The 57,671-nt window shown below is 61.9% G+C and carries 52 protein-coding genes and 1 tRNA gene (1 of these 53 running past the window's edge); 16 read left to right on the top strand and 37 right to left on the bottom strand.

All coding sequences use genetic code 11. The annotated features are described in order from the left end of the window. The 6 genes from VVR12_RS09670 to VVR12_RS09695 form a co-directional block, all read right to left on the bottom strand. Window positions 1-1,627, bottom strand: the 5' portion of a protein-coding gene (locus tag VVR12_RS09670) for a dolichyl-phosphate-mannose--protein mannosyltransferase (RefSeq protein WP_409349901.1). 2 nt of this gene lie to the left of the window's left edge; 1,627 of the gene's 1,629 nt are visible here — the first part of the coding sequence; the start codon lies at window positions 1,625-1,627; only part of the stop codon is in view: it crosses the left edge, with 1 base visible at window position 1. Between the two features lie 36 nt (window positions 1,628-1,663). Then, window positions 1,664-2,869, bottom strand: coding sequence for a TIGR01906 family membrane protein (locus tag VVR12_RS09675; RefSeq protein WP_368551033.1), 1,206 nt, complete (start codon window positions 2,867-2,869; stop codon window positions 1,664-1,666). Between the two features lie 70 nt (window positions 2,870-2,939). Further along, window positions 2,940-4,244: an Ig-like domain-containing protein gene (locus tag VVR12_RS09680; RefSeq protein ID WP_368551034.1), complete on the bottom strand. Its 1,305-nt coding sequence runs from the start codon at window positions 4,242-4,244 to the stop codon at window positions 2,940-2,942. A gap of 143 nt (window positions 4,245-4,387) precedes the next feature. Further along, a complete protein-coding gene (locus VVR12_RS09685) occupies window positions 4,388-4,672 on the bottom strand; it encodes a DUF3499 family protein (protein ID WP_368551035.1) in 285 nt (94 codons plus the stop codon). A 21-nt stretch (window positions 4,673-4,693) separates the two neighbouring features. Further along, window positions 4,694-5,095, bottom strand: coding sequence for a WhiB family transcriptional regulator (locus tag VVR12_RS09690; RefSeq protein WP_368551036.1), 402 nt, complete (start codon window positions 5,093-5,095; stop codon window positions 4,694-4,696). A gap of 464 nt (window positions 5,096-5,559) precedes the next feature. Continuing rightward, window positions 5,560-6,330 (bottom strand): TIGR03089 family protein, encoded by a 771-nt coding sequence (locus tag VVR12_RS09695; protein ID WP_368551037.1) that lies wholly within the window; start codon window positions 6,328-6,330, stop codon window positions 5,560-5,562. A 178-nt stretch (window positions 6,331-6,508) separates the two neighbouring features. On the opposite strand from VVR12_RS09695, the gene VVR12_RS09700 reads away from it, so the two are divergent. The 4 genes from VVR12_RS09700 to VVR12_RS09715 all read left to right on the top strand — a co-directional run bounded on the left by VVR12_RS09700 (window position 6,509) and on the right by VVR12_RS09715 (window position 11,041). Next, window positions 6,509-7,639, top strand: coding sequence for a 5-(carboxyamino)imidazole ribonucleotide synthase (locus tag VVR12_RS09700; protein ID WP_368551157.1), 1,131 nt, complete (start codon window positions 6,509-6,511; stop codon window positions 7,637-7,639). 37 nt (window positions 7,640-7,676) lie between these two features. Continuing rightward, on the top strand, window positions 7,677-8,327 hold the full coding sequence (gene purE, locus VVR12_RS09705; RefSeq protein ID WP_368551038.1) for a 5-(carboxyamino)imidazole ribonucleotide mutase: 651 nt from the start codon (window positions 7,677-7,679) through the stop codon (window positions 8,325-8,327). Between the two features lie 60 nt (window positions 8,328-8,387). Next, complete coding sequence (locus tag VVR12_RS09710; protein WP_368551039.1) at window positions 8,388-9,926, top strand: LCP family protein; 1,539 nt, start codon at window positions 8,388-8,390, stop codon at window positions 9,924-9,926. A 65-nt stretch (window positions 9,927-9,991) separates the two neighbouring features. Further along, window positions 9,992-11,041, top strand: a complete 1,050-nt coding sequence (locus VVR12_RS09715) for a lipid II:glycine glycyltransferase FemX (protein WP_368551040.1) — start codon at window positions 9,992-9,994, stop codon at window positions 11,039-11,041. A gap of 70 nt (window positions 11,042-11,111) precedes the next feature. Here the strand turns inward: VVR12_RS09715 and glpX are convergent, their stop codons facing one another. Then, complete coding sequence (gene glpX / locus VVR12_RS09720; protein ID WP_368551041.1) at window positions 11,112-12,146, bottom strand: class II fructose-bisphosphatase; 1,035 nt, start codon at window positions 12,144-12,146, stop codon at window positions 11,112-11,114. A gap of 243 nt (window positions 12,147-12,389) precedes the next feature. Between glpX and VVR12_RS09725 the strand changes: the two genes are divergently transcribed. The 4 genes from VVR12_RS09725 (at window position 12,390) to VVR12_RS09740 (ending at window position 17,290) form a co-directional block, all read left to right on the top strand. Beyond that, window positions 12,390-13,031 (top strand): DUF4245 domain-containing protein, encoded by a 642-nt coding sequence (locus VVR12_RS09725; protein WP_368551042.1) that lies wholly within the window; start codon window positions 12,390-12,392, stop codon window positions 13,029-13,031. 91 nt (window positions 13,032-13,122) lie between these two features. Next, a complete protein-coding gene (locus tag VVR12_RS09730; protein WP_368551044.1) occupies window positions 13,123-13,743 on the top strand; it encodes a carbonic anhydrase in 621 nt (206 codons plus the stop codon). 145 nt (window positions 13,744-13,888) lie between these two features. Next, a complete protein-coding gene (locus VVR12_RS09735) occupies window positions 13,889-15,298 on the top strand; it encodes a class II fumarate hydratase (RefSeq protein ID WP_368551046.1) in 1,410 nt (469 codons plus the stop codon). Window positions 15,299-15,541: 243 nt separating this feature from the next. Continuing rightward, on the top strand, window positions 15,542-17,290 hold the full coding sequence (locus VVR12_RS09740) for a pyruvate dehydrogenase (RefSeq protein WP_368551047.1): 1,749 nt from the start codon (window positions 15,542-15,544) through the stop codon (window positions 17,288-17,290). Between the two features lie 12 nt (window positions 17,291-17,302). Here the strand turns inward: VVR12_RS09740 and VVR12_RS09745 are convergent, their stop codons facing one another. From VVR12_RS09745 to VVR12_RS09755, 3 genes are read right to left on the bottom strand one after another with little or no spacing between them, the layout of a single operon-like run. Then, entirely contained in the window at window positions 17,303-17,791 is a 489-nt protein-coding gene (locus tag VVR12_RS09745) for an NUDIX domain-containing protein (RefSeq protein WP_368551048.1), read from the bottom strand. Between the two features lie 30 nt (window positions 17,792-17,821). Continuing rightward, complete coding sequence (locus VVR12_RS09750) at window positions 17,822-18,340, bottom strand: prepilin peptidase (protein WP_368551049.1); 519 nt, start codon at window positions 18,338-18,340, stop codon at window positions 17,822-17,824. Between the two features lie 2 nt (window positions 18,341-18,342). Further along, window positions 18,343-19,104, bottom strand: coding sequence for an isoprenyl transferase (locus VVR12_RS09755; RefSeq protein ID WP_368551050.1), 762 nt, complete (start codon window positions 19,102-19,104; stop codon window positions 18,343-18,345). 260 nt (window positions 19,105-19,364) lie between these two features. Between VVR12_RS09755 and trhA the strand changes: the two genes are divergently transcribed. Further along, window positions 19,365-20,009: a PAQR family membrane homeostasis protein TrhA gene (gene trhA / locus VVR12_RS09760; RefSeq protein WP_368551051.1), complete on the top strand. Its 645-nt coding sequence runs from the start codon at window positions 19,365-19,367 to the stop codon at window positions 20,007-20,009. A 27-nt stretch (window positions 20,010-20,036) separates the two neighbouring features. On the opposite strand, the gene VVR12_RS09765 is transcribed toward trhA, so the two are convergent. Beyond that, entirely contained in the window at window positions 20,037-20,375 is a 339-nt protein-coding gene (locus tag VVR12_RS09765) for a hypothetical protein (RefSeq protein WP_368551052.1), read from the bottom strand. Between the two features lie 3 nt (window positions 20,376-20,378). Beyond that, complete coding sequence (gene mca, locus VVR12_RS09770) at window positions 20,379-21,266, bottom strand: mycothiol conjugate amidase Mca (protein WP_368551158.1); 888 nt, start codon at window positions 21,264-21,266, stop codon at window positions 20,379-20,381. Window positions 21,267-21,501: 235 nt separating this feature from the next. Here mca and VVR12_RS09775 point away from each other — a divergent pair, with 235 nt between their 5' ends. Both VVR12_RS09775 and greA read left to right on the top strand, forming a co-directional pair. Beyond that, window positions 21,502-21,915 carry a DUF4307 domain-containing protein gene (locus VVR12_RS09775; RefSeq protein ID WP_368551053.1) on the top strand — a complete coding sequence of 138 codons (414 nt, stop codon included), beginning with the start codon at window positions 21,502-21,504 and terminating at the stop codon, window positions 21,913-21,915. A gap of 153 nt (window positions 21,916-22,068) precedes the next feature. After that, window positions 22,069-22,569 (top strand): transcription elongation factor GreA, encoded by a 501-nt coding sequence (gene greA, locus VVR12_RS09780; RefSeq protein WP_368551054.1) that lies wholly within the window; start codon window positions 22,069-22,071, stop codon window positions 22,567-22,569. Between the two features lie 130 nt (window positions 22,570-22,699). Here the strand turns inward: greA and ilvA are convergent, their stop codons facing one another. From ilvA to VVR12_RS09800, 4 genes are all read right to left on the bottom strand, one after another. Next, window positions 22,700-23,953, bottom strand: a complete 1,254-nt coding sequence (gene ilvA, locus VVR12_RS09785; RefSeq protein WP_368551055.1) for a threonine ammonia-lyase — start codon at window positions 23,951-23,953, stop codon at window positions 22,700-22,702. 334 nt (window positions 23,954-24,287) lie between these two features. Then, complete coding sequence (locus VVR12_RS09790) at window positions 24,288-25,574, bottom strand: AI-2E family transporter (RefSeq protein ID WP_368551056.1); 1,287 nt, start codon at window positions 25,572-25,574, stop codon at window positions 24,288-24,290. Window positions 25,575-25,634: 60 nt separating this feature from the next. Then, window positions 25,635-26,570, bottom strand: a complete 936-nt coding sequence (locus VVR12_RS09795; RefSeq protein ID WP_368551057.1) for a Bax inhibitor-1/YccA family protein — start codon at window positions 26,568-26,570, stop codon at window positions 25,635-25,637. Window positions 26,571-26,684: 114 nt separating this feature from the next. After that, the gene (locus VVR12_RS09800) at window positions 26,685-27,563 is read right to left on the bottom strand and encodes an HAD family hydrolase (protein ID WP_368551058.1); all 879 of its coding nucleotides are present in this window, start codon (window positions 27,561-27,563) and stop codon (window positions 26,685-26,687) included. 176 nt (window positions 27,564-27,739) lie between these two features. Between VVR12_RS09800 and VVR12_RS09805 the strand changes: the two genes are divergently transcribed. Next, window positions 27,740-28,933 (top strand): ROK family protein, encoded by a 1,194-nt coding sequence (locus VVR12_RS09805; RefSeq protein WP_368551059.1) that lies wholly within the window; start codon window positions 27,740-27,742, stop codon window positions 28,931-28,933. 105 nt (window positions 28,934-29,038) lie between these two features. Here VVR12_RS09805 and VVR12_RS09810 read toward each other — a convergent pair. From VVR12_RS09810 to eno, 7 genes are all read right to left on the bottom strand, one after another. Then, window positions 29,039-29,115, bottom strand: a tRNA-Leu gene (locus VVR12_RS09810). A 54-nt stretch (window positions 29,116-29,169) separates the two neighbouring features. After that, window positions 29,170-30,555 carry an NAD(P)/FAD-dependent oxidoreductase gene (locus VVR12_RS09815; RefSeq protein WP_368551060.1) on the bottom strand — a complete coding sequence of 462 codons (1,386 nt, stop codon included), beginning with the start codon at window positions 30,553-30,555 and terminating at the stop codon, window positions 29,170-29,172. 261 nt (window positions 30,556-30,816) lie between these two features. After that, the gene (locus VVR12_RS09820; protein ID WP_368551061.1) at window positions 30,817-32,157 is read right to left on the bottom strand and encodes a S8 family serine peptidase; all 1,341 of its coding nucleotides are present in this window, start codon (window positions 32,155-32,157) and stop codon (window positions 30,817-30,819) included. Between the two features lie 19 nt (window positions 32,158-32,176). Beyond that, entirely contained in the window at window positions 32,177-33,118 is a 942-nt protein-coding gene (locus VVR12_RS09825) for an exopolyphosphatase (protein WP_368551062.1), read from the bottom strand. A 49-nt stretch (window positions 33,119-33,167) separates the two neighbouring features. Further along, complete coding sequence (locus VVR12_RS09830; protein ID WP_368551063.1) at window positions 33,168-33,761, bottom strand: DUF501 domain-containing protein; 594 nt, start codon at window positions 33,759-33,761, stop codon at window positions 33,168-33,170. Window positions 33,762-33,785: 24 nt separating this feature from the next. Further along, on the bottom strand, window positions 33,786-34,493 hold the full coding sequence (locus VVR12_RS09835; RefSeq protein ID WP_368551064.1) for a septum formation initiator family protein: 708 nt from the start codon (window positions 34,491-34,493) through the stop codon (window positions 33,786-33,788). Window positions 34,494-34,668: 175 nt separating this feature from the next. Further along, window positions 34,669-35,949: a phosphopyruvate hydratase gene (eno, locus tag VVR12_RS09840; RefSeq protein ID WP_368551065.1), complete on the bottom strand. Its 1,281-nt coding sequence runs from the start codon at window positions 35,947-35,949 to the stop codon at window positions 34,669-34,671. Window positions 35,950-36,517: 568 nt separating this feature from the next. Here eno and arcD point away from each other — a divergent pair. The 4 genes from arcD to arcC are packed head-to-tail and all read left to right on the top strand — an operon-like array spanning window position 36,518 to window position 41,304. Continuing rightward, window positions 36,518-37,996 carry an arginine-ornithine antiporter gene (arcD, locus tag VVR12_RS09845; protein ID WP_368551066.1) on the top strand — a complete coding sequence of 493 codons (1,479 nt, stop codon included), beginning with the start codon at window positions 36,518-36,520 and terminating at the stop codon, window positions 37,994-37,996. Between the two features lie 47 nt (window positions 37,997-38,043). Then, window positions 38,044-39,297 (top strand): arginine deiminase, encoded by a 1,254-nt coding sequence (gene arcA, locus VVR12_RS09850; protein WP_368551067.1) that lies wholly within the window; start codon window positions 38,044-38,046, stop codon window positions 39,295-39,297. Window positions 39,298-39,350: 53 nt separating this feature from the next. Continuing rightward, window positions 39,351-40,355 carry an ornithine carbamoyltransferase gene (locus tag VVR12_RS09855; protein ID WP_368551068.1) on the top strand — a complete coding sequence of 335 codons (1,005 nt, stop codon included), beginning with the start codon at window positions 39,351-39,353 and terminating at the stop codon, window positions 40,353-40,355. A gap of 43 nt (window positions 40,356-40,398) precedes the next feature. Next, entirely contained in the window at window positions 40,399-41,304 is a 906-nt protein-coding gene (gene arcC, locus VVR12_RS09860) for a carbamate kinase (RefSeq protein WP_368551069.1), read from the top strand. 75 nt (window positions 41,305-41,379) lie between these two features. Here arcC and VVR12_RS09865 read toward each other — a convergent pair whose 3' ends face one another. The 14 genes from VVR12_RS09865 to sdhC all read right to left on the bottom strand — a co-directional run bounded on the left by VVR12_RS09865 (window position 41,380) and on the right by sdhC (window position 57,650). Next, window positions 41,380-42,060, bottom strand: coding sequence for a YabN family protein (locus VVR12_RS09865; protein ID WP_368551070.1), 681 nt, complete (start codon window positions 42,058-42,060; stop codon window positions 41,380-41,382). Window positions 42,061-42,085: 25 nt separating this feature from the next. Continuing rightward, on the bottom strand, window positions 42,086-43,303 hold the full coding sequence (locus VVR12_RS09870) for an adenosine deaminase (protein WP_368551071.1): 1,218 nt from the start codon (window positions 43,301-43,303) through the stop codon (window positions 42,086-42,088). A gap of 84 nt (window positions 43,304-43,387) precedes the next feature. Continuing rightward, entirely contained in the window at window positions 43,388-45,325 is a 1,938-nt protein-coding gene (locus VVR12_RS09875; protein WP_368551072.1) for a hypothetical protein, read from the bottom strand. A 61-nt stretch (window positions 45,326-45,386) separates the two neighbouring features. Then, window positions 45,387-46,688 (bottom strand): thymidine phosphorylase, encoded by a 1,302-nt coding sequence (locus VVR12_RS09880; protein ID WP_368551073.1) that lies wholly within the window; start codon window positions 46,686-46,688, stop codon window positions 45,387-45,389. A 27-nt stretch (window positions 46,689-46,715) separates the two neighbouring features. Further along, the gene (locus tag VVR12_RS09885; protein ID WP_368551074.1) at window positions 46,716-47,123 is read right to left on the bottom strand and encodes a cytidine deaminase; all 408 of its coding nucleotides are present in this window, start codon (window positions 47,121-47,123) and stop codon (window positions 46,716-46,718) included. Between the two features lie 2 nt (window positions 47,124-47,125). Next, window positions 47,126-48,418 carry an ABC transporter permease gene (locus VVR12_RS09890; protein WP_368551075.1) on the bottom strand — a complete coding sequence of 431 codons (1,293 nt, stop codon included), beginning with the start codon at window positions 48,416-48,418 and terminating at the stop codon, window positions 47,126-47,128. Then, window positions 48,418-49,743 carry an ABC transporter permease gene (locus VVR12_RS09895; RefSeq protein WP_409349902.1) on the bottom strand — a complete coding sequence of 442 codons (1,326 nt, stop codon included), beginning with the start codon at window positions 49,741-49,743 and terminating at the stop codon, window positions 48,418-48,420. The genes VVR12_RS09890 and VVR12_RS09895 overlap by 1 nt, the downstream gene beginning before the upstream one ends. Continuing rightward, window positions 49,740-51,290, bottom strand: a complete 1,551-nt coding sequence (locus tag VVR12_RS09900) for an ABC transporter ATP-binding protein (RefSeq protein WP_368551076.1) — start codon at window positions 51,288-51,290, stop codon at window positions 49,740-49,742. Before VVR12_RS09900 ends, VVR12_RS09895 begins: the two co-directional genes overlap by 4 nt. 187 nt (window positions 51,291-51,477) lie before the next feature. Beyond that, the gene (locus tag VVR12_RS09905; protein WP_368551077.1) at window positions 51,478-52,575 is read right to left on the bottom strand and encodes a BMP family protein; all 1,098 of its coding nucleotides are present in this window, start codon (window positions 52,573-52,575) and stop codon (window positions 51,478-51,480) included. Between the two features lie 182 nt (window positions 52,576-52,757). Further along, the gene (locus tag VVR12_RS09910; RefSeq protein ID WP_368551078.1) at window positions 52,758-54,014 is read right to left on the bottom strand and encodes an amidohydrolase; all 1,257 of its coding nucleotides are present in this window, start codon (window positions 54,012-54,014) and stop codon (window positions 52,758-52,760) included. A gap of 178 nt (window positions 54,015-54,192) precedes the next feature. Beyond that, entirely contained in the window at window positions 54,193-54,978 is a 786-nt protein-coding gene (locus VVR12_RS09915; protein ID WP_368551079.1) for a succinate dehydrogenase iron-sulfur subunit, read from the bottom strand. Window position 54,979: 1 nt separating this feature from the next. After that, window positions 54,980-56,743: a succinate dehydrogenase flavoprotein subunit gene (gene sdhA, locus VVR12_RS09920; RefSeq protein ID WP_368551080.1), complete on the bottom strand. Its 1,764-nt coding sequence runs from the start codon at window positions 56,741-56,743 to the stop codon at window positions 54,980-54,982. A gap of 37 nt (window positions 56,744-56,780) precedes the next feature. Continuing rightward, window positions 56,781-57,266 (bottom strand): succinate dehydrogenase, hydrophobic membrane anchor protein, encoded by a 486-nt coding sequence (sdhD, locus tag VVR12_RS09925; RefSeq protein ID WP_368551081.1) that lies wholly within the window; start codon window positions 57,264-57,266, stop codon window positions 56,781-56,783. 6 nt (window positions 57,267-57,272) lie between these two features. Further along, on the bottom strand, window positions 57,273-57,650 hold the full coding sequence (gene sdhC, locus VVR12_RS09930; RefSeq protein ID WP_368551082.1) for a succinate dehydrogenase, cytochrome b556 subunit: 378 nt from the start codon (window positions 57,648-57,650) through the stop codon (window positions 57,273-57,275). Window positions 57,651-57,671 lie beyond the last annotated feature (21 nt).

Raw genomic sequence — 57,671 nt, forward strand, 5'->3', positions numbered from 1 at the left:
AAATCCAGGCGTCGAACCACATGCGCCAACGCCAATGCTCGTAGGGGATCGTCTGCGCCGTCCAGAGCGGAAGGAAGAAGATCGAGATCAGCAGCAGTCCAATCACAAAAACGCCCGCCACGATCAGGCCCCACTTCTTGCGGGCCGGTGAATCGCCGGGCCGGCCCAACGCCAGGCCGAAGAGACCCGCCAGCATCAACACCAGGTAGGGCATGAAAGACAGCGCGTAGAAGAAAAACATGGTGCGGTGTGGGTACGCGAACCAGGGCAGGTAACCCACCGCGAAGACCCCCAACAGAGCCCCGAAACGCCAGTCGCTACGCACGATGAGCACCACCAGCGCGAAAATGATCGCGATGATAAATGCCCACCACAGCAGCGGATTGCCGATGTTCAAGACCGCCTCGGAGCACTTGCTCACGCGGCAGCCGGCCTCGCCCTGTTGCGGTGACTCGTAGAAGTATGAGGTGGGTCGGCCCAGGATCAGCCACTGCCAGGCAGCGGCCTGGTAGGTGTGCGGGCTATCGAGACCGGAGTGGAACGCGTAGGCGGAGCTGTGGTATTCCCACAGCGAGCGCAACGCCGGCGGCAACCACTGCACCCCTTCGGAGGGGTGGTTGGCCGCCCACTGCCGGTCGTAGGCGTGTTCGGAGAGGAACCAGCCCGTCCAGGTCAGCAGGTAGGTGCCCAAGCCCACCACGATTAGGGAGAAGAAGGCGGGGACACCGTCGCGCACCGTCGCGGCAAGCCACCACTTCCGCACTCCGACGCTACGGCGGGCGGTAGCGTCCCAGAAGACGGTGAGCAGGCCGAAGGCGACGATGAAGAACAACCCGTTCCACTTCACGCCCACGGCCAGACCCGCGCAGATACCGGCGGCGAGTCGCCACCAGCGCAACCCCAACATCGGGCCATAGTTCATGAATTCCGGTGTGGGATGTCCACTATGGACGGCGGCGTTGTCTGCTATCTTGCGGGCGAGCCGTTCTCGGGCGCTGCGCCGATCTAAGAGCAGACAGACGAAGGTGGCCAAGAGCCAAAACATGAGGAAGATGTCCAACAGCGCCAACCGTGATTGCACCAGATGCAGGCCATCTACGGCGGTGAACAGGGCGGCCAGCGTTGCCACGGCGGCAGAGCGGAAGAGCAACCAGGCGGCGTAGGCAATGAGCGCGATGGACAACGTGCCAATCAGCGCGGCGGCGAAACGCCATCCGAAGGGGTTGTTGTCGCCGAAGACCGCCATCCCGGCGGCGATCATCCACTTGCCAACCGGCGGGTGCACCACGTATTCCGCCGTGTCTTTCAGCCCGGCGGGGGCGCCAGCCACGAAGGACTCGTCGGCGTTTTCAACCCAGTTGCGCTCGTACCCGAAGTGTAGCATCGAGTAGGCGTCTTTGGCGTAGTAGGTCTCGTCGAAGACGATCGCGTTGGGGTGCCCGAGGTTCCAGAAGCGCAGTACTCCCCCGAGCACGGTGATGATCAGTGGGAGCACCCAGGCATAGCGTGGGGCCGCGAAGGCGGAGACGGCCAGGCGGTCGCGCAACGCGTCGAGGCTGTAAGGGGCTGGTGCGGGGCGGTGGCGCCCGGAATTCCTGCTCGCAACTGATGTATTCACGCTAGTCATGGTAGCCGAAACGCCCCTTACTGCCGCCATCGGTGTTTAGCTCGAGAGCATGCGACGCATCTCGCGCAGTTGCTCAACGCGTTTGGATTCGCACATCCGCCGGTGAGCGGTGGGCCAGGTCAGAGCCAACAGGATCCCCAGCGTCAGCAGGGTCACCGCGGCCGCGGTGAGGGCGGCGTCCACCCAGAACTGCGGCGGGTAGAGCCGTATCAGGGTGTCGGAGGCGCGGAACATCCAGTTGCCCTGCGGGAAGAAGATCTCGTGGACCGTGGTGAAGAAGCTCTCCCATCCCAGCGCGCCGAGCACCCCGAGAACCACCATCAGCACCAGCGTGCCCAGCGCCCCGATGAAGAGGGCTCGGCGGATGGCACCGGGAGCGCGGTTGCTGAGGGTGCGGCCGGCCAGCAACGCTACGATCACCGCGATCACGGCAGCCAGGGTGGCATAGGTCAGAACATGTTTGACGTCGGTCATATGCCCCACCTCGCTGGGCCGGAATAGCGCGGTGCCGCTCTGTGTGGTCAGCGAGGAAAGATACGTTTCGGGGGCGAGGTTGGTCACGTAGTTCAGGCCGTAGGACCCGTAGGTCATGCGGTCCTCGGCGCTAAATCCATAGTTATCGGCGGGGAACCCGGGGCGATGGTACTCCAGCGCGAGGAACGAGGTGGTAGCGACCGCTCGGATGCCCAACACCAGGCTGACCAACGGCACTGCCAACCCGATGATGAGCTGACGCAGACGCAAAACCCGAGGGCGGTCGTTCACGGCCGCCGCCCGCGCGCTGGCCCGGGTGCGCGCGCTAGAGCGAGTCTGTATTTCGGTGGTCTCGTAGTCGGGTCGATTCACCGTTTCGGCGGCCATGTCCTCCTTGAGAGGACGCAGCCCCGCACCTTCCCAGGGCAGGTCGGCGGCTGCCTGGGCGGGTGAGTCGGGGTCCATGGTGACCGGTTGATCTTCGCTAATTAGCTGGCTACGCCACCCGGGAACCTCGTAGTTGCCCTCGTGCTCCGGTTCCTCGAAGCGGGTGTCTTCACTGTCGTGCGGAGCCTGCCGTGGACGGCGCGCCCCGGCGAAGTGGTCAGCAGAAACCGACCCCTGGGCGCCACCGGGGGCGGGGTTCACCGGCGAGGCAGGCCGCTGACGCGGGCCTGCCGTGGGAGCGGCCGGTTGGTCCTTGGGAACCGCTATGGCAGGAGAAAGCTTCTCCCATTCCCTGCCCCGGTCCTTGTGCTGTGGTGCCACCGAGGGTTACTCCTCTGCTCGTAGCCGTCTGGTCCCCAAGCGGTCACCCCGCTTCGGACGCACGCCTGTCTTACCAGTTGCCCTTCCACTTCTCGTTGGCATAGTGCGAGAAGGGGATATTCCAGTCTCCCAGACCGTCATCGGGATCGGCCTGAGGGTAGCCGGTGTTGATCGTCTCGACCACGTCGCCAACGTCGAAGAGGTCGAAGAAGTACTTGGCGTCGTCGGGAAGCATGCCGATGCAGCCGTGGGATACGTTGGCCACGCCAACCGAGCTGTAGGCGGTGGGTAGCGCCTGGTGAACGAACACACCGGAACCGGTCAGACGAGAGACGTTGGTGGCGTAGAAGGGTTCGTACCAGTGCGAGTCGCCGGGCTCCAATTTCAACGACGTGGGGTCGAACTTGTACTTCTCAGACTGTTCGAGAACCACCAGTTTGCCGACGACCGAGGGCCAGTCGGGGTTACCCAGGGTCACTGGGTTCTCGTGGACGAGTTTGTCATTGACGAAGAGCTTGATGGTCTTGGTCTTGTCGTCGGCCAAGGCGGTGTGCTTGTCACCGGTGGTAAAGGTGCGGGTGAGATCCGAATTGCAGATCATGCCGCCGCCGAAATCCACGCCGCGGGTCTTCCCGGTGATCACGATGGTGGAATTGGCCGGCCAGTACTCGGCCGGGCGCAGACGCATCTTGCGGTCGGAGTACCAGCGGCAGGCCACCTTGACGGGTTTCCCGCCGGCGGTCACGCTGAGAGCCTTCTCGACGGCGTCCTTGTTCTTGACCGGCTCGGAGAAAATGAATTCGGGGATCATGCCCACGCCGTACTGCTTGCCCTCGGTGATGTTCACACCGTAATCGGCCTGGTTCGCGGGGGTGACTGTCGAGAAGGTGAAGTCACCGGATTCTTTCACGCCGGTGTCATCGGTGGCTTCCCAGTGCACGTCGTAGGCGGTGTTGAACTCCAGCGGATCGGTGTTGGTCCAGCTGGTGCCGTCTGCCGAGAGCTTGCCCGCGGTGGGGATGGGCGAGCCGTCTTCGCCCGCGGTGGAGAGCTGCACCTGGGTGAGCTTGGCATTCTTGGCGGTCACGGTAGCGTTCTTCACCGGGTTGATCTCGGTGGCACCGTCTTGGGGATCCATGGTGATGGATCCTGAGAACTTCTTCTCGGTGGGGGTGGCGCTGGCGGAGGCCTCCGGAGTGTTCGTGGGGCTGGCGCTCGTGCTCGAGCCGCCGCCGGAGCTGTTGTTCGACGACGAGCACGCCGAGAGCACGGCCAGACTCACGGTGGAGAAGGACGCCGCCAACAAGGGGCGACGGGAGATCACCCGGCGTTGTAAGCGGCCGGGTTCGTTCTCTGTTGAATCATTCGGGCGCACGGAAAGAGGCCTCTCTAGTAGGTGGTGATTGACAAGGGTGGGGGTGCCCTCGAAAACGGGCGGCTCTCGGGTGCCCACGGGCTCCTGCGCCGGCCACGCCGCGAACAAGAGATACCTGGTACGGCGCACCAACCCGGGTGCGGTTAGTCGACGCTGCGCAGCGGAGGGTATGCAGCCCCCTGGCGATCGGTGGCATCCTTGCCCCGATCGGAAGTGCCAAATTCAGGCACGGTATCGACGCGCTTGACCGTCCACCCCTGGGGCGCGGTCAAGCGGTCGGCGTGGAACTCACACAGATCATAGGCGTGGGGTTCGCGATGCTCGGAGAGTGCGCCGATGACCGCCGCAGACTCACTGTAGGCGTAGGTCAGCGTATAGATAGCTTCACGGGTGCACGTCTGACGCGAGCACAAACGAGCTTTGCTCATGATGTGTGGAGTCCTTTATCTCTAAACGGCCTGCTTGCGTAACCGGCGGCGTTCGCGTTCGGAGAGTCCACCCCAGATGCCGAAACGCTCGTCGTTATCCATAGCGTACTCGAGGCAAGCCTCACGGACTGGGCATTCGTTGCAGACCCGCTTAGCATCGCGCGTAGAACCGCCCTTTTCGGGGAAGAACGCTTCGGGGTCTGTCTGCGCGCAGAGCGCGTCTGCCTGCCAGGAAAGTTCACCGTCATCGCCGTCGGTGCTGTAGAGGCCGGCGGCCGCTTCCCAGAGCGAAAGCGCCTCAGGTTCGGAAGAATAAATATCTACCTGCTGGCGCTGCGTAGCCGGTTTTTTGGCTTTTTCGCGGGCTTCAGCCGCAGCCAAGAACGCATCGGCTTGGTCTGTTAGGTATTGAGCAGAATGCATAGCGTAGCGTAGAGCCTTTTTCACGAGGTGCGACGCGATGCTCGGACCACCCTGGGGTGGCGCAAGCACAGGCTCACTGTTGTCCCTTCTATATCCCTGATTTTTGAGAAGTTACCTTTGGGGCTACCCCCCACGTCAGCTGGGGGCACATTCTCTTATCACTTCTCTGGATTGCGCTAACTGATCTTTGCGAACTTGGGGGCAGTGAGCGACACACCAAAGAGTAAAAATTGAAAACCCTGACCTTTATTACACGCGTCTCAGGCCCCGAGAGTCAAGCTGAGGGCTGAATCTCTACCGGATGACACTGTATTTCTGCCGAGATTTCGTCATATTTTGTGGTATTGCCCTAAAAAGGTTGATTATTTTTACTAAACCATATAAGCAACACAGGGGACAAATCTGTCTATTTTCCAACAACCCCCTGTCAGGTGGCCTCAGTCGTGTAGGCCAAAGAGGGTCGTTTAGTTCAAGCCAACGTGAGCCTGTTCGTCTTCTACTACGCGGGAACGACGATCGTCTGCCCACTCGATGCTGGGATCCAGCATCACCACACCCGCCCCTGCGGCCAGCACCGTGAGCACCTCAAGCACAAAATTTTCGGTGAGCTGGTGGGGAATCTCGAGGGCATAGGCGGCCGCGGCGTCATCATTGCGTAACAAATCACCGTTGCGGGTCACCGCGGCGAGCACGTCACCGCTCGTCAACCCCGCCTCGGTCAACGCCACCGACGAGGCATCGGGCAACTCCAGGCCGGAATAGACGTCACCGAAAGACCGCACCTGGCCGGCATAGTCGAGCACCTCGGCATCCCCGATTTGCTCGGGCAACTGTCCCATGAACCGCGGCGCGAGCGGGGCGCGCTCTACGGCCACCACATATTCCCAGTCCCCCGCAGCGTCCTCAGCAAGGTCGGATGGATCAAAAGTGAAGCCGAGGTGGGAGTCTGCACCGGGTTGTTGCCCCAGGTTCAACCGGGCCCCGACCCGCAGTGCCGCCAGCGCCAGAATCACCGAGCGCCAATGGGTGGGTACCGCCATGTCGACGCTCTGCCCCGAGGCCAACTCACACTCGTCCACCAGAAAGTTTGCCGTCTTGGCTACCCAGTTTTCCAGCACCCGCCCCGACAGCTCGATCCGCTCCCCCGGCACCGAATACCACACCAGTGCCGGACGCTGGCTAGTGGCCAAGGTCTTGAAGAAGTTTTCGAAGGTTGCGGTTGCCATGGTAGTCATCTCGTTCTTCTAGATTGCAGGTGGTGCGGTGGGCAGGGTCGGTCGCCGGATCCGGTTCTCGAGCCAACCATACCAACTGGACTTTCCCCCTCCCCGCGGCGGGCGGTAGCCTAGAGAGGTGACTTACCCAATAACTGGACCTGTAATCGGCGTTGTCGGAGGCGGCCAGCTGGCCCGCATGATGGCCCCGGCCGCCCACGAACTCGGAATCAACCTGCAGATTCTCGCGGAATCCCCCGAGGTATGCGCGGTGCAGGTGGTGCCCCACGCACCGGTCGGCGACTATACCGACCTCGATCAGCTCCGCGCCTTTGCGGCCGGCGTTGACGTGCTGACCTTCGACCACGAGCATGTTCCCACCCAGTTCCTCGAAACCCTCATCGACGAGGGTGTTAACGTGCAACCGCGCCCTGCGGCCCTGGTGCACGCGCAAGAAAAACTCGAGATGCGCAAGGCCGTAGAGCGCCTGGGCCTGCCGAACCCGCGCTGGGCGGAGGTCGCCTCGGTCGACGATCTGGTGAGCTTCGGCGACGAGATCGGCTGGCCCGTGGTCCTCAAGACTCCCCGCGGCGGTTACGACGGCAAGGGAGTGCTGATCGTCAAGACCGCCGAGGACGCCCGCGGCGGCGAGGCCAGCACCTGGTTCGACCAGCTCGGCCAACGAGAAGATTTCTCTACCCTGCTCGCCGAGCAGAAGGTACCTTTCACCCGCGAACTCTCGGCCCTGGTGGCTCGACGCGACTCCGGTGAGGTGCGCCCCTGGCCCGTGGCCGAGTCTATTCAGGTCAACTCGGTCTGCGATGAAGTGATCGCGCCGGCGCCGGGTCTGGACCCCGCGGTGGCACAAGCCGCGGCCGACGCCGCCGTCCGCCTTGCCACCGAACTGGGCGTCACCGGCGTGATGGCCGCCGAGCTCTTCGAGGTGCCCGGGACCGAACACGGTTTCTTGATCAATGAGCTGGCCATGCGACCGCATAACTCTGGCCACTGGACCCAGGACGGCTCGCACACCAGCCAATTCGAACAGCACCTGCGCGCGGTGTTGAACTGGCCGCTGGGCGAGACCGCCGTTAAAGACGAGGTCGCCATTATGAAGAACTTCTTGGGCGGCGCCAACGAAGACATCTTTGGGAAGATCCCCGAGGCCGTGGAAGCCGAACCGGCAGCTAAGGTTCACTTCTACGGCAAGGGCGTGAAGCCCGGACGCAAGATCGGACACGTGAACATCGGCGGTTCCGCTGCCGAGACGGAGTCCCTGCGCGCAGCGGTCACCCGCGCGGCCAGGATCATCTCCGACGGCCACGCCTAATATTTCATCCACTACCACCTAACCTCAGGAGGCCAGCATGAGCTCCCCCTACGATTCCAACTCACCCATCGTCGCCATCGTCATGGGTTCCGACTCTGACTGGCCCACCATGGAGGCCGCCGCGGCCGTGCTCGAAGAATTCGGCGTGCCCTATGAGGCCGATGTGGTTTCGGCGCACCGCATGCCCGAAGACATGATCGAATTCGGCAAGAAGGCGCACGAACGCGGCATCCGTGTGATCATCGCGGGTGCAGGCGGCGCAGCCCACCTGCCCGGCATGCTCGCTTCGGTCACCCCGTTGCCCGTGATCGGCGTCCCGGTACAGCTGAAGACTCTCGACGGCATGGACTCGCTCCTGTCGATCGTGCAGATGCCCGCCGGCGTGCCGGTGGCCACCGTTTCGATTAACGGCGCCCGCAACGCAGGCCTGCTGGCTCTGCGCATGCTCGGCACCGGCAGCGACGGCTTCGCCCAGCAGGTACGCGACGATCTCATCTCCTTCGCCTCTGACCTGCGGCAGACCGCCATGGATAAGGGCTCGCAACTGCGTTCTAAGGTGGCCACCCGCGCCGCCGAAAACGAGGAGCCGGAGCAGTCTTCCTCCCGCACCGGGGCACGTGAGACCGGTGCCGAGTCGGAAAAAGACCTCATCGGCGGTGCCGACGAAGTTCAGGCATACACCCCGTAACAAACCCCGCGTGAGGGAGACTTTGCGTGGTCTCTCAGTTTCGCGCTATACAGTATCCCTATGCCATCACCGTCCAACGACATCAGTGCCACCCGTGTGAAGGGCGAGCGTCTCGGCGCTACCCGATTCACCGATCCGATCAACCACCCCGAGTATGTGACCGATACAGACAAGGTCAAGCGGGGTTGGTTGTTCGTGGTGATGACCCTGTTGGTACCCGGCTCGGTGCAGCTCATCGCCGACCGCAAGACGCTGGGCCGGCGAGCGCTGACCGTGACCTTCACGGTGTGGGCGCTGGCGCTCCTGTTTATCTCGCTTTGGTTCATTAAGCGTTCGATCGTTCTGGCGATCTTCACCTCGAATGTCGTACTGATCGCCGTGGTGATTGCGCTCCTCGGGTTGGCGGTCGGATGGCTGTATCTCTTTCTCGATACCCTGCGCGTGATCAAGTTGAAGCTCCTGCCGCAGCGCGCCCGTAAGCCGCTGATCTTCGGCATGGTGGCGCTGATGTTGCTGACCGGCGGCGGTCTGGGTTACACCGCCTACATCGCCAATACCGGGCGCGGGGCGTTGGGCAAGATCTTCCACGGCGGCACCCAGTTGCAGGCCGAGGACGGTCGCTACAACATTCTGCTCATGGGTGGCGACGCCGGCGCCGACCGCGTAGGACGCCGCCCCGACTCGATGACGGTGGTCTCCATCGACGCGGACACAGGTCAGGCCGTGACGATCTCGATTCCGCGTAATACGCAGAACGCGATTTTCTCGGAGGGTTCACCGCTATGGAAGGTGTACCCCAACGGGTTCAACTGCGGTGACGAGTGCATCATCAACGCGCTCTACACCGACGTGACGCAGAATCATCAGGATCTCTATCCCGGTGTGGAGGATCCCGGTGCGCAGGCCACCATGGAGGCCGTCTCTGGCGTGGTGGGTCTGAAGATCAACAACTACGTGCTGGTCGATATGAGCGGCTTCCAGCAGCTCATCGACGCCATGGGCGGGTTGACAATTAATGTCGGCGACCGCATCCCCATCGGTGGCGGAACCAATCTAGAGACCGGTGAGAAGAACCCCATCGACGGTTACATCGAACCCGGCACCCAGAAGCTCGACGGTTACCATGCTCTCTGGTTCGCCCGCTCCCGCGAGGGTGCCTCCGACTACGATCGTGAGGCCCGTCAGCGGTGCGTGCAGCAGGCGATGCTCAAACAGCTCGACCCCTACAACGTGCTGACCAAGTTCGGCGATATCACCGCAGCCGGTGAGCAGATCGTGGAGACCAACATTCCCCAGGATTCGCTGAGCTCGTTGGCGGATACTGCGCTGAAGTCTAAGAATTTCGAGCTGATCCAGTACGCGGCCGGCCCGCCCTACTACGACCACATGTTCCCGACCTACCCGGATTTCGATAAGTTCCATTCCGACGTGCAGAAGGTCATCGAGGATTCGAAGTCGGGCGTGGCCCCCTCCCCTGCGGCGGAAGCGGCCGGTTTCTTCGGCGGTTCGACCCAGGCTCAGGGGCAGCCCCTGCAGTCCACCGTGCAGATTCAGACCGTCGCCCAGCTCTCCCCGAATGGAACCTGCTCGGTTCCCTAAAAGTCGACCGGGTGCGTCCTTCAGTATTGAGCGGGGGTGAGACGAGTTTCGGTAAGCTGGGAGGCATGAGTAATATACTGCAATCCGACATCTGGGCGACGTTTCAAGAATCCAATGGCCACCGCGTCTTCCGCGGCGAGGGCCAGGGGTGGAGTTATCTAGCCACGCTGGAGGGCGGCTCCACGGGCCGCTACCTGTACGCGCCCTACGGCCCCGTGGCCGATTCGGCGGCAGCTTTCGAGGCGGCCATCGCAGATATGAAGCGCGTCGCGGCTGAGAACAAGTACTGGTTCATCCGCGTGGAACCCACCGACGAGCGCATCTGGGGGCAGCAGGGCGGCGAGGCCTTCCTCAAGGCGCGCGGTTTCAAGCTCTCCCCGCGCCAGATTCAGCCGGCCCACACGCAGATCATCGACCTCGACCGGAGCGAAGACGAGATCTTCAAGGACATGAAGTCCACCAACCGCAACCTGCACCGCAACATCCACAAGAAGGGTGTGACCTTCGAGGCCTCGCAGGATCCGGCGGATATGGCAATCCTCTTCCGGTTCTTGGACGAAACCGCCACCCGCACCGGTTTCAACCGCCAGCGCGACGAGTACCTGATGCAGGTCGCCAAGGTGCTCATGCCCGCCGACGCCGCCAGCCTGTATATCGCCCGCGTCGAGGATGAACCGATCGCGGCGGCCTTCGTCTACGACTCGGACGACACCCGCACCTACGCGCACGCGGCGGCCTCTTTCGCGCACCGCAAGCTCTCGGCGGGTATCCCGCTGGTCACCAACTTCATCGTGGACGCCAAGGCCAAGGGTTTGAAGTATGTAGACCTGTTCGGCATCGCCCCGGAGAACGAACCCGACCACGAGTGGGCCGGCTTCACCAAGTTCAAGAAGTCCTTCGGCGGCCGATCGGTCGCCTACCCCGGCACCTGGGATCTGCCCGTCAACGCACTGCAGTACAAGGCCTACACCGGCCTCTACGCGGCCAAAGCCAAGGCACCCGCACTCAAGGCGAAGTTGTCCGAGGCCAAGACCAAGGCCGCGCCGGCTCTGCAGGCTACCGTGCCCGCGGCCAAGCGCGCCGTTGCCTCGGTGCGTTCCAAGCTCGGCAAGTAGTTCCGAATACAGACAGGACGGCCGCCGTTTCGTTAAGTACGAAACGGCGGCCGTCCTGTGCGTGAGAAGCTTATTCCTCGCCCATGCGAGCCTGGGACTTCTTGGCCAGCAGGCCCTCCCAGCGGTCCAGGCGATGGGTCGCCTCGATGAGGCGGGTGGTGCCCGACTTCGAACGCATCACCAGTGACTGGGTGGTGATCGAGTTGTTGTTTCGGCCGTAACGCACACCGCGCAGCAGCTTACCGTCGGTGATGCCGGTGGCGGCGAAGAAGCAGTCGTCGGAGGTCACCAGGTCGTCGGTGGTCAGCACGCGATCCAGATCGTGGCCGGCGTCCAACGCCTTCTGGCGCTCTTCGTCGTCGGTCGGGGCCAGGCGGCCCTGAATGATGCCGCCGGCGGCCTTGATAGCGCAGGCCGCCACGATGCCCTCGGGGGTGCCACCGATGCCGAGCATCATGTCCACACCGGTTCCCTCGCGGACGGCGGCGATAGCGCCGGCAACGTCGCCGTCGAGGATGATGCGGGTACGGGCACCGGCGCTACGGATCTCTTCGATCAGCTTCGCGTGACGGGGGCGGTCCAGCACGCACACGGTGAGCTGGTTGATGGACTTGCCCAGGGCCTTGGCGGTCAGGTGTAGGTTCTGCTTGACCGGCAGGCGCAGGTCAACGAGATCGGCAGCCTCGGGGCCCACCACGAGCTTGTCCATGTAGAAGACCGCCGAGGGGTCGAACATCGAGCCACCTTCGGCCACGGCCAAGACCGACAACGCGTTGTCCATGCCGAGGGCGGTCAGGCGGGTGCCGTCGATCGGGTCCACCGCGACGTCCAGGGCCGGGCCGGTGCCGTCACCCACGCGCTCGCCGTTGAACAGCATGGGGGCTTCGTCCTTCTCGCCCTCGCCGATGACCACAGTGCCGTTGAAGCTGACGGTTGAGAGGCGGTAACGCATAGCGTCCACCGCGGCGCCATCTGCCTTGTTCTTCTCACCGGCGCCGACCCACGGGCCTGCCGCGATCGCAGCCGCTTCGGTGGCTCGTACTAGCTCCAGCGCCAGGTTGCGGTCGCCGTGGGTGTTCTTCTGCCCAGTCAGAGTGTCTGACATCTGTCCTCACCTTCGAGTTGTCGCTGGGGTCTCCAGCGCATTCAGAGTCTGTGCGAGCGCGACGTCGTTGAACACGCTCCATCTCTACCTTAGAGTGCCCACCGCGCTCCGGTCGCCGTTTAGCGCATTTTTAGCGTGAGTTTGTGGGGTGGCTAACAATTGTTGCGTGGGTGTCGTGGAGCTCGACGCCCCGGCACCGCGGGGGTTTTTAGGTTTTGCCGTGTTCTCGGGGACAATATACGGGTGAGTACTTCTGAAGAGCCTAACGTCAAGCCGGTCATCACGGAGAAGCAGGCGCGCCGCATCAACGCCCCGGCGCGCAGCATGATTATTTCCATGATCGTGATGGTGGCGCTGTTGGTACCGATTCTGCTGCTCTCTCCGCAGTTGACCAACACCCGGAATTACTTCGATCCCAAGGTGGATATCGACTCGATTGCCTATCACGCCTCCACCGAGGCGGGTTACCCGGTCATCGCGCCGGAACCGGCGGGGTGGCGCTATAACTTTGCCCGTTGGACCACCAACCAGGCCGACAAGATCAGCTATTGGAACGCCGGGTTGTTGACCGACCACCAGCAGTATGTCGAGATCACCCAGGCTAAGGACGTCAACCCCACCTGGGTGGCGAACAAGACCAATAACGCCACACCGCAGGCTGAGCATGAGGTGGCCGGGGTGCGCTGGGATGAGCGGGTGTACACCGATAAGGACGACAAGAAAACTACCTACTGGGTGGGTGAGGTGAAGAAGAACACCGTGATCCTTTCAGGAGACGCGAGCCGCGAGACTTTTGTGGCCGCCGCGCAGGCCGTGGTGGACTATGCGAATAATCCCACCCGCACCGTGGCTCCGAGCCCTTCGGGTACCAGCGGCATTCAGTAATCCACCCCACTTTGTGTTAGTCGCATTTATTAAGGGGCGGGGTCTATAATCGCAGATAGTTCGTACACTGATCTTTTTTGCGGAGCGTTCCATGACCAATCAGCTGACCCCGGCTCAGGCACTAGAGTTTTTGCTCGAGGGCAACAAGCGATTCACCGCCAACAGCCCCACTCACCCCAACCAAGACTCGGTGCGTCGCGCGGATCTGGCGCAGAACGGCCAGAACCCCTTCGCGACCCTCTTCGGTTGCGGTGACTCCCGCCTGGCCGCTGAGGTGATCTTCGACCAGGGCCTCGGTGACCTCTTCGTGGTGCGCACCGCAGGCCACGCCTCGGGGCCGGCCGTACTCGGCTCCCTCGAATTCGGCGTCTCCGGCCTGAACACTCCCCTGGTTGTCGTGCTCGGTCACGACTCGTGCGGTGCGGTAACGGCCACGAAGAACTCCCTCGATTCGGGAGTACTGCCCGGTGGTTTTCAGCGCAATTTCATCGAGGACATCCTGCCCTCGGCGCTCTCATCGCAGTTGCCGGACAACCCCACCGTCAACGACATGGTGCGGGAACACACCCGCTTCACCTGCGAGCGCATCATCGAACAGTCCCGCGTGATCTCCGAGGCCGTGGCCGCCAACCAGACCGCGGTGGTCGGCATGTTCTACCACCTGGCCGAAGGCAGCGCCGAGATCGTGTGGAGCACCGACAACCTCAAGTAAGTATCCGGGCGCCGGGGTATCGTGCAGGTGTTCGGCATAGTGAGATCTCGGCGCGCGGTGGAGTTCGGGTAAAAAATACTTAATCTTGTGATTCACCCCCGCGACGGTTCTGCCTGGCTCGGGTCTCGGGTCTAAGATTTGAAGTATGGCAGATAACACTGAATACCGTATCGAACACGACACCATGGGCGAGGTTCGCGTGCCCGCGAACGCCCTCTACCGTGCACAGACTCAGCGTGCCGTGGAGAACTTCCCGATCTCGGGTCAGACGCTGGAGTCGGCCCACATCAAGGCCCTGGCGCTGATCAAGAAGGCCGCCGCCACCGCCAACGAGGAGCTCAAGGTTCTCGACGCCGAGCGCGCCGCAGCCATCCGCACCGCCGCGGATAAGGTTGCTACTGGTGAATACGACGAGCACTTCCCCATCGACGTCTTCCAGACCGGATCAGGTACCTCGTCGAACATGAACACCAACGAGGTGCTGGCCACCTTGGCGAACAAGGAGCTCGAAGGCAAGGACGTCGAGGTTCACCCGAACGACCACGTCAACGCCTCGCAGTCCTCCAACGACGTCTTCCCCACCTCGGTGCACGTAGCCGCGACCTCCGCACTGATCAATGACCTCAAGCCCGCCCTGGACTACCTGGCCACTTCGCTGGAGAAGAAGGCCGAGGAGTTCAAGGACGTGGTGAAGTCCGGCCGCACCCACCTGATGGACGCTACCCCGGTGACCCTGGGTCAGGAATTCGGCGGGTACGCCGCTCAGGTGCGCTACGGCATCGAGCGTATCGAGGCGTCCTTGCCGCGCGTGGCCGAGGTTCCCCTGGGTGGAACCGCGGTGGGCACCGGCATCAACACCCCCGAGGGCTTCTCGGCTCGCGTCATCGAGTTGCTTGCCGAAGAAACCGGCCTGCCGCTGACCGAGGCACGCAACCACTTCGAGGCTCAGGCCAACCGTGACGGTCTGATCGAGGCCTCGGGCCAGTTGCGCAACATCGCCTACGGCCTGATGAAGATCTGCAACGACATCCGCTGGATGGGATCCGGCCCCAACACCGGCCTGGGCGAGCTACACATCCCCGACCTGCAGCCGGGTTCGTCCATCATGCCGGGCAAGGTCAACCCCGTGATCTGCGAGGCCGTGATTCAGGTAGCCGCGCAGGTCATCGGCAACGACACCACTATCGCGCTCTCCTCCACCAACGGCGCCTTCGAGCTGAACGTGGGCATCCCCGTCATGGCAGCCAACCTGTTGCAGTCGATCCGTCTGCTAGCCAACTCCTCTCGCGTGATGGCCGACAAGATGATCGACGGCCTGGAGGCTAATGTGGAGCGCGCCCGCTTCTTGGCCGAGGCCTCCCCCTCGACCGTGACCCCGATGAACAAGCTCATCGGCTATGAGGCAGCGGCGAAGATCGCCAAGTACTCGGTAGCCAACAAGGTCACCGTGCGCGAGGCAGTCGTGGCCCTGGGTTACGTTGAGCGCGGCGAGGTCACCGAGGAGCAGCTGGATAAGGCTCTGGACGTGACCACCATGCTGGGCAACTACTCCTAGGAATAGTCACACATCCATTCATTACAGCAGCACCGAGGGTTGAAAGATCACGTTTCATCCCTCGGTGCGCTGTTGTACTCGGGGCGTTGGACCGGGGTGGCACGCGTCTATGGGGTCTGCGATAAACCTCACCAGCGGCATCAGGAGTTAGGGGTAGATTCACCTGAACTCAGGAGTATGCTTACTAAAGATTCCTCATATGGCACATATTCATCCAGTGTGCTGGAAACTCTAAGGAGAGATATGAAGCTCGCAGAGCAGATCATTCAGCAGCTCGCCGAAGCCGGCGTCAAACGCATCTATGGCGTGGTGGGCGACTCGCTGAACCCCATCGTGGACGCCGTACGCGCCTCGGGTGGTTCCGCTCAGGGCGGCATCGACTGGGTACACGTACGCCACGAGGAATCGGCAGCTTTCGCCGCCGGTGCCGAGGCACAGATGACCGGCGAGCTCGCCGTCTGCGCCGGTTCCTGCGGCCCGGGTAACACCCACCTCATCAATGGCCTCTACGATGCCAACCGCTCCCACGCTCCCGTGTTGGCGATCGCCTCCCACATTCCTTCCGAGCAGATCGGCACTAGCTACTTCCAGGAGACCCACCCCGAGCGCATCTTCGAAGACTGCTCGGTCTACAACGAGATGGCTGTCTCCGCCCACCAGACCCTGCGCATCATCAACTCGGGTATGCGCCACGCCACCACCCTCCGCGGTGTAGCCGTGGTGACCATCCCCGGTGACATCGCTGCCCAAGACGCCGTGGACCACGTCCCCGCCTGGGGCGACCACCGCGCCGGCGTGAAGACCCCCGACGCCGCGACCGTGCAGGAAATCGCCGACCGCATCAACAAGGCCGATAAGGTCTCGATCTTCGCCGGTGCCGGTGTTGCCGGTGCCCACGACGAAGTGATCGCCCTGGCAGACGCCGCCGCGGCCCCCATCGGTCACTCGATGCGCGGTAAAGAGTTCATCCAGTACGACAACCCCTTCGATGTGGGCATGACCGGCCTGCTGGGTTACGGAGAGGCCGCCGAGGGCATGAAGGAATCCGACCTCATGCTTCTGCTCGGCACCGACTTCCCCTACGACCAGTTCCTGCCCGACGTGCAGACCATCCAGATTGACCGCGCCGGTGAGGTGCTGGGACGCCGCACCAACGTGGATCTGCTGGTTGAGGCAGACGTCAAGGCCACCCTTGAGGCCCTCTTGCCGCTGGTTGAGCGCAAGACCAACCGCCGCTTCTTGAAGAAGCTGCTGAAGAAGAACGAGACCATCATGAACAAGGTGGTCGGCGCCTACTCTAAGAAGCCGACCCGCGGCAAGATCCACCCCGAGTACGCCACCGCCATCCTGGATGAGGTCGCAGCAGAAGACGCCATCTTCACCGCCGATACCGGTATGTGCAACGTGTGGACCGCCCGTTACATCACCCCCAACGGCAAGCGTCGACTGCTCGGTTCGTTCCTGCACGGTTCGATGGCCAACGCCATGCCGATGGCGCTCGGTGCCCAGTTCTCGCACCCCGATCGTCAGGTCATCTCGGTCTCCGGCGACGGCGGCCTGTCGATGATGCTCGGTGACATCCTCACCGCCTCCATGTACAACCTGCCGCTGACCATTGTCGTGTTCAACAACTCGACCTTGGGCATGGTCAAGCTCGAGCAGCTGGTGCAGGGCTTCGAGGATTACGGCGTGGACGTCCCGCTGGTCAACTACGCCGAGATCGCCACCGCCGCCGGTTTCCAGGCGCAGCGCGTGGAGAAGCCGAAGCAGCTCAAGGCGGCCTATGAGAAGGCACTGAAGCACAACGGTCCCTCGCTGGTTGAGGTCATCACCGACCCCAATGCGCTGTCCATGCCGCCGGAGGTCGAGGCCAGCCAGATCGTTGGCTTCGCCACCTCGCTGTCGAAGATCGCGCTGAACCGCGGTGCGGCAGAGACCGTGGCCATGGCACGTTCGAACCTGCGCAACGCCAGCGCGTGGCGCCAGTTCTAACACGCTAAGAGGTCAGTGCACCTCTTCGAAACCGAAGCGGGTACCGGTTTGATAGTCGATAGCGGCATCAAACCGGTCCCGCATTCTTTCGTTGCAGAGCTCTTGGATTTCCTCGAGCGAGACCCAGCGCACCTGGCTGGACTCTTCATCGCTGACCTTTGCCTCCCCCGAGACCCAGCGACAGTAGAAGGTGTGGTCGAGAAACTGGCATTGGTCCCCGTTCTCAAAGGTCTTCGGTGGGTCCACCTTGAGCTGGGCCAGGGCCACCACCTCGATCTCCACGCCGGCCTCCTCCAGGGCCTCCCGGCGGGCCGTGAGCGCGGGGTTCTCTCCGGGGTCAACGATGCCGGTGATCGGCGTCCACATCCCGTTATCTGAGCGGCGCACGAGCAAGAACTTGCCGTCGGACTCGCGCTGAATCACCGCGGTAGCGCCGGAGAGCCAGAGCATGTCGTGGCCGATCTTCTCGCGCAGGGAGAGGATGTACGGAGGCGTAGGCATGAACGAGATCCTTTCGTGCTGGTGAGCCTGTTAGACGGGAAAAATCAGCGCGATCACCGCGCCGAGAAGCATGAACGGGCCGAAAGCGATGTGGGTCGAGGCGCGAGCGCGGCGGAACATGATCAGCGCCAACGAGACCACTCCCCCGGTGACAAACGCGATGAGGGTGGCCCAGAGGATGTTCATCGGGGAGAGATACCCGCAGATCAGCCCGATCACCCCGGCCAGTTTGACGTCGCCCATCCCCAGCGCACCGCGCGATGCCCAGCGTAGCACCCAGTAGCAACCGCCCAAGAAGACGCAGGCATAGGCGGTCTGTCGCATCCCGGCCAGGTCGTGGTGTAGAAACAGCACCGTCCAGATGGGTAACCCTACCGCCGCGTAAAGGGGTAGCACGATTTTGTCGGGCAGGCGGTGTTCGGCGATGTCGATGCGGGTCAGTACCGCCGCCGCTACCAGAAAGATCGCGGACGCCAGCGTCAGCAACCCCGCGCAGACCCAGCCGGTTGCCGTCCCGGCGGCCGCGAAATCCAGGATCCGGCCCAGCATGGTTACGACCCGAAGCGACGCTGTCGGCTGGCGTAGTCGCGCAGAGCGCGCAGGAAGTCAACCCGGCGGAAATCGGGCCAGAGCGATTCGCAGAAATAGAACTCCGAGTAGGCCGACTGCCAGGTCAAGAACCCGGAAAGCCGCTGCTCCCCCGAGGTGCGGATCAGTAGGTCGGGGTCGGGCAGGCCGCGGGTGTAAAGGTAACGGTCGACGTCGGCGATCTGCAGGTTATCGGCGAGCTCACGCAGGTCGGCCCCGGAGTCGAGGGCCTCGTAGATCATCTCGCGCATCGCGTCCACGATTTCTTGGCGGCCGCCGTAACCGACCGCGATGTTGACCTGCACGTCGTCAATATGTTCGGTGGCCGCCACAGCCTTCTCCAGGGCCTGGGCCAGGGACTCGGGCAGAATGCCGAGGTTGCCGACGGGGCGAACCCTTGCCACCTGCGCTTGCGCCAGCGAACGGATGAGATTCTCAATAACCTCCAAGAGGTCCCTCAATTCGGCGGCGGGGCGTTTGAGGTTTTCGGTTGAAAGCATATAGAGGGTGACCATCGGGATGGTGAGTTCTCGACACCACCCCAAGAATTCAACTACGCGCTCGGCGCCGGCCTGATGACCATGCCGCGTGGGTTCCCCCAGTTGCGCAGCCCAGCGACGGTTACCGTCCATCAGCACACCGACGTGTGCCGGTAGTTTGTCGTGAGGGATAGCGCCAGCCAAGGTCTTTTCGTACACGGTGTAGAGGGGCTGCGAGATTTTCACGTGATGGATGCTCCTCGGTCGATCGGCTACGGCGCTTCGGGCCCCTTACGTTCGACCGTCAGCTGTCTTGCGACGTTTTATCATCGTACCGCCGTTTTCTGCACTTTGGGGAACCTACGGAGGTACCCAAGTACCCCACAAATCTGAATCGGTGCGTCATTTTTGACGCCAAAGATACTCACATTGAAGAAATCCCCCTACGATGTGAAGTGGCGATATTTCCCGAATCGCCGCACCGAGTGTACAGCCTTAGGAGGGACATGGCGACCGCGTCTGTAGAGAAGAAACCGCTCATGCGCGGCTGGATTCACGCCTGCTTCGCGCCGCTGGTATTCGTCGCTGGGATCGTCTTAATCGTCATCTCGGGTGGCGGCGCGATGGGACTGGCCTGCGCCATTTTTGCGTTGACCGGCGTGCTACTTTTCGGCGTCTCGGGAATGTATCACCGCGCCTATTGGCCGCGGCGGCTCAACCTTTTCTTCAAACGCCTCGACCACACCAACATTGCCCTGGTCATCGCAGGCACCTACACGCCAATCGCCATGGCGTTGTTACAGGGCACGCAACAGCAGATCCTGCTCTACACAATTTGGGGTTGCGCGCTTGCGGTGGTCGTCTTCCGTGTGTTCTGGACGCACGCCCCGCGTTGGCTTTACACCCCGATTTACGTGGTGATGGGGTTGATGGCGGTGTTCTATCTCGGGGATTTTTGGCAGGTCTCCCCCGTAGCGACCGTGCTGATCGCCGCCGGCGGCGCGGCCTACATCATCGGTGCGGTGTTCTACGGCACCAAGCGTCCGCACCTGAAACCGACTCACTTCGGCTTCCACGAGCTTTTCCACGTCTGCACGGTGATCGGCTTCGTGTTGCACTTCATCGCGGTAGTATTCGCGATCAACGCTTAGCGCCGGCAACGTTGGGTGGGGATGAGCCTAGTGCGCTCGGTCTGCCACCGAACGCGGGGAGGTCTGGTCGATCGGATCCGCCACCGAGGCCACGGCCGGATCGTTGACCCGTGCCGCGCGTTCCTCAGCCTCGCGCGCCATCGCGTATTCATTGCGATAGCGCATGCGCCGCGCGCGGCGGTTCATATCGAGCATCAAGAAGATCACGGCCACTGCCAGGATGAAGAAACAAACAAAGCCGAGGAAGCCCGGGGAGCCCAACGGGGTGCCGTCCTTAGCGAACTGGGTCGGCGTGGGCGTGGGGGTGATGTCGGCTAAGATGATCGCCGCGGTGTTGACGTTGACGAGAAGTGTTTCCAGCATCATTTTTTAGGCTTCCTGGCTGAGGTCTAACCCGTTCGCCAAATCGGTCTCGGGCACAGCAGATTCTACCCGAGAAGAAATGAGTGTGTAATCTTCGTGCGGCCAGATGCGGCGTTGCGTCTCAGCGGAGACGGCAAAGAACATGTCGGTCGGGGCCACCTGCGAGGCGTGCGCCAGCAGGGCGCGGTCACGGGTGTCGAAGTACTCTGCGCAGGGGATGCGGGTAGTGGTTTCGTGGCGAGACACCGGCGGCATGTGCCCCTCGTCAGACTCCTGCGCCATCGCGATGAAGCGCGCGAAGGGAGACTCGAGCCCGGCGTCCAGCAGATACTGGTGGAACGCCCCCATGCGCTCGGGGTTGAATGCGCGGTCGTAGTACAACTTCGCCGGGGTATAAGGCTCGCCCTCACCCGGGTAGGCGTTCGGGTCGCCGGCCTTCTCGAAGGCCTCCACGGCCACCTTGTGGCTCATAATGTGATCGGGGTGCGGGTACCCGCCGTTTTCGTCGTAAGAGATGATGACCTGCGGCTTGAACTCACGCACCAGGCGGATCAGCGGCGCGGCAGCGCGTTTTAGCGACAGCGTGGCGAAGCTACCCCAGGGCAGCGGGGGCAACGGATCGCCCTCGGGCAGGCCCGAGTCCACGAAACCGATCCACCGGTGTTCGATACCCAAGATCTCTTGTGCCGCGGCCATCTCTTTGCGACGCAGCCCCGGCAGATCGCGGAATGCGGCCGGGTTTTCTTGCACCTCGAGGTTCAGGACGTCGCCGCGCTGCCCACCGGTCATAGAGGCAACCATGACGCGGGCGCCACGGGCCGCGTAGGCTGCCATCGTCGCCGCACCCTTGGAGGACTCGTCGTCAGGGTGGGCGTGCACGGCCAGAATCCGCAAACCGGTGTAGTCGTCTGCAAGGCGCGCCGGTTCGGCAGCTTCGTTGAGATGGGCTTCGGTGGCGGGCTGGAATGCAGTGTGATCTTGGCTCACGTAGATTCTTAGACTCCTCATTCGGTACAGTTAAAGGGCTGCAGAGTAAGAGCCCTTGACCGGGTGGATCAGACGGTGACCAGTTTACCGGCATCTCCTTTAATACTTTACATCGATATTAACTACTATGAATCGAGAACCAGTGAGCGATTCCCTTGATTCGCGTTACGGTCGCACGTCACAGCGGCCGCCCCTGCCCCGCTGGGTCTGGGTGGCGTTGGCCGCCGCAGGGATCGTCCTGGCTATTTTCTTCGGCATCTGGGTGCAACGCGATCAGTTCGACGCCGCCCCGGAGTTCAAAGACACCGGTCACCAGATTCTCAACGCCGACCAGGTCGCCATCTCATTCGAGGTCGTCAAGGCCCCGGATTCAACGGCGGTCTGCGCGGTGAAGGCCCTCAACGACGCCGGCGCCCCGGTGGGCTGGAAAGAGATCACCATCCCGGCATCCTCCGCAACTGCCGGCGGTACCCAGGTGATGGAGGTCCGCGAGAGTTTTCGGACCACCGAGACCGCCAATGCGGTCACCGTAGACAACTGTTGGACGAGACGTTAACTACTGATTTTCCGCCGTTTTCCCCTGAGAACATTAGGCATTCATCATCAGCACACGTACAATTGATGCTAATTATGCACCGGCTCACGGGTCGGTGTTTTAGTTTTATCCCGAGGCGTTGGCGAACGACGCCCCAACGATCAAGGAGAAAGCATGACTGAAGAAACCACGGGTGCCTGGCTGACCCAAGAGGCCTACGACCGCCTGCAGAAAGAGCTGGATTACCTGGCCGGCGAATACCGCCAGGAAATCATCGACCGTATCTCCGCCGCCCGCGACGAGGGTGACCTCAAGGAGAACGGCGGTTACCACGCAGCGCGCGAGGAGCAGGGCAAGAATGAGGGCCGCATCGCTCAGCTGAAGGCACTGCTGGAGAACGCTCAGGTCGGTGAAAACCTCAAGGACGACGGCGTTGTCGAGCCCGGTATGGTCGTGGAAGCCTCCATCGCTGGTAAGGACATGAAGTTCCTGCTGGGTTCGCGCGAGGTTGCAGAATCGCTGGTCGGTGACTCCGACCTGCAGGTCTTCTCCGAGAAGTCCCCCATGGGTGAAGCCATCAACGGCCACAAGGTCGGCGACGATGTCTCCTACGAAGCCCCCAACGGCAAGACCATCAAGGTCAAGATCAAGGAAGCCAAGCCCTTCTCCGGCTAATCCGGCTTTCCCCGACTGCGCAGGCGGCCGCATCCTCTTCAATGAGGACGCGGCCGCTTCGCTCTTTTCAGCCCTGTGGGCTGGGTTTTCCCGACCGGGGTTATTCTTTGCGGGACTGGCGCGGGTTTTCCTAGTAGACGACGATCGGCTCGTACCCGGCGTCCTGGAGCGCGGCGAGCACCTGCTGACAGTGCTCGGATCCCTTGGTCTCCATGTCGATGGTGATCGAGACGTCACCCATCGACAGCGCGCCACCCACGCGGGTGTGATCCACGCCGGTCACGTTGGCGTCAAGTGAAGAGATGATCGAGGAGATCGTAGTCAGCTCACCGGGGCGGTCGGTCAGCATCATCTTAATAGTCAGATAACGCCCGGCCGCCGAAAGGCCGCGCTGGATCACCTTGAGCATCAGCATCGGGTCGATGTTGCCACCGGACAACACGCACACAGTGGTCCCGAGATCCCCGTAGGTCTCCTGGAGCGCCGCGTCCATGACTGCGGCCACCGGCACCGACCCGGCCGGTTCCACCACCAGCTTGTTGCGCTCCATGAGGAAGATCAGCGCGCGGGCGATGTCGTCCTCGGTGACGGTGTGCACGTCGTCGACCAGCTGCTTGATGATCGAGAACGGCAACTGCCCGGGTCGACCCACCGCGATGCCGTCTGCGATCGTCGAGACTCGTTGCAGAGGCACCAACGCGTCGGCCGCCAGCGAGGGCGGGTAGGCCGCGGCGTTTTCCGCCTGCACACCGATGATGCGGATCTTCCGCCCGGTCTTGGCCTCCATACCGCGCACGGCCACGGCGATACCCGCCAGCAGACCGCCGCCGCCCACGCCGGCGATGATGGTGTCTACCTCGGGTACCTGTTCGAGGATCTCCAGGCCGATGGTGCCCTGACCCATGATGATGTCGGGGTTATCGAAGGGGTGCACGAAGACCGCCCCGGTCTCGTCGGCGTAGCGCTTGGCCTCAGCCAGCGCCTCGTCCACGGTTACCCCGTGCAGCACGACCTCCGCTCCCCGCGAGCGGGTTGCCGCGATCTTAGGTAGTGCCGCACCCAGCGGCATGTAGATCCGCGCCTTGATACCCAAGGACGCCGCCGCCAGCGCCACACCCTGGGCGTGGTTACCCGCCGAGGCCGCCACCACGCCCCGTGCCTTCTCTGTCTCGCTCAGCTTGGCCATGCGCACATACGCGCCACGCACCTTGAACGAACCGGAACGCTGCAGGTTCTCACACTTGAGAAAGACTTCGGAACCGAGTTGCTCGCTCAGCGCACGTGAGTGTTCCACCTGCGTTTTCTCAATAATGGGGGCAAGCAACTCTGCGGCTTCTTCGATGTTGTGCAAGTGCACCGGAAGCTGGGTGAGGTTGGTCGACACTAAATGCCCCTTCTCTCGTGAGTCCGCACAGGTGAGCGGGGAACACCACCGTCACGGTGATATCCCTTTCATTCTTTCTTGTCTTTCGAGGATACAAGCGAGCCTGCGATATGTCCCCTCCGGCTTCTCGGCCTTCTCGTAGTGCGAGATACCGTGAGGGGTTATTGGGTCTGGTCATCACATATAAGACGACCGCAGATGTCTCAACATACCCGTACATAGACGGTCATGTCGAAACATCCGCGGTCGATGATCTAGGTTGCTTCGTCGCCAGGCATAGCCTCAACGATGTCTCTAGAAACCCGGGCAGAGCCTCCCAGTCAAACCCCCGATGCTACTTCGGAGAGATAGATCCGGCACCCGAGCGGGGAGCCTCCAGGGATTCCTGCTCTTCAACGCCGTGCTTGCGGTTTTCCTTAGCACGTTCGAGGCGTTCCTTGATCTGCGAAGCAATAGCCTTCTTTTTCTTACGTTCGACTTCGTGCGGGTAGAGGAACTCTTCGGTACGAATACCAGAGTCGGTCTCCCAGGTGCGATCGGCGAGATACCGGGTGACCGTGTTCATGACCGCCAAAACAGGCACAGCGAACAGCGCACCGATGACGCCGAAGAGCATCGAGCCGATGGCCACCGCGAGCAAGACCGCCAGGGGGTGCAGGGAGACTGCCTTACCCATCACCAACGGCTGTAAGATATTCGACTCGATTTGTTGCACCAGGATCACCGCACCGAGCATGAGCAACGCGTTGACCGGGCCATTGGCCACCAGGGCCAACAGGGCCGCGATCATGCCCGATGCTACCGCACCGACGACGGGGATGAAGGAGGCCAAGAACACCAGCACCGCCAGCGGCAGAGCCAGGGGGACCTTCAAGAAGAACGCAGCCAGGCCGATGCCGAGGGCGTCGATTGCGGCGACCAGCACCTGTACGCGAACGTAGGAGACCAGCGAATGCCAACCGCGGCGTCCTGCACCGTTGACGGCGGGACGAGCTTCGCGGGGAAAGAGCTTGACGAGGAAGAGCCAGATGCGCTCGCCCTCCATGAGGAAGAAGATCAGGGTGAAGAGGGTGATCAGGGTGCCGGTCAAGACGTCACCGGCGGTGGCGCCGAAGGTGGCCACACCGGAAACGATTTTGTTTGAGTTATCCTGAGCCCACGAGGTGGCCTTGTTGAGGTATTGCTCGGCCTGGCTACCGGAGACCAGTTCCGGCGGCAGCATACCGAGGAGCTTGGTGTAGCCCTGCATGATTTGCTCGGAGAGGGCGCTGATGCCGGAGACCAGCTGCTGGCCGACGAGCGCGAAGAGACCCAGCACAATAAGGATGAGGCCGATCTCGGTGATGGCGGTGGCCAGACCGGCACGGACCTTGTGCTTACGCAGGAAGTACACCACCGGCGAGATGAGGCCGGCGAGCAGAGCAGCCACTGCGACACTGACGATGATCAGGGAAACCTTGGACAGGCCCCACCACAGGCAGTACGCCGCGGCGACGATAACGAGAAAGCGCCAACCCCATTCGGCACCGGCATGCAGGGCGAAAGGAAGGCGGAGACGGGAAGAAGTATAAGAATTATCGGAGGTCAAAGGGACCTTGTCTTGAGTACTAAGTTGGCTCATGATCTCCATTCTGACATAGAGACCATGAGCCATTCGTGTGATATGAGATGAGGAGTGCTGTTAGTCGTCGGACATGGCGCGAATAATCGAGAGGATTCGCAAGATTTCGATGTAGAGCCAGACCAAGGTCACGATGAGACCGAAGGCCAGACGCCAGGATTCACGCTCGGGAGCGCCGTATCGAACTGCCTCAGAAACGTTGGTGAAATCGAGCACCAGCGAATAAGAAGCCATCACGATAGCGAGCAAGCCGATGATTAGACCCAGCGGGAAACCGGCGACTTCCATGGTACGCATGTTCGTGCCGGTGAAGAGCGCTAGGCCAAGGTTTGCCAGGCAGAAGATCAGGTAAGAGATCATGGCGACCATGAAGATCTTGGTGGCCTTAGGGGTTGCACGTACCTTGCCGGAGCGGAAGAGCACCAGGACGGTCGCGAAGACGATCAGGGTACCGAGAACAGCCTGGGAGACGATACCGGGGTACAGCGACTCCATCATCATGGAGAAACCACCCAGCAAGAAGCCCTCGAACAGCGAATAACCCATCACCAACACGGGCGAAACTTTACGCTTAAAAGAATTTGTCAGGCCTAGAACAAGGGCACCAATGAATCCGAGGAACATCAGGGCCGGGATAAACCAGCCTGCCAGGGCGCCCAGGACGACCAGGCCCAGGTTCAGGGCGGTCTTGACGATGACGTCGTTGATGGTCAGCTGTCCCGTCTGCATCGGGGAGGCACTGGGCGAGTTATACATCTGATTCAATTGCTCGGTGCTGGGCTGGCCGTACGGGGTTTGCCCGTACTGAGTCTGACCGTAACCGGGCTGACCGTAGGCCTGCTGACCATACTGGGCCTGGCCATAACCGGGCTGACCGTAGGCCTGCTGGCCATACTGAGCCTGACCGGCGTACGCGCCACCGGCACCGAACTGGCCGAATCGCGAATCACGCTTTTCGTTGTTAACAATGGACTGGACGAGTGGGTTACCTGCCAAGGGCCTCGAACTCCTCACGAGTGTTAAGGGATATTTGGTCTAGGTTATCTGAGATGAACGCCGTTGAATAGCTATTTAGCCCACAGCGTGAGCAGGTGCCTAACCGATAATCCCCTACGCGCCCATCTCATCGAGTTTCTGCTCAATGTAGTGCAGTACTGCACCCTGTTCGTTGGAACCGATTACGGTATCGGCAGCGGCACGCACCGCCGGGATCGCGTTGCTCACGGCAACGCCCTCCCCCGCCAGCGTCAACATCTCAAGGTCGTTGGAGTTGTCGCCAAAGGCCAGCATCTCGGAGGTATCGATGCCCTCGCGATCACAGAACCACTTCAGCGCCGAACCCTTATTCACTCCGCGCGAGACCAGGTCGATAGACCCGAAGCCCGAGGCGACGGGAACCACCTGGCGAGGCAGCACCTCGATGAGCTGCTTGAGAACGGTATCCAAATCGCGGCGTCGGGTCTGCAGCGCAAACTTGATCACGGTATCTTTGACCTCTGACGGCGACTGAATTACCTGGGTACCAGGGTAAAAGCGGTTGATGAAGGTCTTGTAATCCAGCTCCCGCGGAAACTCCGCACCCATGAAATCCAGATGTTCACGAATCAGCTGGGTGATCGGTTCGGCGCGGTCTTCAAGAAGGTATGCCCCGGAATGGGCCGAGACGATGTACCCCACGCTCGGAAAACCATCGAGAACGTCCATAATCTCGTGAACGATGGCGGTGCTGAATCCCGAGATCAAAATGTCACCCTCGACATCGTCGGCAATGTACCCGCCATTTTCTGCAATATAGGTGATGCCCCTATGGGTGAAACCTGTCATATATTGACGTAGTTTCTCTAACTGGTTACCGCTTGCAATTACAAACTTCACGCCCGCAGAATTCATGCGGGTGAGCAACCGGTCAAAATGATCACGGTCGAAAGATTTATCGGCGTCCGTCAACAGGGTGCCGTCCATATCGGTGGCGATGAGTTTGAGCGTCACCAGAGTGCCTTTCCGTCCTCCAGCCTCATTACTAGGCCGTTTCTTCGACTCTACGAGAGAATTGGATTATTTGACACACTTGTTACGTAAATTGGCGGATTAATTATTCAAAGCTAAAATTATTCTATTCATCACACTTTAACTTCATCAATTGCGCACCTTCGATCGGAGAACCGATGTTTTCCCCGCACCAACCCACCGTGCAAACCCCCATGTCCGACAAGCTGTTCTTCGCACACATTCTGCGGCACGGCCCCAGCTCTCGCGCCACCATTGCAGCCGAACATAAGCTCTCCCGCCCCACCGCGTCCGAGGCGGCCTCTCGCCTCGTGCAACGCGGGGTAATCCGTGCGCTCACCAAAGAGCCCGGCACTACAGGACGCCGCGGCCGCGTGCCCGAGCTCTACGATCTAGTGCCCGACATCGGGTGCATCCTCACCATGCGCACCGAACTGGCCCGCTTCGTGGTGAACCTCTATGATCTTCGCGGTGCCTGTCTCCACGAAGAAATCCGCCCCACCAAATGGACCGCCGACCACACTGCCATCGACCCGCTGCTTGAGGCCGTGCAGGAGACTCTGCCTCATGCCAACGGCCCGATCCTCGCCTGTGCTATGTCGGTTCTCACGACCGTCAACCCGCGCACCCAGCAGGTCGTTCTCCCCGAAGACTCCACCTTGGAGGGCAAGCCACTCGATTTCTACGGAGAACTTACCCGCTTGCTGGACTGCCCGGTACACGTCGACAGCCACATGATCTGGAGCCTGCATTCCGAGGTTCATCACGGAGTAGCAAGCTCCGAAGAAAATATCTTGACGATTCACCTGGGCAACCACATCGGATCGGCACTGAGCAACAACGGGGTGGTCTACCGCGGTGCCCACGGCCGTGCCGGTTCTCTGCGCGCACTGCGTGTACGTGGCGAACGACTCAGCCGCATTTTCCGCGAACACGGCGTGGTACTGGAAGACGACCCCGTGGGCCGAGAACTTGGTTACCTGAATATCGACGCCACCCTCGAGCGCGTGATGTCTAACCCCGAGGCCAAGAACTCACAGGAGTTCATCCATTCGATCGTGGAGGCCATCGTTAACGTCGTCTCGTTCAGCGATCCCGACGCCCTGGTGCTCACCGGTCCGATGACCGCCCACCAAGAATTCACCGCGCTACTGCACCGCCTGATCACAGATGAACTCCCCTACTCGGAGACCTCGATCTATATCAGCAACAATGGCCCCGAGGCGACCACCAACGGCGTGTACATCGGTGCTCATCAGCTAGCCTTGGCCAGCATGGGGCTCGTGCTGCCGGGACAAAAGGTTCCCGCCTACCATGAGAAGATCGAGAATGAGGTTTCGGCAGAGGAATAAGCTCCCCCTCCACCCAAGACTCTGAACACAGTAAGGGGCCCGTGCACCATGGTGCACGGGCCCCTTACGTCTGCATTTGTGGCAATCGATTCAACGGTGCCGGTGTGGTGCCTCCACTGGGACTCGAACCCAGAACACAGGGATTTTAAGTCCCCTGCCTCTGCCAATTGGGCTATGGAGGCCTACCGCCCCGCTCCCCTGGAATGGCGAGCGGGGCGGTTATCTACTATAGCGGATTAAAGCTTGGTCGAAGTCTCGCCGTCCTGAACGCCGGTTGCAACCTCGAAGGCGAGGCGCGGCTGGCGCTGGTGACGGATGGATGAGGTATCGCGACCGAAGATCTGGTTCATGGCCCACACGCTCATGACGCGAGCGGTGCGCTCCACGGTCGGGATAGCGTAACCGTGGTAACCGCGGTGCATGAGCCATGCCAGGGGGCCGCCGATGGTCTTGCCCTTGAAGTTGGCAACACCCTTCCAAGCACCCAGACCTGCAACCACACCGATGGTCTCGTGGTAGTAATCGGTCAGAGCCTCGCCGCGGCGAGCGGCCAGCAGGTTCTCGGCCAGCTTCACAGCCTGGCGGGACGCGTGCTGAGCGTTGGGCACGCAGAAGCCGCCCACGCCGGCGCCGGAGAGGTCGGGCACGGCGGCGTTGTCGCCGGCAGCCCAGGCACCCTCGACCACACCGTTGTCACCGGTCACGCGGAGGTCAGCGCCCACACGGACGCGGCCACGCTCGTCCAGGGGCAGGTCGGTGTTCTTGAGCATCGGCGATGCCTGAACGCCTGCGGTCCAGATCAGGGTGTCGGTGTCGACCTCGCCCGCGGGGGACTTGTCGGCCATGTTCATCAGCTGCAGGTGGCCGTCGGTGGCGTCCGACAGCGAGGTGTTCAGCAGAACCTCGATGCCGCGAGCGCGCAGCTCTGCGACAACCTTCTCGGCGCGATCCGCCGGAACCTCGGGCATGATGCGCGGTGCGGCCTCAACCATGACGAAGCGCAGGTCGGAGACGCGCAGGCGGTTGTTGCGCTGCACAGCCTCACGAGCCATGTCTTCGAGCTCGGAGATGGTCTCAACGCCGGCGAAGCCACCGCCAACGATCACGAAGGTCAGAGCGCGGCGACGAGCGTTGTCGTCGTCGAGCAGGGAGGCAACCTCGATGCGTTCGAGAACCCAGTTGCGAACCGAGACGGCCTCTTCAACGGTCTTCATACCGATAGCGGTCTCTGCCAGGCCCGGGATGGGGAAGGCGCGGGTGACCGAACCGGCACCGATGACGATCTCGTCGTAGGAGATGGTGAATTCGGCGCCGTCGTTGATCGGCTTGACAGTCGCGGTCTTCGCGGCGTGGTCGATCTTGGTCACATAACCACCGACGATCTCGGAGTCACGCAGGTGCTGGCGCAACGGCACGGTAGCGTTACGGCCTTCCATGGAGCCTGCGGCAACCTCGGGAAGGAAGGGCTGGTAGGTCATGTAGGGATTGGGATCAACCACGGTCACAACGCCGCCGGTTTCCTTGATCGCCTTCTGAATCTTCTGGGCAACGGTGAAGCCCACGTAACCGCCGCCGACGATGAGAACGCGGGGGCGATCTTGAGCAAGTTTAGTGAATGCCATGTTGTATTACTTCCTTGTTGAGGTGCGAACGCTGTGCGTTCTTCGCCTATGCGCTGAGAGCGCCGCTGAGGTCTCGTGACTTGAACACGCCAGAGTTGAGATAAATACACTGCAAGCGTGCGACCCTCAGTGAGCTAAGACAATTACTCATATGCTATCTTGCCACTTTTTAAGCAGTTTGCCCATTTACGCCGCCCTAATTGAACACCTGTTTGCCGAGGGCCCAAAAGCTGCCACCGAAGTCACGGACAGCCGTGGGGCCTACCGCCGACGTCCTATCTCTTTGAGCTGACTGATCGCCGTTCCGGTCAACAGGGCCACCCACAGCGCGAACCCGCCCAGCACGATGAACGGGAGAATCCCGGAGTCCTCTGCGCTTCGGTGGGCCTGCGGCGCTGCCACAGCCGGAATCGTCTCGCCGTCCTCGTGCACCGGGGTGGCCGAGGGGCTGGGCTGCTCCTCGGCGGCCTGGCTGGCTTTGCGGTGCACGCTCATCCACTGACGCATAGAACCCAGCGGGTTTTCTTGAGCGTTTTGAGAGGCTTCGTCTCCCAGTGCCTTGGCCGGGTTGATGATGCCGAAGCCGTAGAGCGGGTCGCGCCCGGGTTTGCCGGCGTCATCGGCAGACGAGATGATTCGCTGGATCACCTGATTGCCGTTGAGCTCTGGGTGCTCGGCGATGATCAGTGCGGCCAGGCCAGAGACCACCGGGGCCGAGGCCGACGACCCCGACCAGAGCGCGTACTTGTTGCGCGGCGTCGCCCCGATCATGTCTTCTGCCGGTGCCGCCACGGCGATGGAGATGCCCTCGGAAGACGACGCCCAGGACGCCTTGCGCTGCTGGTCCACGCCACCGACGGAGAGCACGCCCGGCATCGTGGCCGGCGCACCCACCTGGGTCAGCCCGGATCCTCGGTTGCCCGCCGCGGCCACGATCACCACGCCCTTCTCTTCGGCGTAGGCGAAGGCTTCGTCCCAGGACTGCGGCCAGTTGGTATCGCCGGATCCCACCGACAGGTTGATGACCTTCGCCCCGTGGTCCACCGCGTAACGAACAGCGTCTGGCAACTGCTCGTCGATCGACTTGCCGCCGGGGGTGACGGTCCCCAGCTCGAGCGAGATAGGCAGGATCTTCGCTTCGGGGGCGATGCCGATGACGCCACCGGGCTCACCCGGGCCGTCATAGGAGCCCTCGCTGGAGATCTTGTGGCCGTGCCCGGCGATCACCGAGGCGGCCAAGGTGCCGTGCTCCGGTTCCAGGCCCAGCCCCTTCCAACCGTTCTCGCTACCCACACCCGAGGCGTCGTAACCGGGCAACACGTTCCCGCTGAGGTCTTGGTGGTTACCGTCAACGCCGGTATCGATCACGGCCACCGTCACGCCTTCTCCGCGCGAGGTTTTCCAGGCGTCGGTAAAGCCGTAGCTCTCCAGCCAATACTGGCGGGAGCGGACGGCGTCGATCGCCGGGGCATCAACGGTGGGGATCGAGGGTAGCGGCGCACCGGGTTCGACCGCCTGCGCCGGGAACGTTCCACCGCACAGGGCCGTCGCAGCGGTCAACAGGGCGGCGAGCTTGAGTCGTTTCTTGGAGGAAAGGATCATGGGCAACCCGACCACCGCGCTACACCAGGGAGAGCGCGAGACCGTCGAGGATGTCCGATTCCGAGGTGAGTACGGTGGTCACACGCCGCTCGGTCAGCTCCCCCACTTTCTCGAGAATGCGCGCCCAGATGAGCGCTCCGGTACCGATGACGTCCGCGCGCCCCTCGGGGATGAAACCGAGGTCGATGCGTTGCTGACGAGACATGGCCGCTAGTTCTTGCGCGGCCTCGGCGGCCCGATCTAGGGTCAGCTCGGTGCCGTTGATGGCCGCCGCGTCGTAGCTGGTCAGGCCTAGTGCCTGGGCGGTGACGGTGGTGACGGTCCCGGCCACGCCCACCAGGCGCTGGCAAGACGCGATATCGACGGTGTGCAGCGCGGTCTCGATCGCCGCGTCCACATCGGCGATCACCGCCTGACGCTGAGTGTCGTTCACCGGGGAATCCACCGCGTGCCGCTCGGTCAGACGCACCGAGCCGATGTCCATGGAGACCGCCGAGATGATGCCCTCGTCGGTACCGAGCACGAACTCGGTGGAGCCACCGCCGAGATCCAACACCAGGGTCTTCTGGTCGTCCGCACCGACCACAGAGACGGCCCCGGCAAACGAGAGGGCCGCCTCTTCGTTACCGGTGATCACCTCGGGGCGTACTCCCAGGATCTTCTCGATACCCGAGAGAAACACCTCGCGGTTCGCGGCGTCTCGGGTGGCGCTGGTCGCGCCGAAGCGGATCCGCTCCACGCCGTATTCGCGAATCAGCGTGGCGTAGTCTTCGGCGGCGGCGAAGGTGCGCTCCAATGCCTCGTCGGCGAACCTTCCCGTGGCGTCCACACCCTGCCCCAACCGCACGATCCGGTTGTGCCGTTGCAGGTCCCGCAGGCGAACGCCGTGGTCGGCCCGTTCAACCTCGGCGATCAGCAGGCGGATCGAGTTGGTACCGCAGTCGATAGACGCAACGCGCATGGGGGCTCCTTCTAGGGGTGAGACGGGGATCAGTGGTTTATACCGTGGGTTAGGAGGCGGGGGCCGCCTCGAACCCTTCGCGCCACGCCGGATCGCAGGCGCACTGCTCCGGTGTCCAGCTCTCGGCGATGAGATCCAGGGTTTCGTCGCCGAAGGGATTGATGCCGCGGCCCACCGAGAGAGTGTGCCCCAGCACCGCATGCAAGCACTTGACACGGGTCGGCATGCCACCGGCGGAGATGCCCTCGATCTCGGGAACCTCACCGGTGCCTGTCAGCTCACGCACGCGTTCCCGCTGAGCCAGGTAGTTCTCGTGGGCGGCGCGGTAGGCGGCGGCCAGCTCTTCATCTTCGGCGATGCGGTCGGTCATCCGGTACATCTCCCCCTCGGCCTCAAAGCGGGATGCGGCGGCCGTGATCACGGGGTGCGCCAGGTAGAAGACGGTGGGAAAAGGGGTGCCGTTGCTCAGGCGCGGCGCGGTGGCCGCCACGAGCGGATTGCCGCACACGCAACGGGCAGGAATCTCGGCGACGTCGCGCACCGGGCGGCCCAGTTGCTGCGAGAGTACGTGAATATCCAGGGGGGTGGGAGTGCGGGTTTGGTCGGTTACGCCAAAGCCCTGCGGGGTTGCGGTTTCGCTCATGGTGTCCTTCAGTACGTTGTCTGGTTAGGGTGCGGAAGTCGGGGTGGCCGCCGGGGTTTGCCCCGCAGCTCCGGACGCCGCCGGATCGGTGGGGTTAGCGGAGGCAGAGGGATCGGTGTTCAGCTCATTGACGTTCAGCTGCGACTGGGTTTTCTGGCGTCCGTCCAGGGAGGATTCCTGGAAGGAGTTCCAGAGGTTGTTGGTCCAGCTCTGCTTCGGGGCTGTAGCCGCCGCTGCGGAGGTGTCGTCGGCGAGGCCTGAGGTGAAGTCTGTACCGGTGACGAGGTAGGGGGTCTCCCCCTCGCTGATGTAGTGCAGGCGGTCGCGGGCCTGTTGCTTCACGTAGTTGTCGTCCTGCCACCACGACAACTCCGTCTGCAGTTGTTGGTTCTCCCCCTGCAAGCGGGAGATGTTGTCACGCACCTGATTCATCTCAGCCTGCTGTTTCAGTAGCGAGGAGAGCGGGGCGTAGGCGGCGATCACGATGAATGCGAGCACCGCCGCGACCAGCAGGAACCGCCCGGAGAACATATGCGCGGCCACGGGCTGCGGGCCGTTCCCCTGTTGAGGACGCTTGCGGTCGCCCTGTTCTGCGGGGCGTACCCGGCCGGCGCGTCCGTTGGGGGCGGGGGTAGCCGAGCGCCGGGCACCGAAAAACTCCGAAAACTTTCCTGCGCGATTGCGGGCCGGGCGTCTGGTCCGCGAACCGGCGGCGGTCTGGCGTGGTTTCACCGGCGACTTCCTTTCGGCAGGGTTCGACTTCTGTGCCGACATTCTACCCGTTTTCGCTGAACGCCCCAGCCAGGGGTATGCGGCGGTCCCCTTAAAGCGGTGAGGCGCCCACCGTCACCGGGTGGGCGCCTCACGACTTCAGCTCACGGCCCCTACACGGGCCGCATCCCTGCGCTTACTTGGTGAAGCGGGGGAAAGCAGATTTGCCAGCGTAAACGGCTGCCTCGCCGAGCTCTTCCTCGATGCGCAGCAGCTGGTTGTACTTGGCAACGCGCTCCGAACGGGCCGGCGCACCGGTCTTGATCTGGCCGGCGTTGGTAGCCACAGCCAGGTCTGCGATGGTGACGTCTTCGGTCTCACCGGAGCGGTGCGAAACCATGCAACGGTACTGGTTACGCTGAGCCATCTCCATGGCATCGAAGGTCTCGGTCAGCGAACCGATCTGGTTGACCTTCACGAGCAGGGCGTTAGCGGCCTTGATCGAGATGCCCTTAGAGAGGCGCTCGGGGTTGGTCACGAAGAGGTCGTCACCGACGATCTGAACCTTGTCGCCGATTTCGGCGGTCAGGCTCTGGTAGCCTTCCCAGTCGTTCTCGTCGAGGGGATCCTCGATGGAAACCAGCGGGTACTTCGCGACCAGGTCTGCGTAGTACTGAGACATTTCTGCCGCAGACTTCTGGGCACCCTCGAACTCGTAGGAGCCGTCCTTGTAGAACTCGGAGGATGCGACGTCCAGCGCCAGCGCGATCTGCTCACCGGGCTTGTAACCGGCCTTCTCGATCGCTTCGATGATGAGGTCCAGCGCAGCAGCGTTGGACTCGAGGTTGGGTGCGAAACCGCCCTCATCGCCAAGACCTGTGGCCAGGCCGCGGTCGTGCAGGACGGACTTCAGGGCGTGGTAGGTCTCCACGCCGGCCTGCAGAGCCTCGGAGAAGGTGTCGAAACCGATCGGGGCGATCATGAATTCCTGGATGTCAACGTTGGAGTCGGCGTGCGATCCACCGTTGAGGATGTTCATCATGGGAACGGGCAACAGGTGTGCGTTGGGGCCACCGAGATACTTGTACAGGGGCAGGTTTGCCGACTGCGCTGCGGCGTGGGCGACGGCCAGGGAGACGCCGAGGATGGCGTTAGCGCCGAGCTTGCCCTTGTTGTTGGTGCCGTCGAGAACGATCATGGCCTTGTCGATGGCGCGCTGGTCGTCCGCGTCGAGGCCGATGACCTCTTCCGCGATCTCTTCGATGACAGCCTCAACCGCACCGAGGACGCCCTTGCCCAGGTAGACGCTCTTGTCACCGTCGCGGCGCTCCACGGCTTCCCACTCACCGGTGGATGCACCGGAGGGAACAGCGGCGCGACCGAACGAATCGTCATCGAGCAAAACCTCAACCTCAACGGTGGGGTTGCCGCGCGAGTCGAGGATCTGACGAGAATGTACAGCGGTAATTTCAGCCATGAAAACGCTCCTTAGAAGCTGGACGATAGTGGCTTTGTAATGACTCGGACCGCGCCCGCTTGCGGAGGCGGCTAAAACGAGTCAACCAGTACTGCCTATACTAGCAAACCCCACGTAAACCAAGCCATATGATGCAATTCTAGCGTTAAATAACAGGCCACAGCATGGAAAATCACAGGTAAAACCACCATTTACCACATAAAACTACATGACTCGTTTACACCGCGCCCACTCCAGCCTCTACCCTCATAATCCTTCTTACATTTGTATAACTATTCAAAAACACGCCGAAACACGCCGTAAATATAAATTTTTCTCATGATGTGGTCGGGGGCTTGCCGCTTCTGAGATTGACCCTCGATGCGCTATATGTCACATAAGTTCTCAACAACCTTAAGGCAAGATCGGAGATCTGAGCACTCCAGATCACCCAAAGCCCAAAATATACATTGCCCAATTGGACTAATTTCATACATGAAGGCGCACCGAAGAAGTTACGCCTTCCCTTACCAAATATGGCAAGGACGATCCCACACCCACCGGTCTATACGGCCGACTAAGGATTGTCATGAGTTCCATCTCTTCTGAAAGGTCGGTTGCCTCCCCGGAGACAACCACAGGAGCAAAGCCCGGCGGGCTATCGCTCATAGCGCTACTTGCACTCGTCGTCGGATCGATGATCGGCGGCGGCATCTTCTCCCTCCCACAAAACATCGCCGCAGCAGCAGCGGCCGGACCCACCATCATCGGTTGGATTATCACCGGCATCGGTATGATCTGCCTGGCACTGGTTTATCAATTCCTCGCCGCACGCAAACCCGATCTGAACAACGGCATCTACGCATACGCCCGTGCCGGGTTCGGCGACTACATGGGCTTCAACTCGGCCTGGGGTTACTGGCTCTCGGCACTCATCGGCGACGTCGGATACCTCGTGTTGATCTTCTCAACGATCGGCAAATTCTTCCCGATTTTCGAAGGTGGCAACACCATCCCGGCACTCATTTGCTCCTCGCTTTTGCTTTGGGGAATCCACTTCATGATCCTCAGAGGCGTACAAACCGCGGCAATGGTCAACCTCATCACCACCATTGCCAAGATTGTCCCCCTCTTTGTATTTATCGCGCTGTGTCTCATCGGTTTCAAGTTCGACCTGTTCGCCATGGATTTCTGGGGTCAGAACTCCGGCCTCGGTAGCGTGCTCGAACAAACGAAAAACATGATGATGGTGACCGTGTGGGTCTTCATCGGTATCGAAGGCGCCTCGGTCTATTCCACCCGCGCTAACAAACGTTCGGACGTCGGTAAGGCGACCGTTATCGGCTTCCTCTTCGTGCTGGCCATCCTCATCGCGGTGAACCTTATCTCACTGGGCATCATGCAACGCGCCGAGATCGCCGACCTGGCCGATGTCTCCACTGCAGACGTCCTCGCCACAGCAGTCGGTCCCTGGGGTGCATGGTTCATCAGCATCGGTGTGATTCTCTCGGTGCTCGGCGCATTGCTCTCCTGGATCCTGCTCTGCGGTGAGACCATGCAGGTCCCCGGTTCCGACGGCACCATGCCTAAGGCCCTAGGTCGTCTGAATAAGAACGGCGCCCCCGCCAATGCCCTGTGGGTAACTAACATCCTGACCCAGCTCATCCTCATCGGAACCTTCTTCTCCGAGGATATCTACCTGGCGATGGCTACCCTGGCAGCCGCGCTCATCCTCATTCCTTACCTGCTATCGGCCCTCTACGCCTTACTCATCACCATCCGAGGTGAGGGTTACGCCAACGAACCCAAAGCTCGTACCCGCGACATGCTGATCTCCATCGTTGCCACCGCCTACGGCATCTGGTTGCTGGTCGCAGCGGGAATGTCCAATCTCGCATTGACCGCGTTGCTCTACCTGCCCGGTGTCATCGTCTATATCTGGGCAAAACGGGAACACGGTGAGCGCAAATACTTCAAGTCCTACGAATGGGTTATCGTCGCGGTCTTCGCGGTCGTAGCCGTCTACGCCATCGCCCAGATGGCCTCAGGTAACCTCTCCCTCTTCTAATACTTCATCCCTTCGAACAATCTCACTGATAAAGGAGAATGATCCCCATGGCACAGAACACAACCCCCATCGGCGCTTGGTCCGAGGTCGGCAACCTCCGACAAGTCATGGTTTGCACCCCCGGTCTGGCTCACCAGCGCCTGACCCCTACCAACTGCCACGACCTGCTCTTCGACGACGTCCTGTGGGTTCAGCGAGCCCGTGAAGACCACGCAGTCTTCGTCCAAGCCATGCAAGACCGAGGGGTAGAAACCCTCGAGATGCACGACCTGCTCCGCGACGTATTGGACATCCCCGAAGCCCGCGAGTGGATCCTGCAGCGCAAACTGGCCCCGAACCTGGTAGGGCTGGGAGTCGACGAAGAGCTGCATAGCTGGCTCTCCGAACTGCCCTCGATGGAGCTGGCAGAATTCCTCATCGGAGGCATCGCCTACTCCGACCTGCCTGCAGACTTCAAACGCAGCGCTACCTCGGCACTGGCCAAGGTCTACACCTCGACCTCTTTCATTTTGCCCCCTCTGCCCAACACTCAGTTCACCCGGGATACCTCGGCATGGATCTACGGCGGCGTCTCGCTGAACCCAATGCACTGGCCGGTTCGCCGCCAGGAGACCCTGTTGGCTACCGCGATCTACACCTTCCATCCGAAGTTCGCCGACCAGCAATTCAACATCTGGTTCAACGCGATCGACCAGGACAACGGCCTGGCCACCCTCGAAGGCGGAGACATCATGCCCGTCGGTAACGGTGTGGTGCTTGTCGGCATGTCGGAGCGCTCTTCGTGGCAGGCGATTACCCAGCTAACCAAGAACCTCTTCGCAGCCGGCGCCGCCAACCACGTGATCGTTGCGGCTATGGGCGAGGATCGCGCGTCCATGCACCTGGACACCGTATTCAGCTTCTGTGACCGTGACATCGTCACTGCCTTTGCCGACGTAGTCGACAAGATCAAGACCATCTCGCTCCGCCCCGATGACCGGGCCCGCGGTTTCTCCGTGACCATGGAAGACAAGCCCTTTGTGGACGTGGTCGCCCGTGCCTTGAACCTCAAAGAGCTGCGCGTTATCCCCACTGGTGGATCAAAGTTCGACGCTGAACGCGAACAGTGGGACGATGGCAATAACGTTGTTGCGCTCTCCCCCGGCGTGGTGGTCGGTTACGACCGCAACATCCACACCAACGCCTTGCTCCGCGAGGCCGGCATCGAGGTCGTGGAAATCCCCTCGGGTGAGTTGGGTCGCGGCCGCGGTGGCGGACACTGCATGACCTGCCCCATCACCCGCGAGGCCGTCGAATACTAAACCGAAAACGTTTTCTTCCGCATTTTCAACTTCTCAAAGAAAAGGAAATTATCATGGGTTTCAACCTGCACAACCGTCACCTCCTCTCGCTGACCAACCACACCGAGAAAGAGATCCGCTACCTGCTGGACCTCTCCCGGGATCTCAAGCGCGCAAAGTACGCAGGCACCGAGCAGAAGAACTTGGCCGGTAAGAACATCGCGTTGATCTTCGAAAAGACCTCCACCCGCACCCGTTGCGCTTTCGAGGTGGCCGCCTACGATCAGGGTGCCAACGTCACCTACATCGACCCGACATCTTCGCAGATCGGTCACAAGGAATCGATGAAAGACACCGCTCGCGTGCTGGGCCGCATGTACGACGGCATCGAGTACCGCGGCTTCAAGCAGGAGGTCGTTCAGGAGTTGGCTGACTACGCCGGCGTCCCCGTCTTCAACGGCCTGACCGACGAGTTCCACCCCACCCAGATGCTCGCTGACGTGTTGACCATGCTCGAGCACGCCGAAAAGCCGTTGCACCAGATCAGCTACGCCTACGTTGGCGACGCTCGCAACAACATGGGTCGTTCCTTGCTGATGATCGGCGCCAAGCTGGGCATGGACGTCCGCATCGGCGCTCCCAAGGCCCTGCAGCCCGAGGCCGATTTCATTGCGCAATGTGAGGAATGGGCCAAGGAGTCAGGTGCGAAAATCACGGTCACCGACTCCGCTGAGGAGGCTGTGGACGGCGTCGACTTCATCCACACCGACGTGTGGGTTTCCATGGGTGAGCCGATCGAGTCTTGGGGCGAGCGTATCGATATGCTCAAGCCTTTCCAGGTCAACAAGGAACTCATGGCCGCAGCTAACAACCCGCGCGTCAAGTTCATGCACTGCCTGCCCGCTTTCCACAACTCGGAAACCAAGGTTGGCGCGCAAATCGCCGAGCAGTACCCCGAATTCGCCAACGGCATCGAGGTCACCGAGGACGTCTTCGAGTCTGCGCAGAACATAGCCTTCGATCAGGCCGAGAACCGCATGCACACCATCAAGGCGATCATGGTCGCCAGCCTGGGCTAAAACCTAGAACCCTTATTGCAACTGACGAGCAAAGGAGCTCTTCATGAAAATCTTGGTAGCGCTGGGCGGCAACGCTCTGCTCAAGCGAGGTGAACCGCTCACCGCAACGAACCAGCGGGCAAACATCAATATCGCGGCCGAACGCATCTCGCGTATCACCGACGATAACCAGGTAGTTATCGCCCACGGTAACGGCCCGCAGGTTGGTCTACTGGCTCTACAGTCGGCGGCCTACACTGACGTTGAGCCGTACCCGCTGGATGTGCTGGGCGCCGAGTCCGAGGCAATGATCGGATACATGCTCGAGCAAGAACTGGGCAACGTGCTCCCCCAAGAGCAGCGCATTGCCACGGTGTTGACGATGACCGAAGTCGATCCTAAAGACCCGGCATTCGACAACCCCACCAAGTTCATCGGACCGGTATACGACGAAGATACCGCCAACGCCATGGCCGAGCAGAAAGGCTGGTCGGTCAAGCCCGATGGTCCGTACTTCCGTCGCGTGGTTCCCTCTCCCTTGCCGCAACGAATCATTGAGCAGGAAGTCATCAACCACTTGGTCGAGAAGAACGTGTTAGTCATCTGTGCCGGTGGCGGCGGTATTCCCACCTACATCGACGAGAACCAGAAGCTGCACGGCGTGGAGGCCGTCATCGATAAGGATCTCTGCTCGGCACTTCTCGCGGAAAACCTGGACGCCGACCTGCTGGTGATCGCCACCGACGTCGACGGTGTCTACGCTGACTGGGGCACCCCCGATCAGCGCAAGCTCGACGAAGTGAAAATCGCCGATGTAGACGCGATGGATCTAGCAGCCGGTTCTATGGGGCCGAAGGTCCAGGCAGCCCGCAACTTCGTGGAAGGCACCGGCAAGCGTGCAGTCATTGGCGCTCTCTCCGACATCGAATTGCTTGTGGCAGGTACCGCAGGAACCTCTGTGGTGGCCTAGTCTTCCGGTTCTTCGAAGAATAACCCCGGGGCACGGATAATGCGTTGCCCCGGGGTTATTGTGTAGCGCGAGAAGTTAGTGATTGTTGTCGGCGATAAAATCGCGGGTATAGGACCGCAAGGCTCGTTCGGCGTCCAGCCCAGCTTCGCGAGCGGCGACGACCTGATCGAAGAGCACTCGCCCCAGCTCATCCTCAGTCTTGGGGCTCTCTTTCGCGCAGACGCTCGATAAATCGATCCCGGCCTTGGCTGCCTTCGACGCGGTCTTTTCCGCTAGCGCCAGTGCCGGTAGATGAGGCGGAATACCGTCGAGTGCACCGGTTCGTTCCGGTTTCTCAGCCTTCTTCAGTTCATCCCAGCGAGCGTTGACATCTGCTATCTCCGCACTCTCGTCACCGAAGACGTGGGGATGACGCCGCTGTAGCTTGTCGTTAAGTCCGCGTAACACCTCGGCGATCGTAAAACCGCCCGCGGTTGCTGGTGTCTCGGCGGCCACGCGCGCGTGGAAGACCACCTGCAACAGCACGTCGCCGAGCTCTTCGCGCAAAAGCTCGCGGTCGATCCCCTTCGGAGCTTCGACCGCTTCCACAACCTCGTAGCTCTCCTCGATAAGGTACTTCAACAGGGACGCGTGGGTTTGTTCCCCGTCCCATGGGCAACCACCGGGGCTACGCAGTTTGTCCATGATCGCCAGCAGACGTGCGAACTCTTCCTGCGCGCCCTGAGGTTCCAACTCGGCGTGGGGCATAGTGCTCATCTCCTCTGTTCTTCGACGCGAACGGCTAGTTGTTCTGCCCCTCCGGCTCGTCTCCCGCAGGCTGCTGCGCCTGGGCCGCCTGCATGTAGGGGCCCTGCACCGAGCGCATGAGCATCTGCTTTTCGTCCACGGAGACGAACGCGCCCTCGATCGCGTTGATGGTGAGCTCGAAGAAGTCCATGGGGCCATAACCGAAGGTGCGGGCGAGCTCGGTGAACTCGCGGGTGATGCTCGTGCCAGACATCAGGCGGTTGTCGGGGTTGATGGCCACCGCCAGGCCCGCCTCGCGCAGTACGGCCACCGGGTGCTGGGCGTAGGTCGCGGCCCAAACGTCCTGTTGCGGCTTGCCGAACTCGTCTACGGCGTGCGCAGCGTCGGTTTGGAGGTTCGAAGCCGGGCACACCTCCAGGGTGATGCGGCGGTCTTTGATCCAGCTGGACAGCTCGCCCAGCTGCAGGATCGGTTGGGCGGGGTCGGCACCGGGCATGAGCTGCCCGTCGGGGTCGAGCTCGCCCACGGTGGTGTACGAGAAGTCTTCGGTCACGCGCACGCCGTGGCCGATGCGCAGGGCGCGGCCAGCCAATACGGCGTCGCGGATCGATTCGAGGCCGGCGGCCTCACCGGCGTGCAGGGTGACTGGGAAGAAGTGCTCGGCCAGGTATTCCAGGGCGGGGCGGTGTTTGCTCGGCGGAAAACCGTCTTCGGGGCCGGCGAGATCGAAACCGACCACGCCGATTTGACGGTGTGCCACGGCCGCTTCGGCAATCGCCAAGGAATTATCGTTCTGGCGCATGGCGCACACGATCTGGTTCACCATGATCCGGCCACCGCTGCGGCCCACGAATTCCATGCCCTCGCGCAGGCCCTCGGCCACAGCCAGGATCGCCTGCTCGATGCTCAGGCCCGCGCGCGTGTGCTGTTCGGGCGCCCAGCGAACCTCGCCGTAGATCACGCCGTCGGCGGCCAGCGTGATGACGTGCTCCTTGGCCACCCGGCGGAGGTCTTCGGCGCGTTGCATCACGGCCAGGGTGTGTTCGAAGGTCTCGAGGTAGCGTTCCAAGGAGCGTGAGTCCGCGGACTCTTCGAACCAGCGACGAAGCTGTTGGGCGTCAGTGACTGGCAACTCGTGCCCGACGTCCTGGGCGATCTCGATGATGGTGTCGGGTTGCAGACCACCGTCGAGGTGGTCGTGCAGGCTGACCTTCGGCAGGCCCTGAATCCAGCTGTAATCGGTGGTGGTCATATCTTCCTTTGAGTTGTTGCGAGAAGAGGTACGGGGTAAGGGCAAGGCCCCGGGTTACCCGGGGCCTTGGCGCCGATCATCGGTTTAGAACGACCAGGAGGTCAGGGCCTGGTTCATGTGCGGCGGAATATTCGCGCCGGTACGCGGGAACATGCGCAGTTCCTCAACGTACTGCTGGGCCGGCAGCTGCTGGGAGTACTTCACGAAAGCCTCTTCGTTGGAGTAGTCGAAGGAGGCCTGGGGCGGAATGCCCGGGGTGAAGCGCAGGCTCATGGCCAGCGGCGATCCGGCACCTTCGGAGTAGGAGTCGGCCTTGAGCTGCAGGATGTTCAGCACCTCTTCGGGAACCAGGTCGAAGGTCTTGCGCTGGTCCCAGAAGCCACCGGTGCGCACATGGGTCAGGGCGTCGTAGTACGAACCGAGAGTGCGTACGCGGATCAGCACGGTGGAGACGTCACGGGCAGTGCCGTTCTCACCGAATAGTGCCTGCTGAGCTTCGGCCAGGCGCGAGACGACCTCCGCCTCGGTGAGCACCAGGTTGCCCTCGGCCTTCTCGGTGGTGGAGGGCTTGGTCCGCTGGGTCTCGGTCTCGCGAGTGTAGGAGGGGGCCACGTCCACGTCTGCCGCGGAGCTGGGCAGGTCGGAGTCGGGGGCCTGTCTCGGAGCCGCGGACGGAGCCGCGCCGGAGGACTGGCCTGCGGACGACTGGCTAGCGGTCGGTGCCGCGCCGGACGCTACGGCCGCCGCAGGTGCCGCGGCGGGCACGATCGTGGGGGCCGCTGTAGGCACCGCAGTCTGGGAAGTTTCCTCAGCGGCAGAGGCGGGCTGAGCACCGAAATCTTCCTCGATGTGCTCGGGCAACGGGGCGCTGTCGGCGTGAGTCTCCGACGACAGCTCGGACTCCTGAACCGGCTTCTCGTCCTTCGAGGTAGCGGATTCGTGCTTCGATTCTTCCTCTTCGACGAAGGAGGAATCGGGGTCGGTGATGATGCTATTGGGCAAGGTGTACAGTGCCGCACCGGTGGGTTCCTCGGTCTGGTACTGGTCGCCGTGCTGCTGGTCAGCCAGGAACTCACCGCCCTGGTGCTGGTCAGCCTGGTCCAGGAAGGCTTCGTCTTCGGTGGGCTCGGTGGCGGGTTCCTCGGCGCGGGCGAACTCGGTCTTCTCGAATTCGGCGTCGGTGGCCTGGGCCTGACGCTCGGTGTCCTCGTCCCCACCGACGATATTAGCCAGCACATCACGACGCGCGGCGGCCTCACCCTGATCGGCGGGTTCGTGGTCGTCGTTGTGACCGAAGGCCACGGCATCGAAAGACTCGTCGTCGCGCACGGTGCGCTGATCCGAATCTTTTTCGACGTGCGCAGTAGCGTCCTGCTCAGAGGAATTTAGGCGCTGACCGATCGAACTGAAGCGTTCGTCCTGCACCGCGGTGTCTTCACCGGCGGTATCGTGCACGCGCTGAGCCGGGGCCTCGGTAGCGGTCTCGGCCTCGGTCGTAGCGGACTCATCGCCGAGACGGGTGGTCTCGGCACCTCGGGAAGCGTTCTTCTCGTCGACGAAGATCAGGTTGTTGCTGGTGCCGGTCTCGGTGTTCATGAACGAAGCCTGCACGCGGTCGGTTGCAGAGTCGGCGTTGATCAGCGCGCGGTTGAAAGCACCGCGTTCCGAACGCTCCTCATCGGTGTACAGCGAGGCCACCGATTCGAACCAGTCATTGCCCGGCACGACCACGGTACGCTCTACCTCGTTGCCGTCGGAGAAGAGCGCCAGGTTCATGTCGTTGCCCTCTTGCTTCAGCTCAAGAGTCAGCTGGCCGTTGCCGCGGTCACGCATGAGCTGCACCAGGCTGTCCAGGCCCGAACCCTGCGTCAAACGCTCGTGCTGCGGGGCGACCGTCGACTCTTCGAGCCGGTAGTCTTCAGCACTGTGCTCGGTCTGCTTCTGATCCGTGGACTGGACCGGCTGCTGAGCTTGATCGAGGCCGTCGTTTTCGTGGTACTTACGACGCTTAAAAATACCCATTGCTCTCGCTTCCTTTGCAATGACGGATTCACGGCCGCTCGGGGTAAACGACCGGTTGGGGTTAGTTGGTTTCTACCCTACCCAGAATCAGGTCGGTTGGCTCGAATGTTTCACCCACCGAATAGGCATTCTCGAGAGATTCCAAGGCACGGCCGAAGCGTTCTGGGGTGTCGGTCATCAGAGTCATCAGTGGCTGACCCTTCTGGATCTCATCACCGGGCTTGGCGTGCAGACGAATTCCAGCGGCCGCCTGTACAGCGTCTTCTTTGCGGGCGCGACCGGCACCCAACCGCCAGGACGCCACACCCACCGAGAGCGCGTCCAGGCGGGTCAACACACCGGAACTTTCCGCGTACACGGTGTGCGTCTCGCGGGGTTGGGGCAGAGTGGCGTCGGGGTCGCCTCCCTGGTCGGAAATCATCTTGCGCCAGACGTCCATGGCGCGGCCGTCGGCCAGGGCCTCGGCAGGGTCGGCGTCTACGCCGGAGGCCTTCAGCATCTCGCGCGCCAGCTCCACGGTCAGCTCCACGACGTCGGCCGGGCCACCGCCGGCGAGCACCTCAACCGACTCCTCGACCTCGCAGGCGTTGCCCACGGTTAAACCCAGCGGGGTGTTCATGTCGGTCAACAGCGCCGAGGTCTTCACCCCGGCGTCCGCACCCAGCGCCACCATAGTCTCTGCCAGAGTGCGCGCCTGCGCGAGGTCCTTCATGAACGCCCCGGAACCCACCTTGACGTCCAACACCAGCGAGTCGGTGCCTTCGGCGATCTTCTTCGACATGATCGATGAGGCGATGAGCGGGATCGCCTCGACGGTGGCGGTGACGTCACGCAACGCGTAGAGCTTCTTATCGGCCGGCGCCAGGCCCGAACCCGCCGCGCAGATCACCGCACCGGTCGAACCGAGCATCTCGAGAGTGCGTTCGTTGGTCAGGTTTGCCTGCCACCCGGGGATGGATTCGAGCTTGTCCAGCGTGCCCCCGGTATGGCCCAGACCGCGCCCCGAGAGCTGCGGGACCGCCACGCCAAACGTAGCGACCAACGGAGCCAACGGCAAGGTGATCTTGTCACCAACTCCACCGGTGGAGTGCTTGTCGGCGGTCGCCAGCTTCTTGCCCGGGCCCACGATCGACGAGAAGTCCAGGCGCTCGCCCGAACTGATCATGGCGGTGGTCCAGCGGGAAATCTCCGCACGATCCATGCCGTTGAGGAAGATCGCCATGGCCAGGGCACTCATCTGCTCATCGGCCACGGCACCGCGGGTGTAGGCGTCGATCACCCAGTCGATCTGTTCGGGGCTCAGCGTGCCGCCATCGCGCTTGGTGCGAATGACGTCTACAGCGTCAAAGGTTTCGGTACTCACCGTGGTTCTCCTGTCAGTGGGGAAAGGTTAGCTCAAACGCTCGGGGCCGAAGGCATCCGGCAACATCTCTTCGATCGTGCGAATGCCAGAGGTGGAACGCAACAACATGCCCGGCGCCGCGTGCTCATAGAGCAACTGGCGGCAACGGCCGCAGGGCATCAAAGCGTTGGAATCACGATCCACGCACGCGAAGGCGACGAGCTTTCCACCGTCGTTCATCACCAGATCAGAGACCAGCGAGCACTCGGCGCAGAGCGTGATGCCCAGCGAGGCGTTTTCGATGTTGCACCCCGAGACCACCGCGCCGTTCGTAGTCAGCGCGGCGGCCCCGACGGGGTACTTCGAATAGGGAGAATACGACTTCCCCATCGCCTCGATAGCGGCGTCGATCAGGGGTTGCCAATCGATCTGCTTAGAGTCGGGGACGCTACCCACGGCTACCCCTTGATGTAGGGCTTACCGGCGGCGGCAGGTCCACGCGAACGACCCACCAGACCTGCGACCGCAAGGATGGTCACCACGTAGGGCAACATCGCCAGCAACTCGGTCGGGATCGAAGTGCCCAGAATCGAGAGCATGAACTGCATCTGCAGGGAGAAGCCGAACAGCAACGAGGCGAACAGCGCGCCCATCGGCCGCCAGCGTCCGAAAATGAGCGCAGCCAGCGCGATGTAGCCCTGACCGGCGGTCATATCCGAGTTGAAAGAAGAGACCGAAACCAGGGTGAAGAAGGCGCCGCCCATACCGGCCACGGCACCGGCGAGCAGGACGTTCGAGAAACGCAAGCGGTTCACGTTCACACCCAGCGTGTCGGCTGCCTTGGGGTGCTCACCCACCGCACGGGTGCGCAGACCCCAGCGGGTCTTGTTCAGACCGAACCAGATCAGTGCCACCACGATGTACATGAGGTAGACGATCACCGACTGGTTGAACAGCACCGGGCCGATCACCGGGATCTGCGAGAGCACCGGGATCTCAAAACTGGGTAGCTTCGGGGCCGAATTCAGGTTAGCGGCGTCCGGCTGCAACACGCGGGTAAAGAGGAAGCCGGTCAAACCGGAGACCAACACGTTGACCACCACACCCACGATGGTCTGGTCGACCAGGTACTTGATCGAGAAGATCGCCAGCAACAACGAAACCAGCATGCCGCCGACCATCGCCGCCAGCAGACCGGCCCAGGGGTTGTTGGTGATCGAACCGACGAGCACGGCCGAGAAGGCACCCAGCAGAAGCTGGCCCTCGATGGCGATGTTCACGATGCCCGAGCGCTCGCAGAGCAGGCCGCCCATCGAACCGAATATCATCGGGATCGACAGCGCCAGCGCACCGGAGAGCAGGGAGACCAGTGAGACGTCTGAGGTACGTGCGGAACCGATAGCCCAGACCAGCAGGCCGGTGATGAAGAAAAACCAGAACACGGCGGTCAACGCGAAGGGAACACGCTTGCCGGAATTCATCGCCACGATCGAGTAGGCGGCAATCGCCAGCAGGACGAGCGCGGCCAGCCAGCCGAAGACGCGGGCCGAGAGTACGAGGGCGGGAATCTGCGCCCAGGTGATACCTTCGGCCAGGCGGAAGGTGACCTCGTTCGCCGGGGCGTTGATCCCGAGCAGGAGAAGGCCGATGAGCGCGATGACCGAGAAGATGATGGGGTTCTTCCAGTGCTTGACGATCACCTGTTCGTCGGCAACGGAGCCCTGCGGATTTTCAACTACTGCGGTGGACATTACTTAGCCTCCGATGCGACGACGGACTTGCGAGCCTTTTTGGCTTTCTTGGGCTTCTTCTTGCCGGAGGGATCGGGCAGGCGGAAGATGGCGCGGACCAGCGGAGGTGCGGCGATGAACAGCACGATCATGGCCTGCACCACGAGCACCAGGTCGATCGGGGTGCCGGTATCAACCTGCATGGAGACGCCGCCAGCGCGGAAGGCGCCGTAGAGCAGAGCCGCGAAGAAAGTACCCCAGGGGGTCGAGCGTCCCAGCAGCGCCACGGTAATGGCGTCGAAACCGAAGGAGGAGGCCACGCCGGTGGAAAGCACCTGCTCGGTTCCGGAGACCTGGGTGGAGCCGGCCAGTCCGGCCAGCGCGCCGGCGATCGCCATGACCAGGATGTAACCGCGAGCCACCGAAATACCGGCGGTCTGTGCGGCGTGGGGGTTAGCGCCCACCGCGCGCAGGCGGAATCCGGTGGTCGAGCGGTTCAGCAACCAAGAGACGAAGACGACGGCCAGCACCGCGATCACGAAGCCCCAGTGCAGACGGAAGGAGCTGCCCAACAGCAAGGGGAAGATCGCGTTCTCCTCGAACGTCGGGGAGATCGGGTTGGTGTTACCCGGACGCTGCAGCAGCGGAGTCTTCAACAGGTACAGCAACAGGTTCGCGGCGATGTAGTTGAGCATGATCGACAGGATCACCTCGTGCGCACCGGTCTTGGCCTTGAGCAGGCCGATCAGGCCGCCCCAGAGGCCACCGCCGACAATACCGCCGAGAACGATCATGGGGAGCATGAGGTAGATCGGCAGGTTCCAGGTGATCGCCACGTAGGTGGAGACGATGGCACCGAGGATGATCTGACCCTGGGCACCGATGTTGAACAGACCGGTGCGGAAGGCGATGGCCACGGCCAGTCCCGCCAGGATCAACGGGGTGGAGACGGTGAGGGTCTCCATGAGCGGGTAGATTGCCTTGGTGAAGGAGGTCGCCGAGAAGTTGAAGATCGAGCCTTCAAACAGCGCGATGTACGCCTCGGACGCGGCGTCCCAGGCGGCCACAAAGGTATCGGAGGGGCGGGCGAAGAAATAGGAGAACGCCTTCTGGGTGGCGGTATCGGTGACCGCGATCAGCAGGCCACCGACGATGAACGCCGCGACCATCGCGCCCACGGAGAGACCGAATCCACCGCCGAGCAGTCGGGTTGCCAGGGAAGGCTTCTGGTGTTCACCCATCTGCGGGTTGGGGTTCTTGGGTGTCTGTTGTTCGGCGGTGCCCAGCGCGGTGGCGGTTTCGGCCAGCGAGGTGGTGGCGACGCCGTGATTATCGGTTGCGCTCATCGGGTCTCTCCTTCAGCCCAAGGGATCTCGGTCTCGGCCTGGGTGGCCTCTTCGTAGGTTGTCCCGGCCATCATCTGGCCCAGCACGTTACGCGGGGTGTCTGCGGGCACGATCCCCATGAGCTCGCCGTGGAAGAACACGGCGATGCGGTCTGCCAGCGCGTACACCTCGTCCAACTCGGTGGAGACGATGATGACGGGCACGCCCTTGTCGCGTTCTGCAACGATGCGCTTGTGGATGAATTCGATCGAACCGACGTCCACACCGCGGGTGGGCTGGGAAGCCACGAACAGTTTGAGATCGCGGGTCAGCTCGCGGGCGACCACGATCTTCTGCTGGTTACCGCCCGAGAGGGTGGACGCGGCGTCGTGCTTGCTACCCACGCGGATGTCGAATTCATCGATGGCGCGGTCGGCGTTCTTGGAGATTGCCGAGCGGTTCAGCGTGCCTGCGGAGGAGAACTCCTTGCGGTCGAAGAGGTCGAGCACGAGGTTCTCGGCGATCGAGAACGACCCCACCAGACCGTCGGAGGAGCGGTCTTCGGGCACGAAACCCACACCGGATTTCAGCACGGCGTCGGTGGATCTACCCAGCAATTCGGTGTTACCCAGCTTCAACGAGCCGGTGGCCTTCGGTTGCAAACCGAGAATGGTCTCCGCCAGCTCGGTCTGTCCGTTACCCTGCACGCCGGCGACTGCCAGAATCTCGCCGCCACGCACGGTGAAGTTGACGTCTTTCAACAACGGTACCCCGTTGGGGGCGACCAGGTTCAGGTCGGTGACCTCGAAGCGGTCGTCGTTCAGGCGCGGGGCGTCCTTATCGACTACCAGCTGCACCGACTTGCCCACCATCAGCTCCGCCAATTCGTTCGTGGAGGCGGTGGGGTCGGCGTCGCCGACGACCTTGCCGCGGCGGATCACGGTGATCTTGTCGGAGATCGCACGGACTTCGCGTAGCTTGTGCGAGATAAAGAGCAACGATTTGCCGTCACGGCGCAGCTGATCCATGATGCCCAAGAGCTGATCGGTCTCCGATGGAGTGAGCACAGCGGTCGGCTCATCGAGGATCAGCACCTCGGCGTCGCGCACCAGTGCCTTGATGATCTCCACGCGCTGCTGCACACCCACCGGGAGGTCCTCCACGATGGCGTCCGGATCAACAGAGAAACCGTAGCGATCCGAGATCTCGCGGATCTTCGCGCGAGTCGCCTCGAGGTTCAGGGTCGCGCCCTTCGTCTCTTCGGAACCCAGCGCGATGTTCTCGGCAACCGTGAACACCGGAACCAGCATGAAGTGCTGATGCACCATGCCGATGCCCGCCGCCATCGCGTCTGAGGGACCACGGAAGTTCACGGGTTTATCGTCAATGAGGATCTGACCGTCGGTGGGCTCGTAGAGTCCATAGATGACGTTCATCAGGGTGGACTTGCCCGCGCCGTTTTCACCCAGCAGGGTGTGCACGGTGCCGGGCTCGACCACCAGATCAATGCGGTCGTTTGCGGTGAAGTCACCAAACTTTTTGGTGACCTGTCGCAGTTCGAGTTTCATCGCTGCGCTTTCTTATCTATCGATGGCGGCTGGAACCGGTACATGGGAGGGGCGAGACGCGGGCGCTTGGGCGAGGCACAAACACCGGCGGGCAACGCTTCACCCACAGAGGGTATCAAAGCGTTGAAAGCGGCTCGAACATACACAGGGCAGTTCGAGCCGCTTTTCAACGTCAGAGGCACAACCGTTACTTGGTCGGCTGGCCTTCGGTCTTCACGGTGATCTCGCCGGAGATGATCTTTTCCTTGATCTGCTCCAGCTCCTTCACGGTCTCCTGAGAAACCTTGCCTTCGAAGTCGTGGAAGGGTGCCAGGCCCACGCCGTCGTTCTCCAGGGTGCCGATGTACTTCTCGGAAGAGAACTTCTGGTCCATGTCGTCCTTGATGGTGGACTCCACGGCTTCCTTCATCTTCTTCTGCACCGAGGTCAGGATGATGTCCTTGTATTCGGGGTTGGTCTCGTAGCCATCGGAGTCAACCCACACCACGGCTGCGGGCTTATCGGAGTGCGAAGCGTTGTAGCTCTTCACAGCCTCCAGGGTACCTGCACCCACGGGGCCAGCCACCGGCATGATGATGTCAGCGCCCTGATCCAGGAAGTTCTGGGTGTTGGTCTTACCCTTGGTCTGGTCAGAGAAGTCACCGGTGAAGGTACCGGACTGGTTCTTGGTATCCCAACCCAGAACCTTGACGTCCTTGCCCTTTTCCTTGTTGTAGTGCTCCACGCCCTGGGCGAAGCCATCCATGAAGATGGTCACGGTGGGCATCTGCGCGCCACCGTAGGTAGCTACCTTGCCGGTCTTGGACTGAGCCGCGGCCAGGTAACCGGCCTGGAACGCAGCCTGAGCGGTGTCGTACACGATAGGACGCACGTTGTCGGCCTCGATCGAACCGTCATCGACGATCGCGAAGTGGGTATCGGGGTTCTCCTTGGCCACCTGCTTGGTGGTATCAGCCAGAGCGAAGCCCACGGTGATGATGGAGTTGCAGCCGGCCTGAACCATCTTGTTGACGTTGGGGCCGAAATCTGCCGGTGAGCTGGACTGCGCCTCGGCGGTCTTGATGCCGTATTCTTCCTCAGCAGCCTTCAGGCCGTTGTAGGAGTTTTCGTTGAAGGACTTATCGTCGAAGCCGCCTTCGTCAGAGACGATGCAGGCCTTGTAATCCGAAGAACCCTTCGAGTCGGAGGAAGCCTTTTCATCCGGTGCAGCGCCGCAACCGGCAAGCAAAAGAGCGGAAATGCCGAGAACAGAGCCTGCAGCGGCAAAACGTGAGCGAGTAGCCATGTGAGCTATCCCTTCGTAAGTTCAGACGAGCCCAGCAACCCCGCAACGCTAGGCATCGAGGCGCTGAACAGAATGTGGTGTGCTAGACACTAGGTGATACAGAATATGATACTGGCTCACGAGCAGGAATGAAGACATGCAACGCACTGGGTTACCCGACGGTAACTGACTCGTCTGTCGCATTAGCTGTAATTGCTCACCGAACGGAACTGCTCGGCGGAGAGTTTTGCCATGTCCCAACGGATAGAGCGCAACGCGGCGGTCGCCATCACCTGCACCCCATAACCAATCGCACGTTCGTCTGGATCGTAATCCCCCTGATGCAGATCGTAGGTCGGCCCTCCCGGAGTGCGGGTGCCCAGGCGGATCATCGTTCCCGGAACTTCCTGTAGCATCCAGGCGAAATCCTCGCCGCCCATGGACTGCTCCACCAGCACCACCGCGTCCTCCCCCAGTTCCTGGCGGGCGGCGTTTTCAAGAATCGTCGTCTCGTGTTCGGTGTTCACCACCGGGGGCACCCCGCGGATGTGCTCGACGTGCACATCCACCCCATAGGGGGCCGCGACCTGTTCGATCACCTCGTCCAGGATTTCCCCGGCGCGATACCAGGCCTCGGCGTCCAGACAGCGCATCGTGCCCGCCATGAACCCCTCGGAGGGAATCGCGTTCGGGGCCACGCCCGCCTCGATCTGCCCCCAGGCCACCAGCACACCCGAGCGGATGTCCATGCGGCGGGAAAGCACCGCGGGAACGTTAATGGCGATCTGGCTCATCGCGTAGATCAGGTCTTCGGTCAGGTGCGGACGAGAGGTGTGCCCGCCGTGGCCGGTCAAATGCACCTTGATGGTGTCGGAGGCAGAGGTGATGGCACCGATGCGGGTGCCGATCTTCCCGACGTCCACCTTAGGCTCGCAGTGCAACGCGAAAGCGCGCGGAATGCCCTGCAAGCCCCCTGCCGCGATCACTTGCACGGCACCGCCGGGCAATTGCTCCTCGGCGGGCTGGAAGATCACCCGCACCTTCCGCGGCAACGGGTGCTCCTCATGGAGCCGATGCAATGCGATCGCCACCCCAAGCATCACCGTCTGATGAATATCGTGGCCGCAAGCGTGCATCATACCCGGACGCTCCGAGGCGAAAGATAGGCCCGTCTGCTCGAGAATCGGCAACGCATCGATATCGGCACGAAGAGCCACCGAATGGCTCCCCTGCCCGATGTCTACATAGCAACCGGTGCCCTCGAAACGTTGCGGGGAAAGCCCCTCGGCGGTGAGTCGCTCAACAATACGGTCCGTGGTCTGATGCTCCTGAAAGCTCAGCTCGGGGTGCTGATGCACTCGGCGTCGAAAGTCGATGAGCTCGGGCACGAGATCCGTGATGCGCGGTCCAATCACCGGGCCCGCTTGATCCAGCAGTGTTGCTACAGAAAAATGCGCCATGAGCCGTCCACGTATCTCGTCGTCCAGGGTTATCTGGCTCCACAGTATATCGAGTTGGCTTCGGCCAACGCCGCGTCGGCGAAATGCGACTTCATCGTTTCTTTATGACGGAATATGACGCAGGCCCGCGCATCGACGTCGATGCGCGGGCCTGGTGCGTGAACGACGGTGGCCGTGCTTAGAAAGCGCGGGCCACGATAGCCTGCTTCACCTCGGCGATAGCCTTCGTGATCTCAATACCACGGGGGCAAGCGTCGGTGCAGTTGAAGGTGGTGCGGCAACGCCACACGCCTTCCTTATCGTTGAGGATCTCCAGACGCATGTCACCGGCGTCATCACGAGAATCGAAGATGAAGCGGTGAGCGTTGACGATCGCGGCGGGGCCGAAGTACTGGCCGTCTGTCCAGAAAACCGGGCACGACGAGGTACACGCAGCGCAGAGGATGCACTTGGTGGTGTCGTCGAAGATCGCGCGGTCTTCAGCGGACTGGATACGCTCGCGCTCGGGCTCATTGGTGTCGTTGATCAAGAAGGGCATGATCTCACGGTAGGACTGGAAGAAGGGTTCCATGTCTACGATGAGGTCCTTTTCGCAGGGCAAGCCCTTGATCGGCTCAATGGTCAGCGGCTTGGTCAGGTCAAGATCCTTCAGCAGGGTCTTGCAGGCCAGGCGGTTGCGGCCGTTGATGCGCATGGCGTCTGAACCACAGATACCGTGGGCGCACGAACGACGGAACGAGAGCGAGCCGTCGATCTCCCACTTAATCTTGTGGAGGGCGTCCAGCACACGGTCGGTGCCGAACATGGTGACCTTGAATTCGTCCCAGTGAGCCTCGGGCGAGATCTCGGGATCGTAACGGCGCACCTGAACGGTCACGTCGAAGGACTTGATGCCCTCGCCACCGCCCTGCTCTGATGCCAGAGAAACCTTGGATTCGGGTTCGCGTGCTTCAAAATCTGCCATTTTAGTACTTACGCTCCATCGGTTCGTAGCGGGTGAAGACGACGGGCTTGGTGTCGAAGCGGAGGCCGGCGATGCCCTCCATCTCTGCCTCGGCATCCTGGTAGACCATCGAGTGCTTCATAAAGTTCTCGTCGTCGCGGTTCGGGAAGTCTTCGCGGAAGTGACCGCCGCGCGACTCCTGGCGGTGCAACGCCGCCACCGACATCACCTTGGCCAGCTCGAGGAGGAAGCCCAGCTCCACGGCCTCCAGCAGGTCGAGGTTGAAGCGCTTGCCCTTATCCTGAACCGAGATGTTCTTGTAGCGCTCTTCGAACTCAGCGATCTTGTTCAGCGCGTTGTGGATGGTGTCTGCGGTACGGAACACCTGCATGTCGGCGTCCATGACGTCCTGCAGTTCCTTGCGGATCGCGCCGACCTTCTCGGTGCCGTTGCCGTCACGCAGGGTGTTGAGCAACTCGAGGGTGCGGTCCGCGGCGTCCTCGGGAATGGGCAGGAAGTCTGCGTTGGCAGCGTGCTTCGCGGCGGTAATACCGGCGCGCTTACCGAACACGTTGATGTCCAGCAGCGAGTTGGTGCCCAGACGGTTCGAACCGTGCACCGACACGCAAGCTACCTCACCGGCTGCGTAGAGACCGGGGATGGTCTCCTCCGAGTTCGCGTAGACTTCGGCGTCGATGTTGGTGGGGATGCCGCCCATGGCGTAGTGCGCGGTCGGGAAGACCGGCACGGGCTCGGTGTAGGGCTCCACGCCCAGGTAGGTACGGGCGAACTCGGTGATGTCCGGAAGCTTCGCGTCGATGTGCGCGGGCTCCAGGTGAGTCAGGTCGAGCAGCACGTAATCCTTGTTCGGACCGCAACCGCGGCCCTCGCGCACTTCGTTGGCCATCGAGCGGGCCACGATATCGCGGGGTGCGAGATCCTTAATGGTCGGTGCGTAACGCTCCATGAAGCGCTCACCCTCGGAGTTACGGAGAATACCGCCCTCACCACGGGCCGCCTCAGAGACCAGAATGCCCAGACCAGCCAGACCGGTCGGGTGGAACTGCACGAACTCCATGTCTTCCAACGGGATGCCGTTGCGCAGTGCGATGGCCATGCCGTCACCGGTGAGGGTGTGTGCGTTCGAGGTGGTCTTGAAGATCTTGCCACAACCGCCGGAAGCGAAGATCACGGACTTCGCCTGGAAGACGTGGACGTCGCCAGTGGCCAGATCGTAGGTCACCACGCCGGCCGGGCGGCGCTTGCCGTTTTCGTCTTCGACCATGACCAGGTCGAGCACGTAGTACTCGTTGTAGAACTCCACGTTGTGCTTCACGCAGTTCTGGTACAGGGTCTGGAGAATCATGTGGCCGGTGCGGTCTGCTGCGTAGCATGCACGGCGCACGGGCGCCTTACCGTGGTCGCGGGTGTGGCCACCAAAACGACGCTGGTCGATGCGACCCTCGGGGGTGCGGTTGAAGGGCAGACCCATCTTTTCCAGGTCGAGCACGGCGTCGATGGCCTCCTTGGCCATGACCTCTGCGGCATCCTGGTCAACCAGGTAGTCGCCACCCTTAATGGTGTCGAAGGTGTGCCACTCCCAGTTGTCTTCTTCGACGTTGGCCAGGGCTGCACACATACCGCCCTGGGCGGCACCGGTGTGAGAACGGGTGGGGTAAAGCTTGGTCAGCACTGCGGTGCGAACGCGCTGGCCGGCTTCAATTGCCGCGCGCATGCCAGCGCCACCGGCGCCGACGATAACTACATCGTACTTATGTACCTGCATCTGTTAATGCTCTCTTCTCAGTTCTAAAGTGTCGCTGTTACGGTGCGGGGCAGAAAGAAGGCACCAGGTCTGCCGGGGCGTTGGCCGGGCAGGGGTCGAAGGTGAAGATCACCAGGGTGCCCACCAGTAAGATGAAGGCCGATGCCAGGTACAGGATGGTCTTCAGTGCAACGCGGGTGCGATCCTTTTCGGCGTAATCCATGATGATGGTGCGGATGCCGTTGGTGCCGTGCAGCATGGCCAGCCACAACAACAGCAGATCCCAGACCTGCCAGAACGGGTTAGCCAGTTTGCCGCCCACAAAACCGAAATCGATAGCGTGAACGCCGTGCGGCTGCATCAGGTTGGTGAAGAGGTGACCGAAGATCAGCACTACCAAGATGACGCCGGAGATGCGCATGAACAGCCACGCGTACATCTCGGAGTTGTTGCGCTTCGAGGACGAGCGGTTGTACTTGACACCGTTGACGGTGGTGTCCTTGCTGCGAGGAGCAGAAATACGAGCTTTAAGCGGGGTAGCCATGATGGATTAGCCTCCGAAGACGTTCATGAGGTGGCGAATGAGGAAGGGGATCATAACCAAAACCCAGAGCACCAGAACGCCCCAGAGCATGGTCTTGTGGTGGCGTGCGCCGTCCTTCCAGAAGTCCACGAGGATAATGCGGATGCCGTTGAAAGCGTGGTAAACGATCGCGGCCACGAGTACGGCCTCGCCCAGACCCATGATGGGGTTCTTGTACACTTCCATGATTGCGTTGTACGCCTCAGGCGACACACGCACCATTGCGGTGTCGAGAACGTGTACGAGCAAGAAGAAGAAAATGGAAATACCTGTGATGCGATGTGCAACCCATGACCACATGCCTTCACGACCGCGGTACAGGGTGCCACGAGAATTATTCGGCACTGAATGACCTCCCGAAGGCTG

The organism is Rothia sp. LK2588 (assembly GCF_040946465.1).
Lineage (GTDB): Bacteria > Actinomycetota > Actinomycetes > Actinomycetales > Micrococcaceae > Rothia.

Coding starts and splice junctions, on each gene's coding strand:
- VVR12_RS09685 (WP_368551035.1), bottom strand. CDS start 4,672: ATGAGCAAAGCTCGTTTGTGCTCGCGTCAGACGTGCACCCGTGAAGCT.
- VVR12_RS09690 (WP_368551036.1), bottom strand. CDS start 5,095: ATGCATTCTGCTCAATACCTAACAGACCAAGCCGATGCGTTCTTGGCT.
- VVR12_RS09695 (WP_368551037.1), bottom strand. CDS start 6,330: ATGACTACCATGGCAACCGCAACCTTCGAAAACTTCTTCAAGACCTTG.
- VVR12_RS09700 (WP_368551157.1), top strand. CDS start 6,509: ATGATGGCCCCGGCCGCCCACGAACTCGGAATCAACCTGCAGATTCTC.
- purE (WP_368551038.1), top strand. CDS start 7,677: ATGAGCTCCCCCTACGATTCCAACTCACCCATCGTCGCCATCGTCATG.
- VVR12_RS09710 (WP_368551039.1), top strand. CDS start 8,388: ATGCCATCACCGTCCAACGACATCAGTGCCACCCGTGTGAAGGGCGAG.
- VVR12_RS09715 (WP_368551040.1), top strand. CDS start 9,992: ATGAGTAATATACTGCAATCCGACATCTGGGCGACGTTTCAAGAATCC.
- glpX (WP_368551041.1), bottom strand. CDS start 12,146: ATGTCAGACACTCTGACTGGGCAGAAGAACACCCACGGCGACCGCAAC.
- VVR12_RS09730 (WP_368551044.1), top strand. CDS start 13,123: ATGACCAATCAGCTGACCCCGGCTCAGGCACTAGAGTTTTTGCTCGAG.
- VVR12_RS09735 (WP_368551046.1), top strand. CDS start 13,889: ATGGCAGATAACACTGAATACCGTATCGAACACGACACCATGGGCGAG.
- VVR12_RS09740 (WP_368551047.1), top strand. CDS start 15,542: ATGAAGCTCGCAGAGCAGATCATTCAGCAGCTCGCCGAAGCCGGCGTC.
- VVR12_RS09745 (WP_368551048.1), bottom strand. CDS start 17,791: ATGCCTACGCCTCCGTACATCCTCTCCCTGCGCGAGAAGATCGGCCAC.
- VVR12_RS09750 (WP_368551049.1), bottom strand. CDS start 18,340: ATGCTGGGCCGGATCCTGGATTTCGCGGCCGCCGGGACGGCAACCGGC.
- trhA (WP_368551051.1), top strand. CDS start 19,365: ATGGCGACCGCGTCTGTAGAGAAGAAACCGCTCATGCGCGGCTGGATT.
- VVR12_RS09765 (WP_368551052.1), bottom strand. CDS start 20,375: ATGATGCTGGAAACACTTCTCGTCAACGTCAACACCGCGGCGATCATC.
- greA (WP_368551054.1), top strand. CDS start 22,069: ATGACTGAAGAAACCACGGGTGCCTGGCTGACCCAAGAGGCCTACGAC.
- VVR12_RS09790 (WP_368551056.1), bottom strand. CDS start 25,574: ATGAGCCAACTTAGTACTCAAGACAAGGTCCCTTTGACCTCCGATAAT.
- VVR12_RS09805 (WP_368551059.1), top strand. CDS start 27,740: ATGTTTTCCCCGCACCAACCCACCGTGCAAACCCCCATGTCCGACAAG.
- VVR12_RS09815 (WP_368551060.1), bottom strand. CDS start 30,555: ATGGCATTCACTAAACTTGCTCAAGATCGCCCCCGCGTTCTCATCGTC.
- VVR12_RS09820 (WP_368551061.1), bottom strand. CDS start 32,157: ATGATCCTTTCCTCCAAGAAACGACTCAAGCTCGCCGCCCTGTTGACC.
- VVR12_RS09825 (WP_368551062.1), bottom strand. CDS start 33,118: ATGCGCGTTGCGTCTATCGACTGCGGTACCAACTCGATCCGCCTGCTG.
- VVR12_RS09830 (WP_368551063.1), bottom strand. CDS start 33,761: ATGAGCGAAACCGCAACCCCGCAGGGCTTTGGCGTAACCGACCAAACC.
- eno (WP_368551065.1), bottom strand. CDS start 35,949: ATGGCTGAAATTACCGCTGTACATTCTCGTCAGATCCTCGACTCGCGC.
- arcD (WP_368551066.1), top strand. CDS start 36,518: ATGAGTTCCATCTCTTCTGAAAGGTCGGTTGCCTCCCCGGAGACAACC.
- arcA (WP_368551067.1), top strand. CDS start 38,044: ATGGCACAGAACACAACCCCCATCGGCGCTTGGTCCGAGGTCGGCAAC.
- VVR12_RS09855 (WP_368551068.1), top strand. CDS start 39,351: ATGGGTTTCAACCTGCACAACCGTCACCTCCTCTCGCTGACCAACCAC.
- arcC (WP_368551069.1), top strand. CDS start 40,399: ATGAAAATCTTGGTAGCGCTGGGCGGCAACGCTCTGCTCAAGCGAGGT.
- VVR12_RS09865 (WP_368551070.1), bottom strand. CDS start 42,060: ATGAGCACTATGCCCCACGCCGAGTTGGAACCTCAGGGCGCGCAGGAA.
- VVR12_RS09870 (WP_368551071.1), bottom strand. CDS start 43,303: ATGACCACCACCGATTACAGCTGGATTCAGGGCCTGCCGAAGGTCAGC.
- VVR12_RS09875 (WP_368551072.1), bottom strand. CDS start 45,325: ATGGGTATTTTTAAGCGTCGTAAGTACCACGAAAACGACGGCCTCGAT.
- VVR12_RS09890 (WP_368551075.1), bottom strand. CDS start 48,418: ATGTCCACCGCAGTAGTTGAAAATCCGCAGGGCTCCGTTGCCGACGAA.
- VVR12_RS09895 (WP_409349902.1), bottom strand. CDS start 49,743: ATGAGCGCAACCGATAATCACGGCGTCGCCACCACCTCGCTGGCCGAA.
- VVR12_RS09900 (WP_368551076.1), bottom strand. CDS start 51,290: ATGAAACTCGAACTGCGACAGGTCACCAAAAAGTTTGGTGACTTCACC.
- VVR12_RS09905 (WP_368551077.1), bottom strand. CDS start 52,575: ATGGCTACTCGCTCACGTTTTGCCGCTGCAGGCTCTGTTCTCGGCATT.
- VVR12_RS09910 (WP_368551078.1), bottom strand. CDS start 54,014: ATGGCGCATTTTTCTGTAGCAACACTGCTGGATCAAGCGGGCCCGGTG.
- VVR12_RS09915 (WP_368551079.1), bottom strand. CDS start 54,978: ATGGCAGATTTTGAAGCACGCGAACCCGAATCCAAGGTTTCTCTGGCA.
- sdhA (WP_368551080.1), bottom strand. CDS start 56,743: ATGCAGGTACATAAGTACGATGTAGTTATCGTCGGCGCCGGTGGCGCT.
- sdhD (WP_368551081.1), bottom strand. CDS start 57,266: ATGGCTACCCCGCTTAAAGCTCGTATTTCTGCTCCTCGCAGCAAGGAC.